The organism is Actinotignum sp. usb-actsch-rep-73 (genome assembly GCF_059082735.1).
On the sequence record NZ_JBHNPV010000064.1, the window covers coordinates 1 to 57,671 of the forward strand.

The 57,671-nt window shown below is 57.6% G+C and carries 47 protein-coding genes; 37 read left to right on the forward strand and 10 right to left on the reverse strand.

Going from position 1 to position 57,671, the window contains the following annotated elements:
- Positions 1-2 precede the first annotated feature (2 nt).
- Positions 3-494: an inorganic diphosphatase gene (locus AC5RE1_RS04500; RefSeq protein ID WP_040318497.1), complete on the reverse strand. Its 492-nt coding sequence runs from the start codon at positions 492-494 to the stop codon at positions 3-5.
- 107 nt (positions 495-601) lie between these two features.
- On the opposite strand from AC5RE1_RS04500, the gene AC5RE1_RS04505 reads away from it, so the two are divergent.
- The 10 genes from AC5RE1_RS04505 to AC5RE1_RS04550 all read left to right on the forward strand — a co-directional run bounded on the left by AC5RE1_RS04505 (position 602) and on the right by AC5RE1_RS04550 (position 11,715).
- Positions 602-1,978 (forward strand): D-alanyl-D-alanine carboxypeptidase/D-alanyl-D-alanine-endopeptidase, encoded by a 1,377-nt coding sequence (locus AC5RE1_RS04505; protein ID WP_285069513.1) that lies wholly within the window; start codon positions 602-604, stop codon positions 1,976-1,978.
- 145 nt (positions 1,979-2,123) lie between these two features.
- Entirely contained in the window at positions 2,124-2,960 is an 837-nt protein-coding gene (locus tag AC5RE1_RS04510) for a hypothetical protein (protein WP_493938413.1), read from the forward strand.
- The gene (gene tilS, locus AC5RE1_RS04515) at positions 2,953-4,083 is read left to right on the forward strand and encodes a tRNA lysidine(34) synthetase TilS (RefSeq protein WP_181002144.1); all 1,131 of its coding nucleotides are present in this window, start codon (positions 2,953-2,955) and stop codon (positions 4,081-4,083) included. Before AC5RE1_RS04510 ends, tilS begins: the two co-directional genes overlap by 8 nt.
- Positions 4,084-4,215: 132 nt before the next feature.
- The gene (hpt, locus tag AC5RE1_RS04520) at positions 4,216-4,770 is read left to right on the forward strand and encodes a hypoxanthine phosphoribosyltransferase (protein ID WP_040318362.1); all 555 of its coding nucleotides are present in this window, start codon (positions 4,216-4,218) and stop codon (positions 4,768-4,770) included.
- Positions 4,771-4,854: 84 nt separating this feature from the next.
- Entirely contained in the window at positions 4,855-6,834 is a 1,980-nt protein-coding gene (ftsH, locus tag AC5RE1_RS04525; protein ID WP_103632698.1) for an ATP-dependent zinc metalloprotease FtsH, read from the forward strand.
- Complete coding sequence (gene folE, locus AC5RE1_RS04530) at positions 6,834-7,406, forward strand: GTP cyclohydrolase I FolE (protein ID WP_006680775.1); 573 nt, start codon at positions 6,834-6,836, stop codon at positions 7,404-7,406. The genes ftsH and folE overlap by 1 nt, the downstream gene beginning before the upstream one ends.
- Entirely contained in the window at positions 7,403-8,230 is an 828-nt protein-coding gene (folP, locus tag AC5RE1_RS04535) for a dihydropteroate synthase (RefSeq protein WP_006680776.1), read from the forward strand. The genes folE and folP overlap by 4 nt, the downstream gene beginning before the upstream one ends.
- The gene (gene folK, locus AC5RE1_RS04540) at positions 8,227-10,449 is read left to right on the forward strand and encodes a 2-amino-4-hydroxy-6-hydroxymethyldihydropteridine diphosphokinase (RefSeq protein WP_493938414.1); all 2,223 of its coding nucleotides are present in this window, start codon (positions 8,227-8,229) and stop codon (positions 10,447-10,449) included. The genes folP and folK overlap by 4 nt, the downstream gene beginning before the upstream one ends.
- The gene (locus AC5RE1_RS04545) at positions 10,450-10,926 is read left to right on the forward strand and encodes a DUF3180 domain-containing protein (RefSeq protein WP_006680778.1); all 477 of its coding nucleotides are present in this window, start codon (positions 10,450-10,452) and stop codon (positions 10,924-10,926) included. It abuts the gene before it with no gap.
- Between the two features lie 54 nt (positions 10,927-10,980).
- The gene (locus tag AC5RE1_RS04550; protein ID WP_006680779.1) at positions 10,981-11,715 is read left to right on the forward strand and encodes a hypothetical protein; all 735 of its coding nucleotides are present in this window, start codon (positions 10,981-10,983) and stop codon (positions 11,713-11,715) included.
- Between the two features lie 125 nt (positions 11,716-11,840).
- On the opposite strand, the gene disA is transcribed toward AC5RE1_RS04550, so the two are convergent.
- The 4 genes from disA to AC5RE1_RS04570 all read right to left on the reverse strand — a co-directional run bounded on the left by disA (position 11,841) and on the right by AC5RE1_RS04570 (position 16,578).
- Positions 11,841-12,911, reverse strand: coding sequence for a DNA integrity scanning diadenylate cyclase DisA (gene disA / locus AC5RE1_RS04555; protein WP_006680780.1), 1,071 nt, complete (start codon positions 12,909-12,911; stop codon positions 11,841-11,843).
- A gap of 37 nt (positions 12,912-12,948) precedes the next feature.
- A complete protein-coding gene (gene radA / locus AC5RE1_RS04560) occupies positions 12,949-14,319 on the reverse strand; it encodes a DNA repair protein RadA (protein ID WP_493938415.1) in 1,371 nt (456 codons plus the stop codon).
- Between the two features lie 81 nt (positions 14,320-14,400).
- Complete coding sequence (locus AC5RE1_RS04565) at positions 14,401-15,075, reverse strand: potassium channel family protein (RefSeq protein ID WP_040318363.1); 675 nt, start codon at positions 15,073-15,075, stop codon at positions 14,401-14,403.
- Positions 15,076-15,225: 150 nt separating this feature from the next.
- Positions 15,226-16,578 (reverse strand): TrkH family potassium uptake protein, encoded by a 1,353-nt coding sequence (locus AC5RE1_RS04570; protein ID WP_480939385.1) that lies wholly within the window; start codon positions 16,576-16,578, stop codon positions 15,226-15,228.
- A gap of 388 nt (positions 16,579-16,966) precedes the next feature.
- Here AC5RE1_RS04570 and AC5RE1_RS04575 point away from each other — a divergent pair, with 388 nt between their 5' ends.
- The 3 genes from AC5RE1_RS04575 to AC5RE1_RS04585 all read left to right on the forward strand — a co-directional run bounded on the left by AC5RE1_RS04575 (position 16,967) and on the right by AC5RE1_RS04585 (position 18,160).
- The gene (locus tag AC5RE1_RS04575) at positions 16,967-17,194 is read left to right on the forward strand and encodes a helix-turn-helix domain-containing protein (RefSeq protein WP_006680784.1); all 228 of its coding nucleotides are present in this window, start codon (positions 16,967-16,969) and stop codon (positions 17,192-17,194) included.
- Positions 17,195-17,283: 89 nt separating this feature from the next.
- Entirely contained in the window at positions 17,284-17,382 is a 99-nt protein-coding gene (locus tag AC5RE1_RS04580) for a 30S ribosomal protein bS22 (protein ID WP_003792170.1), read from the forward strand.
- Positions 17,383-17,491: 109 nt separating this feature from the next.
- Positions 17,492-18,160, forward strand: coding sequence for a histidine phosphatase family protein (locus AC5RE1_RS04585; RefSeq protein ID WP_006680785.1), 669 nt, complete (start codon positions 17,492-17,494; stop codon positions 18,158-18,160).
- A 21-nt stretch (positions 18,161-18,181) separates the two neighbouring features.
- On the opposite strand, the gene AC5RE1_RS04590 is transcribed toward AC5RE1_RS04585, so the two are convergent.
- The 3 genes from AC5RE1_RS04590 to AC5RE1_RS04600 form a co-directional block, all read right to left on the reverse strand.
- Positions 18,182-18,652 carry a hypothetical protein gene (locus AC5RE1_RS04590; protein WP_006680786.1) on the reverse strand — a complete coding sequence of 157 codons (471 nt, stop codon included), beginning with the start codon at positions 18,650-18,652 and terminating at the stop codon, positions 18,182-18,184.
- Between the two features lie 155 nt (positions 18,653-18,807).
- Complete coding sequence (locus tag AC5RE1_RS04595) at positions 18,808-19,701, reverse strand: 1,4-dihydroxy-2-naphthoate polyprenyltransferase (protein ID WP_006680787.1); 894 nt, start codon at positions 19,699-19,701, stop codon at positions 18,808-18,810.
- 148 nt (positions 19,702-19,849) lie between these two features.
- Positions 19,850-21,166 carry an AMP-binding protein gene (locus AC5RE1_RS04600; RefSeq protein WP_006680788.1) on the reverse strand — a complete coding sequence of 439 codons (1,317 nt, stop codon included), beginning with the start codon at positions 21,164-21,166 and terminating at the stop codon, positions 19,850-19,852.
- 97 nt (positions 21,167-21,263) lie between these two features.
- Here AC5RE1_RS04600 and AC5RE1_RS04605 point away from each other — a divergent pair, with 97 nt between their 5' ends.
- On the forward strand, positions 21,264-22,778 hold the full coding sequence (locus tag AC5RE1_RS04605) for a L,D-transpeptidase family protein (protein ID WP_285068010.1): 1,515 nt from the start codon (positions 21,264-21,266) through the stop codon (positions 22,776-22,778).
- A 125-nt stretch (positions 22,779-22,903) separates the two neighbouring features.
- On the opposite strand, the gene AC5RE1_RS04610 is transcribed toward AC5RE1_RS04605, so the two are convergent.
- Positions 22,904-23,884 carry a 1,4-dihydroxy-2-naphthoyl-CoA synthase gene (locus AC5RE1_RS04610; protein ID WP_006680790.1) on the reverse strand — a complete coding sequence of 327 codons (981 nt, stop codon included), beginning with the start codon at positions 23,882-23,884 and terminating at the stop codon, positions 22,904-22,906.
- Positions 23,885-24,038: 154 nt separating this feature from the next.
- Between AC5RE1_RS04610 and AC5RE1_RS04615 the strand changes: the two genes are divergently transcribed.
- The 4 genes from AC5RE1_RS04615 to AC5RE1_RS04630 all read left to right on the forward strand — a co-directional run bounded on the left by AC5RE1_RS04615 (position 24,039) and on the right by AC5RE1_RS04630 (position 33,614).
- Positions 24,039-25,115: an o-succinylbenzoate synthase gene (locus tag AC5RE1_RS04615; protein ID WP_493938416.1), complete on the forward strand. Its 1,077-nt coding sequence runs from the start codon at positions 24,039-24,041 to the stop codon at positions 25,113-25,115.
- A complete protein-coding gene (gene menD, locus AC5RE1_RS04620; RefSeq protein WP_493938417.1) occupies positions 25,015-26,784 on the forward strand; it encodes a 2-succinyl-5-enolpyruvyl-6-hydroxy-3-cyclohexene-1-carboxylic-acid synthase in 1,770 nt (589 codons plus the stop codon). The genes AC5RE1_RS04615 and menD overlap by 101 nt, the downstream gene beginning before the upstream one ends.
- A gap of 118 nt (positions 26,785-26,902) precedes the next feature.
- A complete protein-coding gene (locus tag AC5RE1_RS04625; protein WP_285068008.1) occupies positions 26,903-28,699 on the forward strand; it encodes a S1C family serine protease in 1,797 nt (598 codons plus the stop codon).
- 619 nt (positions 28,700-29,318) lie between these two features.
- The gene (locus AC5RE1_RS04630; protein WP_285068007.1) at positions 29,319-33,614 is read left to right on the forward strand and encodes an InlB B-repeat-containing protein; all 4,296 of its coding nucleotides are present in this window, start codon (positions 29,319-29,321) and stop codon (positions 33,612-33,614) included.
- A 427-nt stretch (positions 33,615-34,041) separates the two neighbouring features.
- Here the strand turns inward: AC5RE1_RS04630 and AC5RE1_RS04635 are convergent, their stop codons facing one another.
- Complete coding sequence (locus AC5RE1_RS04635) at positions 34,042-35,295, reverse strand: isochorismate synthase (protein WP_285068006.1); 1,254 nt, start codon at positions 35,293-35,295, stop codon at positions 34,042-34,044.
- A gap of 229 nt (positions 35,296-35,524) precedes the next feature.
- Between AC5RE1_RS04635 and AC5RE1_RS04640 the strand changes: the two genes are divergently transcribed.
- The 19 genes from AC5RE1_RS04640 to htpX all read left to right on the forward strand — a co-directional run bounded on the left by AC5RE1_RS04640 (position 35,525) and on the right by htpX (position 57,623).
- On the forward strand, positions 35,525-36,244 hold the full coding sequence (locus AC5RE1_RS04640; RefSeq protein WP_285068005.1) for a class I SAM-dependent methyltransferase: 720 nt from the start codon (positions 35,525-35,527) through the stop codon (positions 36,242-36,244).
- A gap of 248 nt (positions 36,245-36,492) precedes the next feature.
- Positions 36,493-37,773 (forward strand): geranylgeranyl reductase family protein, encoded by a 1,281-nt coding sequence (locus AC5RE1_RS04645; RefSeq protein WP_006680797.1) that lies wholly within the window; start codon positions 36,493-36,495, stop codon positions 37,771-37,773.
- A 34-nt stretch (positions 37,774-37,807) separates the two neighbouring features.
- Positions 37,808-38,167, forward strand: coding sequence for an NADH-quinone oxidoreductase subunit A (gene ndhC, locus AC5RE1_RS04650; RefSeq protein ID WP_006680798.1), 360 nt, complete (start codon positions 37,808-37,810; stop codon positions 38,165-38,167).
- Positions 38,168-38,184: 17 nt separating this feature from the next.
- Complete coding sequence (locus tag AC5RE1_RS04655) at positions 38,185-38,739, forward strand: NADH-quinone oxidoreductase subunit B (RefSeq protein ID WP_006680799.1); 555 nt, start codon at positions 38,185-38,187, stop codon at positions 38,737-38,739.
- Positions 38,736-39,452, forward strand: a complete 717-nt coding sequence (locus AC5RE1_RS04660) for an NADH-quinone oxidoreductase subunit C (RefSeq protein ID WP_006680800.1) — start codon at positions 38,736-38,738, stop codon at positions 39,450-39,452. Before AC5RE1_RS04655 ends, AC5RE1_RS04660 begins: the two co-directional genes overlap by 4 nt.
- The gene (locus AC5RE1_RS04665) at positions 39,452-40,801 is read left to right on the forward strand and encodes an NADH-quinone oxidoreductase subunit D (protein WP_006680801.1); all 1,350 of its coding nucleotides are present in this window, start codon (positions 39,452-39,454) and stop codon (positions 40,799-40,801) included. Before AC5RE1_RS04660 ends, AC5RE1_RS04665 begins: the two co-directional genes overlap by 1 nt.
- A complete protein-coding gene (gene nuoE / locus AC5RE1_RS04670; protein WP_006680802.1) occupies positions 40,798-41,499 on the forward strand; it encodes an NADH-quinone oxidoreductase subunit NuoE in 702 nt (233 codons plus the stop codon). Before AC5RE1_RS04665 ends, nuoE begins: the two co-directional genes overlap by 4 nt.
- Positions 41,496-42,797: an NADH-quinone oxidoreductase subunit NuoF gene (gene nuoF / locus AC5RE1_RS04675; RefSeq protein WP_103632680.1), complete on the forward strand. Its 1,302-nt coding sequence runs from the start codon at positions 41,496-41,498 to the stop codon at positions 42,795-42,797. The genes nuoE and nuoF overlap by 4 nt, the downstream gene beginning before the upstream one ends.
- Positions 42,794-45,358, forward strand: a complete 2,565-nt coding sequence (locus AC5RE1_RS04680; protein ID WP_103632681.1) for an NADH-quinone oxidoreductase subunit G — start codon at positions 42,794-42,796, stop codon at positions 45,356-45,358. The genes nuoF and AC5RE1_RS04680 overlap by 4 nt, the downstream gene beginning before the upstream one ends.
- Positions 45,355-46,665, forward strand: a complete 1,311-nt coding sequence (gene nuoH, locus AC5RE1_RS04685) for an NADH-quinone oxidoreductase subunit NuoH (protein WP_103632682.1) — start codon at positions 45,355-45,357, stop codon at positions 46,663-46,665. Before AC5RE1_RS04680 ends, nuoH begins: the two co-directional genes overlap by 4 nt.
- Positions 46,658-47,320 carry an NADH-quinone oxidoreductase subunit NuoI gene (gene nuoI, locus AC5RE1_RS04690; protein WP_006680806.1) on the forward strand — a complete coding sequence of 221 codons (663 nt, stop codon included), beginning with the start codon at positions 46,658-46,660 and terminating at the stop codon, positions 47,318-47,320. The genes nuoH and nuoI overlap by 8 nt, the downstream gene beginning before the upstream one ends.
- The gene (locus AC5RE1_RS04695) at positions 47,317-48,294 is read left to right on the forward strand and encodes an NADH-quinone oxidoreductase subunit J (RefSeq protein WP_103632683.1); all 978 of its coding nucleotides are present in this window, start codon (positions 47,317-47,319) and stop codon (positions 48,292-48,294) included. The genes nuoI and AC5RE1_RS04695 overlap by 4 nt, the downstream gene beginning before the upstream one ends.
- Complete coding sequence (nuoK, locus tag AC5RE1_RS04700; protein WP_006680808.1) at positions 48,291-48,590, forward strand: NADH-quinone oxidoreductase subunit NuoK; 300 nt, start codon at positions 48,291-48,293, stop codon at positions 48,588-48,590. The genes AC5RE1_RS04695 and nuoK overlap by 4 nt, the downstream gene beginning before the upstream one ends.
- A gap of 14 nt (positions 48,591-48,604) precedes the next feature.
- Positions 48,605-50,590 carry an NADH-quinone oxidoreductase subunit L gene (gene nuoL, locus AC5RE1_RS04705; RefSeq protein ID WP_181002146.1) on the forward strand — a complete coding sequence of 662 codons (1,986 nt, stop codon included), beginning with the start codon at positions 48,605-48,607 and terminating at the stop codon, positions 50,588-50,590.
- Positions 50,591-50,614: 24 nt separating this feature from the next.
- A complete protein-coding gene (locus AC5RE1_RS04710; protein WP_103632702.1) occupies positions 50,615-52,159 on the forward strand; it encodes a complex I subunit 4 family protein in 1,545 nt (514 codons plus the stop codon).
- Positions 52,156-53,724 carry an NADH-quinone oxidoreductase subunit NuoN gene (gene nuoN, locus AC5RE1_RS04715; protein ID WP_103632684.1) on the forward strand — a complete coding sequence of 523 codons (1,569 nt, stop codon included), beginning with the start codon at positions 52,156-52,158 and terminating at the stop codon, positions 53,722-53,724. The genes AC5RE1_RS04710 and nuoN overlap by 4 nt, the downstream gene beginning before the upstream one ends.
- Complete coding sequence (locus tag AC5RE1_RS04720; RefSeq protein ID WP_006680812.1) at positions 53,721-54,728, forward strand: polyprenyl synthetase family protein; 1,008 nt, start codon at positions 53,721-53,723, stop codon at positions 54,726-54,728. Before nuoN ends, AC5RE1_RS04720 begins: the two co-directional genes overlap by 4 nt.
- Positions 54,729-55,080: 352 nt before the next feature.
- Positions 55,081-56,580, forward strand: coding sequence for an FAD-dependent oxidoreductase (locus AC5RE1_RS04725; protein ID WP_219585634.1), 1,500 nt, complete (start codon positions 55,081-55,083; stop codon positions 56,578-56,580).
- A 167-nt stretch (positions 56,581-56,747) separates the two neighbouring features.
- Positions 56,748-57,623: a zinc metalloprotease HtpX gene (gene htpX, locus AC5RE1_RS04730; RefSeq protein WP_006680814.1), complete on the forward strand. Its 876-nt coding sequence runs from the start codon at positions 56,748-56,750 to the stop codon at positions 57,621-57,623.
- Positions 57,624-57,671 lie beyond the last annotated feature (48 nt).

Below are 57,671 nucleotides of genomic sequence, written 5' to 3' on the forward strand. Positions count from 1 at the left end.
GGTCAGTGGTCTTCTGCTGCCGTGAGGCGATCATAGGAACGCTGGATTTCAGCTTCGGCGTCTTCACGACCTACCCAGTGAGCGCCTTCAACGCTCTTGCCGGGCTCAAGATCCTTGTAGACCTCGAAGAAGTGCTGGATTTCAAGGCGGTGGAACTCCGACACATCATCGATGTCGGTACGCCATGAGGCGCGCTGGTCAGATGCGGGGACACACAGAACCTTGTCGTCACCGCCCTTTTCGTCGCGCATACGGAACATACCCAGAGCACGGCAACGAATCACACAACCGGGGAACGTGGGTTCTTCAAGCAGAACCAGCGCATCAAGCGGGTCGCCGTCTTCGCCGAGGGTGTCATCGATAAAACCGTAATCATCCGGATAACGCGTCGACGTGAAGAGCATGCGATCCAGACGGATACGCCCGGTCTCATGATCGATCTCGTACTTGTTTCTATTCCCCTTGGGAATTTCGATGGTCACGTCGAATTCCATCATGGTGAGCTCCTTCATCATCGAGACGGCCCTATGGGTGTCGGACCGCCTGCCTGCTACCCGAAACGCTACTGTTGAAACCAGTGTATTTAACCTCGAGGAGATCCATGCGTCACAGGACTGTTGGTGTGATTGTATGCGCTGTAGGCCTAGTTGCGGGTCTTGCTGCGTGCAACAGTGCCGATATTGGTGATAGTGCCTCGTCGGCCGCGCAAACGTCGTCAGATGTGCAAGCGACTCCGATTCCTGGATTTCCCGCTGAACAACCCCAATCCCTCTCGCCGGCAACACTCTCGCAAGGCGCTGAAGTATCTCCTGACGCTGTCGCAGCCGCCTGGGCATCTGTCACCCGAGCAGGCAGTGAAGGCCAGTACACGACATGGGGAAGCGTCCTTGACGCGCAAACGGGCACAGTTCTGCTGGATGCTGGAGCAAACCAAGGGCACACTCCCGCATCAATCACAAAAGTTCTGACAGCATTTACCGCACTCAATACCCTTGATCCCTCCTCAACGTTGAAGACGCGCGTTCAGCTTCAAGGCTCAGACATCTACCTGTCCTCCGATGGGGATCTACTTCTTGGCGCCGGCCCCTCGAACGCCAGTGAGGTCAATGGGCGAGCCGGCCTCGTCGATCTGGCAAACGAAACCGCGAAGAGGCTGGCCGAAGCTGGGTTGAGCGCAACCACCCTCTACTGGCAAGCCGATCCGTTTGTCGGCCCCGATCATTCCGCAGACTGGCTTTCTCAGGGTGTTGGTGAGTTCGAGGGACATGTTGGGGCGATGGCCATCGATGCTGGCAGGACAGTGCCTGACGCCTACTCCTTCTTTGATGACCCTGAAGCGCAAGTCGCGCAGGTGTTCGCGAACGCCCTGTATTCGGCCGGAATTGCGACAACCCTAGGCTCTGTTGCCACTGCCCCCGAAGGGGCGCAGAAGATCGCAGAAATCGACTCAGCAACGGTCGCTGAACAGGTCAGATGGATGCTTCACAACTCTGACAACACGCTTGCCGACCAATACTGTCGATTGAGTGCATCCGCCGCAGGACAAGAGACCTCGTACCAAGGAGCGGTCGCCACTCTTGCCACCACTGTCGCGAACGCGGGGCATCCTATTGACGGGCTGCGCCTAGACGACTGCTCGGGCCTGTCGAGCAACGACAGAATAGCCCCCTACACGCTGGCACATGTCATCCGATCGTCCGTTATGGGGTCGGGTGGCACGGCTGACCTGGTCCGTTCACTGCCGTGGTCCGGCCTTGACGGGACGATGACACGTCGTATGTCCAACTCTGCCGCCTGGGCAAACGCACAGGCCAAGACTGGTTCACTGTCGACGGTTTCGACCCTCGCTGGCGTCGTGTCGACCTCCAGCGGGCGACTGCTGGTCTACGTGATCGGCACGGAGAACGTTCCTGACGATGCAGCTGCGAACACTCGTCCCGCGTTGGATAAGTTCGTCGGCGCGCTTGCAGCTCTCTGACGCGCCAGGCCGTGTGGCCCTGAGGAGTGATGCCGTAGCTCTGAGACACGCCGGACGTGTGCCCGCACCACCTTTCCTCTATTCGCCCGTGCACGTTTCTCCGACTAAAAGGTCGGGACAGCACTTTCCTTTTAGACTTGGGGGCATGCAGGTACCTTTTGGCGCGTCCGCTATGGCGTCCGTGATGAATGCCTTGTCCTATGCTGGCCCGGCGACTCACTCGTCGAATGCCTATACGTGTGTTGCGATGCTGAAGAAAGCAACCGGGTGGGCAGATCGCAGGCTTGCCAAGTTGACCGGACTAGACGAAGCGGCTGATTGTGTAGTCAATCAGCCGACCTATGTGGTTGATCGTCATACCTTCGCCTCAATGGTCGCCAGGATCTATGACACGTCGATGCCCAACGAATCTCTGATGGATGTTGTCACTGGGGCAAGGATTACCCGCACGCTCACAATGCACGCGACCGCCCTGTGGGATCCGACAACCAGCTCGCGTGTTCTGCTGGCTCCCAACGTTTTGGAACGCACCTACCGCTATTCCTTGGATCAGTCCCAATGGTGTAAGTGGGTCAATATGCATGCGGGTCTCTATGGCGTCATCTTGAGCGCCGCTCCCTTCCTCTGGAAACCGGATGGTGGGCTGGACGTTTTCATTGAACGACTCCTGCTTGCTGACGCTCTTGTCGACGCATGTATGGACACTCTGACGGCAAAGGACCTGTCCTCGGTAGAGTGGTTGCGCAGTCACGGGCCTCGTGTCTCTGTTCGTTCCCTGATTGACTACGTCGGAGTTGACGAGCCAACCGACGAGAACCAGAACACTCATATGCCTGACAATCCCAGCCGTGACGGTATTGAAGAATTTGCTCGATTCATCATCCACGGTGGGCATTTGCCGCGACTGGTTGAAGACGAAGCGAACGTTCCTTCGGCTCACGAATGCGCAAACCCTGACGTGTGGACTATGCGCGTTGGCTGAAACACCCTCTCTTTCGTCGCGTATCGGCCCAAACCCCGGTGGCGGACTCGGCAGAGTATCGCGTGCCGTCTGGGCGTGTTTGAAGGAATTCCAGCCGGGCTCCGCTGTTGTCATCGGCTTGTCCGGTGGCGCCGATTCGTTGGCGCTCACCTTGTGTGCCCTAGATTGTGCCTCCCGCTTGAGACTCAACATTGTCACTGTGACTGTCGACCACGGAGTTCGCGCGGAATCAGCTGACGAGGCACGTACCGTCGGAGACCTTGCCCGATCCTATGGAGCCGACTCCCGCGTTGTGCGGGTCGCGCTCGCGGATAAAGGAGGTCCTGAAGGTGCTGGGCGCGAGGCGCGTCGTGAGGTGCTCGCGCGGGTGGCGCGTTCCTACGATGCTCCGATTCTGCTGGGGCATACATTGGACGATCAGGCGGAAACGGTTCTCCTGCGCCTGGGACGAGGCTCGGGAGCACATTCGCTACGTGCGATGCGTCAAGATGCGACCGACCGCGAGGGGATCAGGTGGATTCGTCCCCTGCTACATCTGCGTCGAGCCGACACGATCGCTACCTGTCAGGCGCTTGCAGTTAGCTTTGTTGATGATCCGACGAACTATCCCGATGGTCCTTGGAAAGCCGCCGACGGGTCTCCTCTTCGCCGATCTGCTCTGCGTCACCGTGCGATTCCGATACTGGGGGAGGCGCTCGGTAGTGACCCTGCGCTTGCCCTAGCGCGCACGGCGACCCTTGTGGCGCGTGACGATGATGCTCTGAACCAATGGGCTGATAGGGAGTGGGCGCGCGTGAAAGTGACGCTAGAGCGCCCCGTTTCGCTTTCCCCCATCGACGAGGCCACCCACACGTATCCCGAGGCGCACACTCAAACGGTGGCTCTTACAGTCGAACCTTTGAAATCACTTCCGCAAGCTGTCAGAACCCGCATCATTCGACGCTTCCTTATCGAATGTGGAGCTGACGAATCAAAGCTCGCTATGACCCACATTGATCGCGTCGACAACCTTGTCGTGAATTGGCACGGTCAGAAGGAAATTGAGGTGCCCTCACTGGCCATTTTTCGGCTAAAAGATAAAGAAAATGGGGCCAGCCTCGTCCCATTTCTTCGCACTCACTAGCGTCGAACCTCAGTGGCACGTTCGCCCTAAGGTGACAAAGAACGTGATGGATCGCGTCAGGCGGGCACATGTGGCAATCTTGATGGTAGGGCGCTTCTCGAATTGGGGGCGCATTCACGGAAAGAAGATGACGTGGACGCACAGGATATGGGCGACGACCTGCAGGAAATTCTGGTCACGGCAGAGCAGCTTGACCAGCGCCTGAGCGAAATGGCCGCGCAAATTGACGCGGATTATCAAGGCAAAGAAATCCTCATGGTTGGTGTCCTTCGTGGCGCTGTCATGGTGATGGCTGACCTGTCACGCAAACTGCACACTCCGCTGGAAATGGACTGGATGGCCGTGTCCTCGTATGGCAGTGGTACTAAGTCGTCGGGTGTTGTCCGGATCCTGAAGGACCTAGACCACGATGTGAATGGTCGCGACGTGTTGATCGTTGAAGACATCATCGACTCCGGCCTGACCCTTGCGTGGTTGAAGACCAACCTTGAATCGCGTGGCGCGAAGAGTGTGAAGATCGCCACCGCCCTGCGCAAGCCGGAAGCAATGAAGGTTGACGTGGAAGTTTCCTACGTCGGTTTCGACATTCCTGATGAATTCGTCGTCGGATACGGCCTCGACTACGCCGAAAAGTACAGGAATCTGCCGTTCGTTGGAACGCTCAAGCCGTCCGTGTACTCACACTGATCTATCGCATTACTTCAAAGGAAACTTGTGGCTGAAAAGGCAAAGAAGAAGCGAGTTCGCTGGACTGGAATCATCGTCCCTTTCATGATTTTCATGATCGGTGGATGGTTCCTCTGGCAGTACTTCCAACCGCGCGCAGTTGACACGTCCGAGGGCCTCGAAATCCTCAAGGGTGAAACCGTGTCACGCGTTGTCCTGAACGAGGGCACCCAGCAGGTCAACCTGACGCTGACGCAGGACTACACACACGAGGCCACCGGCCTGGGGGATAGGACTCGCAATCTGGGTAAGAACGTCTACTTCACGTACTCGTACACCCAGACCGAAGAGATTCTTACCACGGTCACTGAAAAGGCCCCCGTAAAGGGATGGAACGCCATTCGTCCCCAGGGGTCAGCCATTTCTGCCGTCCTACAGATGGTCATCCCCATCCTGATCCTGATGCTCGCCTTCTGGTTCTTGATGTCCAGATTGTCCGGCTCGCGGATGATGGGCGGATTCGCCCAATCCAAGGCAAAGGAATTTAACCAGGAACGCCCCGACATCTCTTTTGCTGACGTTGCCGGAGAAGACGAGGCCGTCGAAGAACTCGAAGAAATCCGCGAATTCTTGGCTTCGCCTGACAAGTTCCACAAGGTTGGTGCACGCATCCCGCGTGGTGTTCTGCTCTACGGTCCTCCCGGAACCGGCAAGACCCTGCTGGCCAAGGCGGTCGCAGGTGAAGCGCACGCCCCGTTCTTCTCAATCTCCGGTTCGGAGTTCATGGAACTCTACGTCGGCGTCGGTGCATCTCGTGTTCGCGACCTGTTCGAGCGCGCCAAGAAGGCGGCTCCCGCGATCATCTTCGTCGACGAAATCGACGCAGTTGGTCGCCACCGTGGCTCCGGCATTGGCGGTGGCAACGACGAACGTGAACAGACTCTGAACCAGTTGCTGGTTGAAATGGACGGCTTCGACGAGCGTGCGAACATCATCATGATCGCTGCAACGAACCGCCCTGACATTCTGGATCCGGCTCTTCTTCGCCCGGGTCGTTTTGACCGTCAGATCGCTGTTGAAGCTCCCGACTTGAAGGGCCGCGAAGCCATCCTGAAGGTCCACGCTGGTGGCAAGCCCATGACCAACGACGTTGATCTGCGCCAGATCGCGAAGCGCACCCCTGGTTTCACCGGCGCTGACTTGGCCAACGTTCTGAACGAAGCAGCCCTGCTGACAGCGCGCTCGAACGCGGACCTGATCGACAATCGTGCGATTGACGAAGCAATCGATCGCGTGATTGCCGGCCCGCAGAAGCGCACCCGCGTGATGAATGACCATGACAAGGCTGTTACCGCCTACCACGAGGGTGGTCACGCACTCTGCGCCGCAGCGTTGCGCTATACCGACCCAGTCACGAAAGTGACGATCCTGCCGCGTGGTCGCGCGCTCGGCTACACCATGGTCATGCCGACCGAAGACCGCTTCAACCACACGCGCAACCAGCTCCTCGATGAACTGGTGTACGCAATGGGTGGTCGCGTAGCCGAAGAACTCATCTTCCGCGATCCGTCGACGGGCCCGGCAAACGACATCCAGCAGGCCACCAAGACCGCACGCGCCATGATCACTGATTACGGTATGTCTGAGCGCGTGGGTCTGGTCAAGCTTGGCACCACCGACACCGAAGCTTTCGGTCACGGCGGTGGCTCTGAAGCTCGCCCCTACTCTAACGAGATGGCTGGCATCATCGACGATGAAGTTCGCCTACTCTTGGATGGCGCTATGCGCGAAGCATGGGAGATTCTGACCAAGAACCGCGATGTCTTGGACACCCTTGCCCAGCGCCTACTGGACGAAGAGACCCTGGATGAAGCTCAGCTTGCTGAAATCTTCAAGGATGTCGTTAAGCAGGATGAGCGCCCCGTTTGGAACTACGGCGCGGATGCCGCTATTGAAGGTGCTCGCTTGGGTAACCCCGTGGGTATTCCCTCGGCTCAGACTCCCACTGCGCCGGCCCAGCAAGCTGACCGTGTTGAAGAGGCCCCGGCCTCGTCCACGAACGAAAGCCAAGCAGGGGAGAACTGATGGCGTACGACGCGGCCGGCGTGGAAAAAGCGTCGCGCGACCTGCTGATTGCGATCGGCGAGGACCCGACGCGCGAAGGTATGGCAGGTACTCCTGAACGGATGGCGCGCGCATGGCGTGAAATGCTCTCTGGCTTGGAAGAAGATCCGCGCGACTACCTGCGTACTCAGTTTGAGGCGGGAACGGACGAACTTGTCCTAGTCCGCGACATCACCTTCCACTCTATCTGCGAACACCACCTGCTCCCCTTCTACGGTCGTGCACACGTCGGTTATATTCCGTGCGGTGGCAAGGTCACTGGCCTGTCGAAGCTCGCACGTGTCGTCGAAGGCTACGCGCGTCGCCCTCAGGTTCAAGAACGCCTGACCGCGCAGATCGCGGACGCCATCGACGAGGTCCTTTGCCCCCAGGGAGTCATCGTCGTTATGGAAGCAGAGCATATGTGCATGTCCATGCGTGGCATCACGAAGCCCGGGTCTTCCACTGTTACCAGTGCACTGCGCGGAATCATGAATGACGGAACGACACGCGCTGAGATGATGGCTCTCGTCCTTGGAGGTGATCGTTCGTGAATCTCCGCGGTCCGCTTCTGCCTGATGGCCGTACGCTTGGGGGCGAAAACACGCTGGTCATGGGCATCCTCAACGTCACTCCCGACTCTTTTTCAGACGGCGGGAAATGGGCGCACGTGGATGCCGCGATCGAACATGCGCACCAGATGATCGCCGAAGGGGCTACGCTGGTCGACATTGGTGGCGAGTCCACCGCTCCCGGGTCAACGCGGATCGATACGGACGAAGAGTGGAAACGCATTGGTCCCGTCGTTTCATCGCTGGCTGAAGATGGGATCGTTTGCTCGGTTGATACGTTGCACGCTGTGAGCGCGGTGCGTGCCATGGAAGCTGGGGCGCTGATCATTAACGATGTGTCCGGTGGTGGCTGGGATCCGCAGATGCTCTCGGTTGTTGCGGATACGAAGGCAGGTTTCATTCTTCAGCACTATCGTGCGCTTCCCGGAATGCCTGGTGAACACTTCGACTACGGCTCCGACTTGATGGCAACACTGTCGGAGCGTCTGATGCACCAGGTTGATCTGGCTCTGGATGCCGGCGTGAGTGGCGATGCAATTGTCATTGATCCCGGTCTCGGATTCTCGCTGACGAACGAACAATGCTGGCAGATTGTGCGTTCTCTAGGGGAACTGACCGCACTGGGCTACCCTATTCTTATCGGCGCGTCCCGTAAGCGTTTCATCAAAGCGACTGGGCGGGACATGGACGAAGAAACTGGTCGGATCAGTGTGACGTGCATGCGTAACAGTGTGTGGGCGGTTCGCGTTCACAACGTTGGCTTGAATGTTGCCATGATGCGTGAAGGAAATGAGGAAACGCGATGAGCTCGCCGCTTGACGTCATCACTTTGCGTGGTCTGCACGTTGAGGCTGCTCACGGTGTATTTGACTTCGAGCATGACGCGCCCCAGCCGTTTATCGTCGACTGTGCCCTGTGGGTGGATACGTCCGCTTCCTCATCGTCAGATGATATCGCCGACACTGTGTCGTATGCGCTGGTCGCGGATGAAATCACGTCGATTGTTTCAGGTCCCTCCGTGAAGCTGATCGAGACCCTCGGCAATGCGATTGCGAGGCGTCTTTTGCGCTTGGCTCACGTCCTCGGCGTTGAAGTGACGGTTCACAAGCCCCAGGCCCCGCTTGAACAGCCATTTGTGGATGTGTCGGTGACGGTTCGTCGCGGGCAGGTTCCGCTTGCTGTGCCGTCATCTGCATCTTCGTCTCCTGATGTGTCCGCGTCAGCTGGCGTGTCAGATTCTGCCCGGGATCGTTCCTTTATCGACGAGGCCGGCCACCCCGGCTCAGTCGCTACTGGCGGTGATATGGCCGATGATGATCGGCTCGCGAACCTGAGCGAATCGGCGTCTGTCGTGGACACGGATTCTTCTTCGCCGCGACCTTCGGCTTTGGTTCCTGTCCTTGCCCTTGATTCCGAGGTAGACGAGGTAGCCGATCAGGGTGAGGATTGTCCGGCATCGCCCGTCCGAGTGGTCTTGGCATTGGGCGGAAATATTGGTGACGTGCCGTCAACCTTCGCTTCGGCAATCGAAGCGTTGATTGATGATGCGCGTTTCGACGTTGTGAACGTATCGCCGATCCTACGCACACTTCCTGTTTTGAACGAGAACCAGGAGCCGCAGAGTGACTACTGGAATGCTGTCGTACTGGTTGATACAGATTTGACCCCGCGCGAGGTCCTCGACGTTGCCCACGAACTTGAGGACGCAGCTGGGCGCGAACGTAGCGAGCACTGGGGTGCGCGCACGCTGGACATTGACATTGTCGATTACGCGGGTATTTCATACGACGATGGCGTGCTTGTTCTTCCGCATATTCGCGCGCATTCTCGTGCTTTTGTTCTCGCTCCTTGGCTGATGGCTGATTCTTCGGCCCAGCTTGATGGGGTGGAAGTTGAAAAGCTTTTCAACGATGCCTCGGACAAAGATGGCATCATTGACGCGGTTGAAGATTGGCTGATGGACCCAGCGTCCGTGATCGCTGAGTCGGATGAGTGTCTGAATGCTACTTCGTCTGCTCGTGTCTCTTCGATTGTGGATCTCGAAGAGACACGTTCGGCTGACGCGATGCCTGAATCGGAGTCTGAGCTTCGGCAGGACTCTGCTGTTGGCGTTGATGCTGAGTCTCAGACGCCACGTGTTCCGAGCTTGTATGACTTGGATCTGTCGGATCTGTCGGTCGCGTTAGCTGCTCCTCCGACTCTTGAAGGTGAAGAGACTCGTCTTGACCGTATGCCGGCTATCTCTCGCGTGAATCTGCAACCGGATAAGGGAGCAGATGACAAACTCTGGAACGCGTTGTGGGCCAAGTGGTCGCTGAGCCGGGCCGACGAGGCCTTAGAAACCGTTGCTGAGCAGGACGAAGCTGACACTCAGTACCAGGAAGAATCTGGCGATATCGTCGAGGTGCCTGAGCTGGACGTTGATAATCCGGTGATGCTTGATCAGGACAACTTGGTCGAAGGGAACGAAACAGAATCGGAATCGCCCGTCGAGATGAGCGACGAGGCTTCTATTCCTCCTAACGTGGATGCGCAGGAAGAATCTGTTGCGGATGCTGATGCAGACGTTCATGACGACGAAGAAACATCAGCGGGTGAAGAGGCTGGCCGGGAGTCAGAACCTGTTTCCAAGTCGACGTCTTCCCATCGTCTGCAGGGGTTTGGACGCTCACTGAAGTGGTTCCCACTGTTCCCGCGTGACGAAGCCCAAGAACTGAACCCGACCGAAGATCGTGTGCCTGAAAACGCTCGCAAGGGTGAGGTTCGGCCGATGTCACGTGCTCTTCCGAGTTGGGATTTCGCTCATCGTGAGGTACGTATTGTTGACGAACCAAGCCCCGTCGATGCTCTTTCGTCATCTGGGGCCGTTCAGCGACGTTCAATCGTTGATCCTCAGCTACCGGCAGATGCGCTTCGCGGTCCGATCGATGACTCTGAAGTAACGAAGACATCGATCATCCGCAAGCTTGTGGTTCGTCCCTCTTCAACTGGACACATTCCACTGACTAAAGATCAGGGTGAGTGAATGAAACCCGTTTCGTTACCTCGTCTGATTGGGTACGCAATCATTGCGTTGCTCTTGGTGGGCGTGATCGGAATGGGTGTTGTCATCATGGGTGGCACTCCACTTGAAGTCACTCCGATGATCATGGTGCTTGAACTTTTCCTTGCGCTCATGCTGATCTGGTCGGGTATTCATGTGAAGCGCTATCTTGCTCACCGTAAAACCTGGGTGAACGCGCTCAATGCGTTGCGTATCGCCGTGGCAGCCCGCGCCAGCGCGTATGTTTCATCAATCGTCACGGGTACGCTTATCGCTCTCATGCTCATTTCGATGGCACGTATTGGGGCTCCAGCAATGGTTGCCAATGCTGTGATTTCTGGGTTGAGCGCCGTTGCGGGAATCATTTGGTGCGTGTGTGCGGTTATCGTTGAACGCTGGTGCGTCATCGATGCTGACGATGATCCGGAGCATCACAGCCCGAATGTCAGCCCCGCCTGATTCGACGAACCACACGTTTTTGCCTGCTTTTACTTCATAAGGAGGAATTCGGCGATGGGCTCATCTTCCACAGCACCTCGGCCTCAGCCTGCGAAGAAGCGCGTGAAAAAAGTGAATCTCTGGCCGCGACGTATCATCACGGGCACGGGTCTTCTTCTGATTATTGCTCTGCTTGGGTGGGGCATCTATTCGCTCGTCATGATGGCAACGGATGCAACGAAGAAGCAGGTGGAAGGACCTCAGTCGATTTCGGTATACACCGAAGAGACGGTGCAATCTGGTGATGGTGAGATTCGTCTTCGCTCAACCGATAAGGTCACCAAGGATGGGATTATTGCTGCCGATGATTCGGTGACGATCCCTCGCTGTACTTCGGCCGCGATTAAGTATCAGGCATCGACGACGGATACGAACGAGGGCGCTGGCGAGGAAGTCAGTGTTATCGTGAAAAATGAGGGAAATATTTCCTGCTGGACAACCTTCGGGCAGGTTTCACTCAAGATCACCAGTGGTGACCAGCTGATTTATGATTCAGCGCAGTGTTCTGCGTTCGATGAGACGGCGACGAAGCTGGTATTGGCCCCTGACCTTGAATGGGCTACCAGTATCACGTGGGATGGGCGTCATCACTTAGGCGGATGCGTTGAGCTTGCTGAGGGGGAAGAAACCAGTTCGGCACCGGTTGCCGCTGCGGGAACCTATAACGCTCAGCTGTATGTGGGAGCTCGCTCGGTAACGGATAAGAGTGCGTTTGTTGTGATTGCCCCCGAACCGGATCCTGCTGCGTAGGGCTCAGCAGGATCGTCGAGCCTGAGAAAACCTCGCAGAATGAACTGAAGGTGAAAAGTCTGTCGGTTCAACAGTTACTTCGCCAGAGGGCTTATGCAGTTTGGAGTAGTGCTCAATTCGAAGAATTACCAGCCGACAATTCCGTTTGCGGCAACCTGGGCTTGGTGTTCCAAACTGTCGCGAATCAAGCGTGCGCGGTAGGGGCCGATTCCTTCGATGCTCTGGAGTTCGTCCACGGAAGCTCCACGTAGAGATGCGAATGAATCCCAGTGGGTGGTCAGTTCTTTGATGACGCTCCACGGAAGATGCGGAACCAACGACAGCGAACGAATACCACGAGGTTGGATCTCACGGTCGAGGTCAGCGACCTCAAAGACGGACAGGCCAAGAACGTTAGCGATTACTGCCAGGTCGACGAGCTTTTCACTGGGCATATCCGACAGATGCTTTTCGACCGAAGCAACATTTGCTTGATCGCGAATGTAATCGCGCATCACCAGCGCACGTTCGGATGCGGAGCCTCGGATCAGATCATCAAGCTGCAGCGCAAGTAGTCGACCTTCCGAACCGAGTTCTTCAAGATAACCATTAATTTCGGATGTGATCCTGCGGATCATTTCCATGCGCTGCATAACGGTTGCGACATCACGAACGGTCGCAGAATCGCGCATCTCAAGAACGGTCAGAGTCTGGAGGACCTCGTCAAGACGCTGCGAGTAGCGGTCCAATGTGTCGACGGCCAGGTTTGCGCGTGCCAGCAGAGATTCAGGCTCTTCAACCAAGTGGTGATGAGGTCCAACGTAGATGGAAATCATGCGCATCGACGCCGAGAGTGACAGGACAGGCAAGTGTGTTTGGCGGGCGGTACGCTGAGCCGTGCGGTGGCGCATACCGGATTCTTCCGTCGGAATCGACGGGTCTGGAAGTAGCTGGACGTTCGCCTTTCGGATCTGCCAGTTGTTTTTGTCCAAGATGACAGCGCCGTCCATCTTGCAGAGTTCGCGAAGACGCGAGGCGCTGAAAGGAATATCGAGATCGAAGCCGCCCGAACACATGGCTTCAATTTCAGGCGTGTATCCGAGCACGATCAACGCCCCTGTGTGCGAACGCTTAATGCGTTCAAGTCCCTCGCGGAGGTCTGTGCCTGGAGCAACAGCCTGCAGGGCTTCACGGAGAGTTACGGAATCGTCGGTCATCGCTCGGGCCTTCCTTTATCGAGCATCTATTGAAATTTTACGGGAGACCAACACGAATGGCTGTTGAAAGATCAGAGACGGTGAACACGGTCATTCCCTCGATTGGTGGCAAATCTTCGCTTCCCTGTGCGGGAATGATCGCCGTTGTGAACCCCAGACGAGCGGCTTCCGTGAGGCGACGCCCAAGTCCGGTGCATGCTCGGATTTCTCCGGTTAAACCGATTTCACCCATCGCAACGAGTGACTCCCGTGGGGTAGTGCCCTTAAAAGCCGAGATGATCGCAATGGCGGTAGCAAGGTCAATGGCGGGCTCAGTTGTCTTGGCTCCACCAACGGTTGAGGCATACACGTCTAAGGAAGACGAATCGAGTCCCAATCGCGATTGTGCCACCGCCAAGATCATCGAAACACGCGAATGGTCGACGCCCGATGTTGTGCGCCGGGGAGATCCGCCCGCGCTAGGGGCAAGAAGAGCTTGAATCTCGATCGGCATGGGGCGTCGGCCTTCAAGCGACACGGTCGCGCACGATCCTGGGACATCACGCGACGTCTGTGACAAGAACAATCCGGAAGGATCCGGCAGAGCGCGGATCCCAGAATCGATCAGTTCAAAACAACCGACCTCGTCAGTTGGTCCGTAGCGGTTCTTGACTGCCCGCAATAGGCGTAGGCGTGAATGGCGTTCGCCCTCAAACTGACACACCACATCCACAAGGTGCTCAAGGACGCGAGGGCCGGCGATCCCGCCGTCTTTTGTTACGTGACCAACCAGAAGAATCGGCAGGTTTCGTTCCTTAGCCAAGCGAATCAGCCCAGCGGCAACAGCGCGTACCTGCGCGACACCACCCGCGCCACCATCAACCTGTGGAGACTGAATTGTCTGAACCGAATCAACCACCAGAAGCGAAGGAGAAGTCGCACCCACGTGCCCCAAAATGGTCGGCAGAGAATTGTCGTCGGCGAGCAGAAGATCATTGTGAATCGCTCCAATGCGTTCTGCGCGAGCCTTCACCTGCGACGATGATTCTTCACCCGTGATGTAAAGAACCGGCCCCTTTTTCCCTGAATCCCGCGCGGCGCGTGCGGCAACGTCTAAAAGAAGTGTTGATTTGCCAACGCCCGGTTCACCGGCAAGAAGGATCACCGCACCGGGAACAATGCCCCCACCCAAGACGCGGTCGACTTCCCCCACCCCTGTTGGACGAGACTGGGCTTGAGCAGAATCAACGTCAGCAATAGGTCGGGCAAGAACCCTGGGTGCAACCGGCGTGGCAACACCAGCGATGGCGCCACCCGCACTGGCCTCTTCCACTGTTCCCCACGCCTGGCACTCGCGACACTGGCCGACCCATTTGGGTGAAGTCCACCCGCAGTCGGTGCATCGGTAGCTGATCTTTTCCCTAGCCATAGGACAACGCTACAGCCCACCGTGTAGAAACCCGATTGCAATTCCACATGACGTGGTGCAACCCGCTGAAGTGATGCGACTTTATGGACGGTTCGCGAAGTACTCCAGAAGGCGTGCATCGCCCGATACGATGATGACGTCTTCGGGATTAATGCGGGTCGTTGCATCGGCGTACTCGAACGGCATTCCCGGCCTGAGTAAGCCGAGCATATTCACGCCATACCGGCCTCGTAGATCCAGATCGGCCAACGTAAAACCGTGCACTTCCTTTGGTGGACGCAACTTCATAATCGCGAAGCCGTCCTTCTCCATCTCGATGTAGTCGATCATGCGACCACCAACGAGGTGAGCCGTGCGCTGTCCGGCATCAAACTCGGGATAGATGACGTGATGAGCGCCAATACGACGCAGGATTCGACCGTGTTCACGCGAGGTTGCCTTCGCCCAAATCGACGGCATCCCCATGTCAACCAAGTTTGCTGTGATGAGCACGGACGCTTCCAAGGACGAGCCGACGCCAACCACGGCAGCGCGGAAATCGCGAGCACCTAGCTGTTCAAGAGCCTCGATACTCGTTGCGTCGGCCTCCACCAGTGGGAACCTGCCGGCGAACGCCTGAACGCGAGCGGGGTTCTTTTCCACTGCCAGAATCTCGTATCCCAGCTTGTCGAGTGTGACCGCAACTGCCGACCCGAAACGACCCAATCCGATAGCCAGGGTGCCGGACGAAAGGTCCTTGATGTCATCTGATGCCATGGCGCAATTATGCCCTGTTTTTGTTTCCAATGGGTATGGGGCAGACAGGCCACGACGTGGGCGGGCAGGTAGGTGGCCGTTCGCACCAAGCGACGAGGCCGGCCACACCTTCGCGGCCCTCTTTTCCCCGGTGGCCGATCATGCACAACGTTAGCCGATAATTGGGCGTTCCTCGGGCATGCGGATCACGCGAGAACGCTCACGAAGAGCCAGAGCTGCAGCAACCGTCATCGAACCCGTTCGGCCGGCAAACATCAGGGCAATCAAGACATACTTCGCTAGTGGAGGCAAAGTCGCCGTAATGCCTGTCGACAAGCCAACTGTTGCGAAGGCAGAAATTGTTTCGAACAGAATCGTGTCCAGCGAATAGTTCGTCAGGCTCAGCAAAATAACAACGGAAACGGCCACCATTGCCAGCCCCAACAGCGAGACAGCAACAGCAAGGCGGACAACCGACGGAGCAATGCGACGGCCAAAGGTTTCGATGTCCTGATCACCTCGAGCCTCGGCGATAACGGCGAGTACCAAGACGGCGAAAGTCGTCACCTTCACGCCACCGGCCGTCGATGCGCTGCCACCACCGATCATCATCAAGATGTCTTGAACGAAGTGCGTCTGCGGGCGCATCACCCCAACGTCAACCGCGGATAATCCCGAGGAACGTGTATTCACACCGGATAACAACGCATTCAAGATACGACTGGGAACAGGCAAGGCTCCCAGCGTCTCCGGGTTTGTCCACTCCGTCAATGCGACAAGGACAGCGCCAATGAAGATCAAGGACACGTAGACCGACAGGGTCAGCTTCGTGTGGAGCGCCCACTTTTGCGGGGTGCGCCAACGGTGAGCAAGATCCTGGATGACGGGGAAACCAATGGCGCCGGTGAAGGTACCTAAAGCAATCGGAGCCAGCATCCACCAGTCGGAAACGTGGGGAGCAAGCCCACCAACTAGAATCACGAATCCCGCGTTATTGAACACTGAGATCGCCATGAAAAGCGCTTCCCATAGCGAGTGAAGAACGCCTTCACCCATGGTCAGGAAACGTGGCAGGAAAACCAGGAAAAGAAGCAACTCGCCCACAAGTGAGGTTGCGATAACAGCCTTCAACAGCCCCGTGATTTGGCCGAGGCCGTCGGACTTTGTTTCCTGGGCGGCCAGCATTCTTTGCGTCAAACCCAGGTGACGTGAAACGGCAAAACCGAGGATCGACGCCAGGGTCATCACGCCCAAGCCACCGATCATGATGCCCATTGCAATGACGACCTGACCGAACACTGTCCAATGGGTGGCCGTATCAACGGTCGTTAAACCTGTCACACACACGGCAGAAACCGCGGTGAAAAGAATGTCAACGAACGATGCCGAACGCGTTGACACGGACGCAAAAGGCAAGCAGAGAAGCCCCGTGATGACCGCAATGATCAGAGCGAAAATACCCAGAGCCAGACGCGCCGGCGAATAGCGGGCCTGAGAAACAAACCACGCACGGAACTTGTCCATCCGAGTGGTTTCTTTTTCGTGAGCCAAAGGGCGCGTGGACGCTGAGTGTGTCGCCAGGGACTCGTCTGCGTATTGCACAAGAGGGGTAGCGGCGAAGTCATCGGAGTGCGACGAGCGTTCAGACGATGCGGAATGCTTTCGCCTTATCGACACAACACTCGCCCCCTATCGCTTGGCATTCCATGATTCCTTGCCACGCTACCACCCCGCTATCACCAAAGAAACTCTCGGTTTTCGCCGGCGCGCGAGTGCGAAGTAAAGATATCTGAACGCATTCTTCCAGAATTATCCACAACCTGTCTTTAGGCATTAGTATTGACCCTGAGGCTACGCGCGCAAAAGGACCGGCGCCACTGGCTGCCTCACGAAGATATTTTTGGGAGTTCTCATGGTGTCGCATTCCGCCCCCCGTTTTCTAACGGTCGCTGAAGTGGCGGAAATTATGCGCGTCTCAAAAATGACCGTCTACCGTTTGATTCATTCTGGCGACCTGCCTGCGATCCGCGTCGGCAAGAGCTTCCGCGTGCCGGAAGCAGCGCTTGGCCAGATCATCGAATCGGGTCTTGCTGATCACACCGAGACTTCCATTTCGGTGAGTAGTGCCATTAACGGGTAAGATAGCAACGCTATGCCTGTAATGGGCATGATTCGTCAGGCGGTAGGAACCTCTGCCGCGAGCTAGTTTCAACAAGAGGGAGGAACCCCATGGGCTCCGTCATCAAGAAGCGCCGCAAGCGTATGGCAAAGAAGAAGCACCGCAAGCTGCTGCGCAAGACGCGTCACCAGCGTCGCAACAAGAAGTGAGCTTCAAGGCCCGGCCGATTCGGTCGGGCCTTCGCTTTTATCTGTCGGAGCCCGCTTTGGTCGGAGCCCGCTTTGCGCACACTCACATGATTCGTGTCAGACTTACCCCATGACGACAACGAAGATCCACGTGATGCGCCACGGCGAAGTCGATAATCCAGACGGCCTGCTCTATGGGCGTCTTCCCGGTTTTGGTTTGACGGAGCTCGGACATCAGATGGCTCAGCGTGGAGCCGACTATCTGAAAGAAACCGACGCGGATATCACGGCCGTCATTGCGTCGCCTCTTCTTCGTGCGCAGCAGACCGCGACCCCGACTGCTCGCGCCTACGAGCTTCCTATTCACTCGGATCTTCGCCTGATCGAAGCTGGAAATATCTTCGAAGGCCAGCCGGTGAATGCTGACCGCAGGGTTTTGATCAAGCCGAATGTGCTGAAGTACTATCGCAATCCATTTGAGCCATCGTGGGGCGAACCGTATGTGCAGATTGCGTCGCGCATGAGTGCCGCACTGTCAGGCGCGTTGAAACGCGCCTATGGTCACGAGGCCCTTGTTGTTTCGCACCAGAGTCCGATTACGTTGCTCACGCGTTTTGCTCGCAAGCAGATGCTGGCACACGCCCCATGGTCGAGGCACTGTTCCCTAGCGTCGATCACGACGTTTATTTTCGATGACGGCACACTGGTCGATATTGACTACGTTGAGCCAAGCGCTGACTTGCTTGTTCACGCACACGATATGACTCCCGGGGATTCCGAAGCGGCCCTCAAACGCTGAGTCTTTATCGCGCCGACCCGATCAAGCCTGGGGGTCGTTGCGGTTTGTGGTCTCGTCGTCATGGTTCGCGGACGTATCTGACGCGCCCGAGCCCTCTTCGAATGCGGATGGTGAATCGGGAGCGGAATCGTTAGACGCGTTCGCGCTTTCCTTGCTGGCCTTCTTGCGTTGGCGTTGAATGTCGCGCTCGAGCCGGAAAAGAAACTCCGGATCGTCATCGGGAGCAAGGGGTGCGGGCGTTTGTTTCTCCGAGGGGAGGCGGGTGACGGAGAAGCTGATGGGAGCCTCGCCGGCTTCCGCTTTGGCGACGAAACGCAAGGCGATCCACGCGATCGACCCGATCGACAACGACGGGATCGTCAAGATTATCAGCAGTAGCCAGATGTTCTTTGGCAACTTCGCCGGCACTTGATCTTCGGGCGTGCGAAGCCAATCCGTGATCGCGTAAATCGTGACCGCGGCCCAAATGACGATGCCAAGAATGCGTACCATTGCGCCAGTCTATCCAAGGAGCGTTGAAGCGTCGCAGCGAGGGCTTCGCGGGGAGGGCTTCGCGGTCAACGGATGCGAGCGAAATGCGCGGGGTGCTCAATCTCGCCATCGTGTACGAGGCTCAGGCTGAAAGTCCGAGCTGAGTGGCTAGGGGATCAGGCGAGGAGCAGGAAAGCGCTGACCTCGATCGCCCAGGCGAGCGTGTACAGGCCGGTGTTGCGCAAAACAGGAATCAAACGGGCGCCAGTTTCTCCACGCACGATCGGGAGAACTGCGAGAGCAGTCATGAATCCGGTGATGATGAGGGCAACAAGAATCAGTGGCCACGAATAGGTGAGGGTGAACAGCAATACTGCAAGGCTCATCACGGACAGAGTAAAGCAGGCGGTGAATATATTGCGCGACGTTGTATCACCCAGGCGAACAGCAAGAGTGCGTTTACCGGATTTGCGATCCGTTGGAATATCGCGGATGTTATTCGCCATCAGCAGTGCGACTGACAGGAAACCCAGCGTGGATGCGAGCATCCAAAGCCAGCCCGGTGCCTGAGGGATCTGAGTCCACGTGGTGCCCACGCACGCCATCAAACCGAAGAAAAGGAAAACGAACAGCTCGGACAAGCCGATCCCCATGTAGCCGTAGGGAGTGCGGCCACCCGTGTAGAACCATGTGGCAAGCACGGCCAAAATGCCCGGGATCAGAAGAATCCATGCGCCAGACAAAGCAAGCAGGGCTAAGCCGGCCACACCAGCAATCCCGAAACAAGTGAGCGCGGCAATCAGGACATTCTTCGGAGCGGTCAACTTTCCACCCGTAAGGCGCGCAGGCCCCAGGCGGAAATCGTCGGTGCCTCGAATACCGTCCGAATAATCATTCGAATAGTTTGCGCCGATCTGCAACGCCAAGGCAACGACAAGAGCAAGAACGGCGCGCACTGGCGCAACGGCACCCATGTGGATTGCTGACGCGGTACCGACCATCACGGGAGCAATAGCAGCAGGCAGAGTGCGAAGACGCGCCCCTTCGATCCAGTCGTTCAACGTTGCCATGAGTGGCAGTACCTGCTTTCCATTGTCTGAAAAAGTGACGGGCTCACGAGCGTTTGTCGCAAGCGTGCTTCACGAGAATACGCTGTCTAAGATGAAAACAGCATTCTGCTTCGGTTGCATGTCAGGCACAAAAGCCAAGAAGCGCGCCTTAACGACGCCAGTCAAAGACCGTGTCTTCAGCATCCTTCAACAGTTTCGTGGCCGCCATGCGATCGATCTTCATCTCCGACAGGTAGGGGAGAACACCGGTCACAACAACACGGCGAGGAGCGTACACGCGCCCCAAGACCTCGCCCACGTCAGAACGCAGATGCCGAGCAAACTGATCGACTTCGTCCGCAGATGAAATAGGATTCTTCGGGACAACCAGCGTCGTGATTAACTCGCCCCACTTATCGTCAGGAGTCGACGTCACCCATGCGTCAGCTACCTCATCGCAAGATAGAACAGCTTCTAAGACCGGGGCAGGAGCAACAGAAAGACCACCGGAAACAATGACATCATCCGCGCGCCCCTGAATTTTCACGGTTGACTCACTCGTGATCACACCGATATCGCCCGTCAGCATCCAGGTTGTGCCTCCTTCAACAAAAAGAGGGGAATCCCCGTCCACATAACGAGTCATCAGCATCGGGCCTGAAAGAGCGATCCGCGCCTGAGAATCATGCTCAACAGTTCGCACCTCAACACCGGGCTGAGGCACCCCGTTATAGATGCACCCTCCGCACGTTTCCGTCATCCCATACGTCGTGACGATATTCAGACCACGGCCTCGTGCCACATCCAGCAGATCCGAACGCGTGTGCGCGCCACCAACCAAAATCGCAGAAAGCCCTGAAAGAGCCTCGATCACTTGATCGTCAGCCAAGCACGAGGCCAACTGAGTCGGAACCAACGACAGATAACCAGGAACTCCGTCCTCGGCCGTAGCCCCAGCGATCGCAGGAAGAAGCGCTCGCGGATCGAAGCCCGCAGACGTATCAACGATTTGCGGATTCGTTTCGGCAACGGCCGCGCGAAGCAAAACCATCGCTCCGGCAATGTGGTGGGCCGGCAATGCTAGAATCCATTTTCCCGGCCCGGAAAGGGCTTCGTGCGTTGCACGCGCGGACGCGATCAACGCATCGATCGACAAGCCCACAAGATGAGGTGTGCCTGCGGACGAACCGGACGTGGGAATGACCAGGTCGACACCGCTAAAGAAATCAGGCTCGGTGATCGCCGGATAGAGCGAGGGGAAACGCTCGGCTGGAAACGCCTCTTCGACGGTTGCCGAGGCCCCGCGCAGAGTTGATGGCGGAACATCCTTCGGATCACGCATCACAACCACCGTGTGAGGTGCGGGGTGATTCGGGTCAGCTTGGCGTTCTTCGTAAAGTTCCACCAGCTTGTGAAGAGCCGCATGTGCAAGAGCGACAGCTCCGATTGAGGTTCCTCCAGGTACGACCAGCGTTCGAGTTGTCAATGTGGATCCCCCTAGAATGCGTCTGTTCTGTACTGCGTACAGCCTAGGTTGCACGTATAAAAAGCGCTAAATTAAGCCAAGAATGGTCGTGGAATTTGTGGCAGATTTCCCAGTCATCCTTGTGGGACTCAAGTCGCTTGAAAAATGTACAACCGATAAGGTTGAGCCGATGTTGAACACGCTGAATTCCAAGATGAAGTGGACGGTCGCAGGTATCGTTGTGGCTGTTCTTGTCGCCCTGGGTGCCTCCGGCGCATATGCCGCGTATTTCGCTCACAAGGCTCTACCTGGAATCAAGATCGCTGGTGTTTCCGTTACGTGGATGACGCGCGACCAGGTCAAAGAGTCCATCGCACAGCGAGTTGAGGACACCATCGTGACGTTCGACGTTGATGGTGCGACCTCGCAGACGACTCTTGCCGATGCTGGCGTTACTGTTGACGTTGACAAGACCGTCGACGAAGCGTTTGAAGGCAACAAGAATTTCTTCACTGAAATGAAGGCTCTGTTCGTCAAGAAGGACGTTGCTCCGGTTCTGGTCACCGACGACGTGATCCTGTCCGAGTTTGCGACCACACTAGCTGAATCGACCGGCACTGTCGCGCAGGAAGGCACGGTTGTCCTTGGCGGCGACGGTGTAACTTTCGAAGGCACCGAAGCTGTTGCGGGTGCGCTGATCGATACAAAGACTGTGAAGGACGGCGTGCTGACGCAGGCGAGTACACTGACCTCCGGATCTGTTACTCTTTCTCCGGTTCAGCGTGAGCCTAAGGTGACAACTGAAGACGCTGCCGAGAAAGCCACTGAAGCAAATGCTCTGGTCGCCGTTGACGTTTCGATCAACACTGGAACAGAAACCGTGACCGCGACACCGGCAGAAAAAGCATCGTGGATTGAAGTCACCACAAACGAAGACGGCTCGCTGAAGGCTCCTTCGGTCAACCTTGAAAAGGCCACCGCGTGGGTTCAGGCAACCGCTGAAGCATCAAACATCGCCGTTGTGAACGGCGTGAACAATGTGAACTCTGCGGGTCAGGTTCTGACTGTCTTCAAGGAAGGCCAGCCTGGCAAGAATGTCAACAATGTCGATGCGATCGCTCAGGCACTGGTTGAATCTGTCAACGCCCGGACCGCGTACAGTGCTGAATTTACCTATGACGAGGTTCAACCCACCTACGAGAGCCGTCAGGTCGCTGAAGGCGCAGAAAACCTGGTCTACCAGGCGGCCGACGGTGAAAAGTGGATCGACCTCAACCTCAGCGAAAGCACCGTTATTGCATATGAGGGTGGTACGGTCGTTGGCGGCCCCTACTACATGGTTCCCGGCGCCCCCGCGACCCCGACTGTCACCGGCACCTACCACGTCTACTTGAAGTACGCGAAGCAGACAATGCGTGGCGAAAACGTTGACGGTTCCAAGTACGAAACTCCGAACGTCCCGTGGGTTACCTACTTCACCGGTAGCTACGCGTTCCACGGTGCACCATGGCGTTCATCCTTCGGTTGGTCTGGCCCCGGTGGCTCGCACGGTTGTGTGAACATGCCAGTTGAAGCGGCCAAGTTCATCTACGACTGGTCCGACTACGGCACCACGGTGGTTTCTCACTACTGAGGTATGCCCAGGCTTTTACTGGGGGCCCGCTACAGGCTTTTACCAAGGTTTGTCCACACGTTTGTATAGTGAAGGCTCAGCGGTTGTATGCCGCTGAGCCTTCACTGCGTTCTGGCTTCCTCGGTTTAGAAGTAGTACGGGTGCCCGCTCCAATCGGGCTGACGATGCTCTAAGAATGCATCGCGTCCCTCTTGTGCTTCCGCAGTCATATACGCCATGCGAGTGGCCTCGCCCGCGAACACCTGCTGGCCTGCCATTCCATCATCTGCCAAATTGAATGCGAACTTGAGCATGCGGACTGCCTGTGGACTCTTGGTAGCGATTGTGCCAGCCCACTCGAGCGCGCGTTCCTCCAGTTGCGCGTGGGGAACCGACGCGTTGACAACGCCCCACTTTTCAGCAGTATCGCCGTCGTAGCGCTCGGCGAGGAAGAAGATCTCGCGTGCCCTTTTGTCACCGACCTGGCGGGCCAGTAGAGCTGACCCGTATCCGGCGTCAAAGGACCCCACATTCGCGTCAGTCTGCATAAACGCAGCATGCTCTTTCGACGCGACGGACAGGTCACAGACCACGTTCAGAGAATGCCCGCCACCGGCAGCCCACCCAGGAACTGCCGCGATGACAACTTTCGGCATGGTACGAATCAAACGCTGAACTTCAAGAATATGCAGGCGTCCAGCCTGAGCGGGATCTACTTGCTCGCGACGAACTACAGTGTCGGCTTGAGAGTCGGCTCCGTCCACTTCGTATCGATAGCCGTCGTTGCCTCGCACGCGTTGGTCTCCGCCCGAACAGAAGGAATAGCCACCGTCTTTGGAGCTGGGGCCATTGCCCGTCAGGATCACCGCAGCGACATCGCCCGTCATCCGTGCGTGGTCGAGGCAGCGATAGAGCTCATCAACGGTGTGGGGGCGGAAGGCGTTTCGAATGTCGGGGCGGTCAAATGCAATTCGAACGACGGGCATGTCGGCGCCCTTGGGCTGGCCGTCTTCGGCTTCGCCACGCGAAATACCGCGGTGGTATGTCATGTCGGTCAGCGTGAATCCTTCGACCTCGCGCCAACGGGCAGGGTCGAAAGTATCGGAGATGAAAGGCAGTGCGCTCATGCAACCAGCCTAGCGTCTTGCCTTCCGTGAAGCGCACGAGGCTGGGACTCCTTGTGGAAACCAGTTATCCATAGGTATCGCCTGTGAATAACGACAATCCACAACTGGGCGTCCTCACAGTTTGTTGAGACGCCAATTCGGGCACAATGGAAGTATGAGCGAATCCCATGGTGAATTGACGCGCATTGATATGGCATCTTTGCCGAGCCATGTTCGTCGCGTTCTTGATGGCGTCGATGATCTGCTTCTTCACCATCTGCCGATGAACGTGCGTTTTAGGCGCGTGACCAGCAGGGAAGGACTGCTATTACACGGGCCGTCCGGCTGGGCAGAAGCGTCGCCATTTTGGGATTATGACCCGGTTGAATCCTCAACCTGGCTGGCTGGCGCCTATTCGGTGGCGACTGGACCGCGCAGAACTTCACTGCACGATCGTGTTCCCGTGAATGTCACGATTCCGGTTGTTTGCGCATCCGATGCCTACCAGAGAGTCATCAGTTCGGGTGGTTGCGCTACGGCGAAGGTGAAAGTTGCGGATCCCAATACTGAACTGAGCGAAGATATTGCTCGAGTCGAAGCCGTTGCTCAGGCGCTTGTTGATACGGTCGGAGCCGAACGCGGTCGTATTCGAGTCGATGTGAATGCCGCATGGGATGTGGACTACGCGCGAAAAGCCGTTCCTCAGCTAGACCGTGCAGCAATGCAAGTGGGCGGTCTTGAATACGCAGAACAGCCGTGTGCCAGGGTCGAAGATTTGGCAACCTTGCGTCGTTCAATTGATGTGCCCATTGCTGCAGACGAATCAATTCGCAGGGCGGATGATCCTCAAGCAGTTGCGCGCGCTCAGGCCGCGGATGTTGCGATCATTAAGATTGCTCCGCTTGGTGGAATCGAACGAGCCCTACAGATTGGTGAGCAAACCGGCTTGGACCTAGTGGTTTCGTCCGCCTTGGAATCCAGTGTTGGCCTGGCCGTCGGTGTGCGGGCCGCTTCGCTTCTGCCAGGAATGGTACGCGCGTGCGGATTGGCGACATCGCACTTCTTGGCTTGTGACGTTGTCCCTCAACGCCTGCTTCCTGTTGACGGGTTTTTGCCGGTGCGTGACGTTGAACCAGATCAGAGTCTGGTTGATGCCCGCCCCGTTGACGCTGAAATACGTGACCGGTGGCTTCGCCGTCTTGACCTCATGTGTGCGCATCTCGAATCTGTCGCTGGAGGACATCATGCCTGAATCCCAGTCAATTGTTCTTGCCCAGCGCATTGTCGGTGCGCTGATTGCTGCGGGTGTCAATGACATCGTGTACTGCCCTGGGTCTCGTAGCGCGCCCCTTGCTTACGCTCTTGACTCAGCAGTGCGGGGCGACCTCGTCCGCGCCCATGTTCGCCTTGATGAGCGCTCAGCTGGATTCCTCGCACTCGGCTTGACCAGGAGATGGGCAAGCGAGCCCACCTGCCACGACGTCGAGGACCTGTCGCCGGTTGCGATTGTGACGACTTCGGGCGGGGCAGTGGCTGAGTTACATGCGTCGGTCGCCGAGGCCGCTCATTCTCACCGGCCTCTGATCGTTCTCAGTGCGGATCGTCCAGATGAAATGCGCGGTGTTGGAGCATCTCAAACCACGATTCAGTACGGCATTTTCGGTCCGCACGCTCCAACTGTCCTTGATTTGCCAGCGGATACCAAGCCCGATCAGCGCGTTGACTCGCGAGTAGCTCGAGCCGTGCATCGCGCATGCGGTAGACCGTCAGGTGTTGCAGGTCCCGTTCACATCAATGTTGCGTTCCGTGATCCGCTGACACCTCAGTCAGGTTCAGCGACACTTGAGCCTTTGTCTCTTGCCAAGGTGTCATCGCCGTCGATCTACCGGCCTCGTCGTCTCGGTCAGACGTGGGATGACGTCGTTGATTCGTCACTGCGAACTGTGATTGTGGCGGGCGATGGTGATGACCAGAGTGGGGAAGCTTGGGCGAATTATGCGAAGATCCCGATTTTTGCTGAACCGACCAGTGTTCTTGCGTGCGATCCGAATCGAATTGCTCACCAGCAGGTGCTCCTTGCCTCGCCCTTAGCAGATCAGATTCAACAGGTGATCGTTACCGGTCGTCCGACCCTGTCGCGTCCCGTGTCTGCGTTACTTGGGCGCAGTGACATTCGCTTGATTGTTGTCGACCCGCATGATGAGTGGGTTGATGTTGAGGGGTGTGCCAGTGAAGTGGTGGCATCGCTTGCTCCGCCACGCCAGGTTTCAACGGACGATGTGTGGCTGGAGCAGTGGAAGGAAGCTGGCCGAAGAGTCTCCCAGCAGATTCGCACGATTCTTGATGAATCCCCGATGTCAGTGCTTGTTCTTGCTGACTTAGTGTGGAGTTACGATTCGCGTCCGCTGATGGTGGGAGCATCTCACTCGATCCGTGCACTTGACCTGGTTGGTGTTGATGGGCATGGGCGCTCCGTTGTTTCTCACCGGGGCCTTGCGGGAATTGATGGCACGATCGCTTCTGCGATTGGTCTGGCACTTGTTCGCGAAGAGCCGACTGTTGCGCTGATGGGGGATCTGACGTTCTTCCACGATGTGGGCGCGTTGGCTATCCCAGCGGACGAGGCCGCCCCCGATTTGTTGATCTTTGTTGCTGACGATGGTGGCGGGTCAATTTTCTCCACCCTTGAACACGGGCGCCCAGAAAACGCTCCGACGTTCGAGAGATGGTTTGCGACTGCTCAACCGCAGTCTCTTAAGCACCTGGCTCACGCCTACGACGTGGATTATGTGGAATGTATGACGCGTCAAGACGTGATGCGCGAGCTTGATTCCGACGTACACGGGATCCGGATCTGTCATGTGAAATGCGCTCGACCTGTGCAAATTGCTGATGTGAGGAAGCTGGCGGATCAGATTTAGCACCACAGGAAACGCACAGGAAAGATTCAGTGAGTCGGCAAGAAGCGGGTGCACACTAATGTCATCAGCTTCCAAGAAGCACTCAGTTTTTAACACGCTAGCTAATGAAGGATCCGCAATGAGCGACTCACCCAACAATGGTAAACAGCGCGCCTTGTCATCGGAACCGACGAAGACAGAAACCACCCCCACAGCTAAGCCAGCACCACGTGTCCAGACGCAGGCCAGTGGCACGGGCGCTTCGAGGACATCGGAATCGACTCCGCTCTCCCGCTGGGCGGGGCGTCCCGCTCAAGTCTCAGGTCCCACCACGCCGACAGAGTCGTCTCCAACTAGGCCGACAGAGCCGTTGCCTCACGCAAGGTTTGCGCGTCCATCCTCACCCGCTCAGCAGGCCAGTGCGACCGGTTCGACTCCCTCCCAACAGCAGGGGTCATACGGAACAGGTTCTGCGTACTCCGGCGTGACCTCCGGTGGCACCTACCAATCTGCAACGAGCGGCCAGCCCTACCAGCCGTCGAGCTCTCAGGCTTACCAGGGTGCGGGGGCCACTCAATCAGCAGGCTTTCAACAGCCGAATCAGCCAGGATCGCGTTCGCAAGGAGCCTCGTACGCGGGCGGGAATGGGCCGACGACGCAGACTCACCCCTACACCTCACCTTTGAGTGCACCGACAAATACGCCGACGGTATCTATTGCAAGGCGGAGTTCGAAGCGTCGCGGTCCTAGCTGGCTTGCAATGATCCTTGGCATGACGGCTACTGCTGCCGTGTCCCTGTCGGGAGCCTTCGCGATGATGAATGCCGGCCATGGAAAGGCAAACGAAACCGATTCGTCAGCAAACACGAAGACAAGCGCGTCAACCGTTCAGCCTGTTAGTACCAGCGGTGAAGACCCTGACTGGCAGGCGGTTGCAGCCGCTGTCCAACCCGCGGTTGTCACGATTTCAGTGAGCTCCAGTTCGTCCTCCGGCGTCGGATCCGGCGTCATCTACGACGCTCAAGGCGACATTGTCACGAACTACCACGTCGTTTCAGGTGCGACCGGTGCCGATGCGACGATCCAGGTGACTCTCAGCGATGGTCGCTTGTACAACGCGACAGTCGTCGGAACTGACCCGACGACTGACCTTGCGGTTATTCGCCTGGAAAACGCTCCTTCCGACCTGACGGTTGCTGCCTTCGGTTCGTCGTCAGACTTGGCTGTCGGCCAGGAAGTCATGGCCGTGGGCGCTCCGCTGGGCCTGTCAAACACTGCAACCACCGGTATCATTTCCGCTCTGAACAGGCCAGTTGAAGTTTCGAGAAGCAAAGAAAACTCTCAAGAGGTCGACCCGAACGATCCGTTCGGTCAACTGCCCGGTTTTGGTGGTGGACAAGAAGAAAATCAGGCTCAGGCTCAGTCCCCCACGGATACTCAGATCACCAACGCTATCCAAGTTGATGCATCTATTAACCCTGGTAATTCCGGTGGCCCGCTGTTTGATGCGACCGGTAAGGTGATCGGAATCAACTCGTCGATTGCGTCGAATACCAGCTCGGACAAGGCCGGGTCGATCGGCTTGGGCTTCGCTATCCCCGTTGATTTGGTGACCTCCGTGGCCGATCAGCTAATCGCAACCGGCACCGTTGATCATGCGGTCCTGGGTGTTTCGGTGACCACGAAGGCTGTTGCCGTTGATGGTTCTAACGTTGCGGGCGCCTCGGTTGAGGAACTGACGCGTGGCGGTGCCGCTGCTCAGGCCGGGTTGCAGGCAGGGGACGTGATCACCGCCGTTGATGGAGAGTCGGTGTCCTCGTCGAAGCAGTTGACCGGGTACATCCGTCGCTACCGGAGTGGTCAGGAAGTAACGATCACTTACGTCCGCAATGGTGAGAAGCGGGATGTGACCGTCACGCTCGGCAAGGCGTCCTGACAGCTCTGCTGATTCGAACTCTTGGTGGGCCTACCCTTTGGGTGGGCCCACCTGTGTGTATGCACATGTCTCGGTTTGCGCTTGGTACGGACAGTTACTCCAAAAAGGTATGACATATCTCGCGGGAGTGCGGGGCTGGTGCTTTCTTGATGACGAGGAAGATAATGTAAGCATCCCACTGCATATGTGAGCCGGAGTTTTCCTCGTTGAAAACAAACGTGTGTCTAAGAATAAGAGGTAAGTGATGAAGAATCATCGAGCTCCGTGGACGAGGGGGACATGCCGGCGCCTACTTGCGCTCGCCGTCTCTGCCTCGGTAGTCCTGATTGGCGTACCAGCAAGCGCATGGGCTACTGAACAGATAGAAGGCTCAGAGAGTACGGTTTCTAAGGTGCAGGCTCCTGCGTCTCAGACTGCACCGACTGATTCGTCATCCCAGGCAGATGCATCGGACAATGGAATGGGAGTTTCGGCTTCAAATTCGAGCGATTCAGAGAATGCTCCAACGGAAAACACGCAGTCGACTGGCTCTGGCGAACCAACCGCTTCGTCATCGCTTCCTTCTCAAGCCTCCCCCTCCGATTCAAATAAGATAGCTCAGCCACAGAGGCTTCCTCGTATGGCGCCGGCTACCAAGTCTTTGTCTGACGTCTGGGTGAATGCTGATTCTGGCAGTGATGATAATGCTGGCACTTCTGCAGATGCGCCACTTGCATCGCTGAAAGCTGGTTTAAATGCACTTGGTGACGGCGGAACTTTGCATATCGCAGGCACTTTTACAACCGGCACTCCGCTTACTATCCCAAGTGGTGCACACCTTGACGTGTACTCAGATGCCACCTTTACCGGTTCAAACGGCCAAAATGGCATCATTCTCTCTGCCGGTGCGAAGCTGGGGGCCTCTCATGGCGCTAAGCTCACGATGAGCGGTTTTGCAACTGCTCTCGACATTGCTTCTGGCGCGGAAGTCAATGATGGTATCTACATCCTTGATCGGAACGCGATTGCTTTTAACTTGAAAGGCAAATTCAACGGTTCGTCGCGAGAAGCGCTGACCGTATCTGCCCTAGAGAGCACTGGGAGAGCTTTCACCTATGGGAAAGGTTCTAGCTTTAACAACTGCACGGTGAATGTGCAAGCGAAGGACGAAAAGAGCGAGCAGTACGCTCCGCTTGTGATGAATAATGCGTCGCTCACCACGCGCGGAGTCTGGTACTACCTGAACCCTGAAAAAGACACGTATTCTCTCGATTTGAATAACTCTGACTTGTATGTCTACAAAGCCATTGGTTCTTCTGCATATAAGCAGACGATGGCAATTTTCGGCCAGCTTCGAATCGTCAACGGCTCTACGCTCACTTCTGACGGATCGCGTATTTCTCAGGGTGATCATTCAACCATGGAAGTCACCGACTCCACGATGGTCTTCAAAAACAGCACCGCAGGTGGCTACAACATCAACTACGAGAATTCAAACGCCACGTTTACGAACTCGACTCTCGTCGGTGAAAACCTGCGGTACATTCCACTATTCGGAGCTGGTCGTAACAACCCAGAAGGCCAGTTCATTAAGTTTGTTGGCAACAGCGTTGTCAACACTGCTGCGGTAGATAAAACAGCCGATAATGGTGGTGCGAACGCTCCTGCGCAGTACGTTGTAACCGGTGGCTCGTTCAAGATCGCTTACGATCCGACCTACAACTATAACGTCACTACGCCGACGAACGGTGCCGAGAACGGTAATGAGCGACTGAGCCTGCTGACCTTGGCTGATTCTTCAACGAATGTGTTGAATCCGAAGAACATTAACGGTGACAGGTACACCTATAACGTTGCGCGTGCCTCAGATGATGGTCTCAAACACGTGTGGGTGCCAAGCGCCAAGGTTACCTACGTATTGAACAACTCCAACGCCTCATTCGCAGACGGGTCACAACAGTCCAAGACTGCCACCACAATTCGCGGTTATGCCCTCGACATGATTGCTGGAAATGTGGATCCCGGTACTCCGACCGACGCGAATGGAGTCGAGTTCCTTGGATGGTTCTACAGGGATGACGCTGGTGCGGAACACGAGTTTGATGCTTCATCTGCCGTGGATACGAACCTTGAGGTTTACGCTAAGTGGAATGCAGCGTCGGTGATCTACCACAACAACAACGGTGGCACGAACTTCGTCAGTGCCGTTGCTCCCTCGGCTCAGTCAGCGACTGTTCTGGACTTTGACTCGATCAGCGCTCAAGATTCAACATTTGCTGTTCCAGGAAAGACGTTTAAACATTGGACGACGGATCCTGCAGGGCAGGGCAAGCCGATTGCTCCGGGCGAGACTCTTTCCATTACGGGTGCATCAAGCATCGACTTGTATGCGCAGTACGACGTCAACCTGTATCAGGTTGCATTCTCTGCAAATGGTGGTCGCTTCTCCGATGATTCCGTTTTCAAGACGAATCCAGACGTGTTCACGGTTATTACCGATCCCAACGGTGGCGACGTCGCAGTACTGAAGAAGAAGGCAGAATACGGCGACGAGTTCCGCTCTCTTCTTGGTGCGCTCGACTACAACACGCTTGTGCCGGATCAGAAGGCTCAGAAGAACGGATGGATACTCGGCGACACGACGAATTGGTACACAACCCCCACCGGTGGAAAGAAATATAACTTCAAGGACCGGAAGTCGTGGCTGTTCTCCAGACCAGGCGATAACCCACAAATCACGAAAGATATGACCTTCTACCTCGGATGGAAAGAAGATCCGAAGGTTGACAAGATCGAGAACGATGCTGAAATCCCTGGAGATATCTGGGGTGTCAACCCTGCCGAAAGCTCCAAGGAACAATTTGTTCGCGTTGGTGACACATTCAGCGTGACCGGTGTTATCAACGCAGATTCCATCAAAGATCAGATGAACGTGATTGAATCGTTGTTCCCTGAGGTTACGGGTAGTGATCGTTCTGCGGTCATGATGGATCGAAGCGCTAACAGCGAAAACTCGAAGCTTTCACAGATTGCTTTGACTTCTCCGACATCGACGTTCACTGCAACGTTGACCATGCCAGAGGGCGTCACTATCCCTGAGTCTCCTCAGGTGACTCCGGCAGGTTTGGGTGATGCTTTCGAGGTCACGGACGTGAAGGTTGACGATCGCGACATCACCGTGACCCTGAGCCTGAAAGCGGGAATGACGGATTACGCCAAACTCAAGGCGGCTGTAGAATCTGTTACCCCGATGGCTGATGGCGGTTTAACGCTGACGGTTAATGGTTTGGGTATTGATGGTGACAAGGTTGCCAATGGTGACAAGCTCACGATAAGTGGAAAGGTTACTGGTTCATTCTCGGCAGTTGCTACAAGCCCCGGTGGCACCTCAAAGCTTTTCAAGTTTGCTTGGAATGCGGTGCAAGATGGTTCGACAGGGGATCCGAACTCGAGCAACGTCAAGGCAATTGAGTACACGATCGTCGTAGTGAAGCCGTATCAGGGGATTCTGCCCGCCGATATTCGGGTTGGTGAAGAAACTCAGCATAATGCTGCGTATCCAGTGCGTCGTGGGGAATCGCTCGACTTTGTAGGCGCACTGAATGTTGAGCCTATTAAAGAACAAATGAAGGCAATCGAGGCTCTTTATCCTGGGGTCGCTAATTACGAGAAACTTGGGATTCAGATTCGCAACTTTGCCTTCGAAGCAACCTTCACTATTCCGGAAGGGCTCTCGCTTCCGGCAGAAGTCACGCCACAAGCTCGGGACTTTGGTGAAGGCTTCAAGGTTGAGGAAACATCAGTTCACGGTCGAACCCTTACGGTGAAGATGACGCTGAATAAGGACGTCACGAACTACGCACAGCTGCAAAAGATTGTTATGGATGCTGGTGCGAAGGATCACTGGATGAAGATGGTTATCCCCGGTGTCACGGTTAATTCGGATGCTCCGGCTGGTAAGCAACTGACGGTCTTTGGTGAAATCACCGGCGCGTTCGAAGCGACAGCTACCTCTGAAGCTGGAACGGCTAAGGAATTCAACTTCTCCTGGGGTGCGGAACAGTGGCCTGACGGCAGGGATGCTGTGGCCGATGCTTCGGACAAGTCCATTCGTTTCACAGTCATCACTCCGGAGCAGGCGCTGTTGCCCGCCGACATTCTGGTCAATGGTGATACCGAGAATTCAGCTATCCACATGACCAAGCGCGGAAGCGAATTGAACTTCTCGGCCGACCTTGATGTCAGCGTGATTCAGAAGAAGATGGAAGAGATCGAAAAGAGCAACAACGTGCCCGCGGAGCACTTCGATCGAGTGATGGTGAAGCAGATCGAGAGTGAATTCACGACTCGCATTAGCGTTCCTGAAGAACTTCGAGCAGTCTGGCCGAAGGACAAGACAAGCTACGCCCTGACCGGAACGGATGCTTTTGAGATCTCGGATGTGGCGTATGCAGATGGTGTCGTCACTCTTTCGATGAAGCTTAAGGGCGACTACCCAACGTACAAGGCTTTGCGTCAAGCAATTCATGATGACACGAAGTCGAGCTTGATTCTGACAGTGGCTGGCTTCAAGGTGCCAGACACCGCGCCACTTGACCAGAACATCACCGTGAGTGGCGAGGTTTCTGGATACATGAAGGCGTTGGCGACAGTTGAAGGTAGTCGTTCGGCATCGTTCTCGATGGAATGGGTTTCTGTCCAGAAGGAAGGCGGGCGCGACAAGATCCTTGAGGGAACTGACAGCTCGGCAGTTCAGCTCACCTTGAAGGTCACGAAAGATCCTGCAGTTATCGATGTCAAGCCGCCATCGCCTGCAAAAGTCGCGAAGACGGGTGCTGCGCACATTGGGCTGTCTTTGTACGTGTCGCTAGCTTTCCTTGTTGCAGGTGGCACCATGGTGGCGTCCCAACGACGTACTCGCAAGGAGTTCAACTGATCGACTGGCAGAGCGTTATTCGGTATAGCGTGCTGTACCAGTAGCTGAAGCGTCTGTCAGACGGAACAAGACCCTGGCTTCTGCGGACACATTATGTGCCTGTAGAAGCCAGGGTCTTACTGTCTATCAACCGTTGATTTTGGAGCGGTCTAGGGGTCTCTCTTCTGCTGCAAGTGCGCCGACTGCACTTGGTGCGACAGATGTGTGTCTAAAAGCTCGGATTTGTCGCGTTGGGTGTAGCTGGTGCGGTGAGGAGGCGGGTTTTGTGCTCCGAACTGCACCTGACGCGACACTTTTGCCCTGAATTGTGTGTTTGTGTCGCGTTGGGTGTAGTTGGTGCCGTGCCACGATCCTGACCCTGGCACCAGTTGCATCTGACGCGACGCTCTACCCGCCAAGCGACAAAGTCAGCCGGCCAGAGATGCCCTCACAAGCTGAGTGCCTCCAGCAGTGGCGCCATCTTCTGGCGCGTTTCTGCAAGCTCAATCTCAGGATCAGAATCCGGCATAATTCCGCCACCTGCAAAAATGCGCAGTGTATGCCCGTCGTCTTCAACAAGGCCACAGCGGAGGGCAATGCAGAATTCACCCTCGCCGTCGGCGTCGATCCAACCGACTGGTCCGGAATAGCGTCCGCGCGCGGTTTGCTCGTGCACTTTCAGCAGCTCAAGCGCCTCGAGGCGCGGTGTCCCGCAGACTGCTGCGGTCGGATGTAAAGCGGCGACTGCATCCAACAGGTTCGCATCTGCCAAAGTGGCGTGAATGTCGGAAGCAAAGTGGACGACGTTCGGGAGCTCCAAAATGAAGGGGTCATCGGGTGCGTTGACTTCAGATGCGAGGGGAGCGAGCGCTGAAACAACGGAATCAACCGCCAAAGTGTGTTCGCGACGATCCTTCGCGGATGCGAGCAATTCATCGGTGTGGCCGGCAGGCGCAGTTCCAGCCAAGACTCGCGAACGTAGCTGAGAAACGTGCACGGACGCGAGCATTTCAGGAGTGGCGCCCACAAGGTCATGGACGGCGAAACGCCAGGTCTGCGGGTAGAGCCTATTGAGTCGAGCAAGAAGATACCGCTGGTCAATCGCGGTTTCAGCCCGTACGAGCATGTCGCGCGCCATGACGGCCTTCGCGGCATCCCCAGCCTGGAGGCGCCCCGCGAGTTCTTTGACGCTGGACGCCCATTCGGCTTGCGTCATCCTGCCGGTATCGGTCACGAGGCCGTCCGGCCCGGTCAGTTCGCTGTCCTTAAAACTGGGGCGGAGCTGGGCGAGCACCTCAAGTGGATCACGAGCAGTATCCGAGCAGGACATTGAAACAGCCCAGCGTTCCTTGTTGGTCGCCACGATCACGAATTCGGGGATGCTCAGGTATGAAACAGAGGGGGAAGCGAAACCGTAGGACCCAAAAGCAAGGGGAAGGCTGAGGCCAGTGTGGTCGGCCTCGCCGATTGCGGCACGGCGCACCTGGTCCCACCACGATGCCGAATCGGAAATAGCGGACGGGGTGTTGGATGACCATTCGGCGGCGGTGCCCCAGCCGACCATTGATTGACGCCATCCGAACCACACGAAAGGCGAAACGCCGTCGGGGATCAGTTCAAGCAGCGGCGTGTTTTCCCAGCGGGTGCCTTGAAGTGAGGCTGCACGCACACGCAAAGTGGGAACGGAAAGCTCGGTGGGCATGGGTCAATCTTACCCGTGCGACTTTGCTGGGGTGTGTGCGCCTCACCTGGGTGTGGGTGTGAGGGTGAACCAATGCGGGCGTCTTACTGGTGAGGACGGGCGCGGGGATGCGCGAAGTGTGAACGGGCAGTGCGATGTGGGCGCGGGAGCGGGGATGCGCGAAGTGTGAACGAGCAGTGCGATATGGGTGCAGGTATGACACGAGGGGCCGACGTGGGAAGATAGGGGTATGGAGAATGAACCTTCGGGCGCACTGCGCGCTGACCTCACGAAATCAACCACCGACGTCGCATCGATGTTCGACCGTGTTGCCGAGCGCTATGACCTTATGGATGCGCTGATGACAGGCGGTATGGATCACGTGTGGATGGTCGCGTTGCGCAACGCGGTGAAGCCGGCACCGGGGGAGAGGATCCTTGACCTTGCTGCGGGCACGGGCGCTTCGTCGGCAGCCTTGGCGAAGGGCGGGGCGGAGGTTGTGGCTTGCGACCTGTCCGAAGGCATGATCGAGGTTGGTCGCCAGCGTCACCCCGACATTGAGTTCGTCCAGGGTAATGCGCTTGACCTGCAGTTCGAAGATGGGTCCTTTGATGCGGTGACGATTTCGTGGGGGCTGCGTAATATCCCAGATCCGGCTCGCGCGCTACGTGAGATGGCGCGAGTTGTTCGTCCACGAGGCCGCCTGGTTGTCTGCGAGTTTTCAACCCCGCCGAACGCGGTTTTCCGTAGGCTCTACAACTTCTACCAGTCCACCGTGATGCCGGTGATGGCGAAAGTAATGTCGTCGAATGATGTCGCCTATGACTATCTGATCGAGTCGATTCGTGATTGGCCGGATCAGCAAGATGTTGCTCGAATGATCGCCGCGAACGGCTGGGCCGATGTCCAGTATCGAAACCTTACTGGCGGAATCGCGGCACTGCACCGAGCTGTGAAGCCGTTGTCCTAAGGGCACCACAGATCAATGAGGAGGAAGGCGTACCGAATTAGGTACGTCTTCTTTTTCCGAATTGAATGCATCTTTGTTAACGCTCGCATTTCACTTTTCCCGAAAATCCGCCTTTCTTGAAGAACGGGCGCACTCGTTGGCGCAACAGGCTACGCTTTCAATTCGGATCGCGGTGCAGTGCACACCGCTCCGACTTGCACATCTGCGCAGCCCGTACAGCTGCGCTCACTTTTTTGGGAGGGCTACCAGTGGTCAATGACCTTACTGGCGTAACGGATGCCGACGTCATTATCGTCGGTGCCGGACCTGCGGGTTCCTCCACCGCATATCACCTGGCAAAGCTAGGGATTGACGTCCTCGTCCTTGAAAAAGCAGAGTTTCCGCGCGACAAGATTTGCGGTGACGGCCTGACTCCCGCGGCCGTCCACGAATTGATCGCGATGGGCATGGACATCTCCACGTGGAACCGAAACCGAGGGCTGACCGTCGTCGGCGGAGGACACACGATTTCCCTTGACTGGCCTGATCAGAAGTCGCTTCCGGGCTATGGGATGACGCGCGCACGCATGCAGCTGGACCACGATCTGATCCAGCATGCAGTGCATGCGGGCGCCCGTCTGATGGAGGGAATTACCGTCACCGGCGCACTGACCAGTCCAATGGGTCGCGTGTGCGGTGTGAAGGCAAAGAAGGGGCGCGGTAAAGATGCCGAGGCCTTGGAAATGCGCGCCAAGATGGTTGTCGACTGCGGTGGTGTTTCTGCCAGGCTCGCTACCTCTCTCGGCATCGAAAAGGCGATCAAGCGCCCCATGGGTGTTGCGGCGCGCGCCTACTTCAAGTCGCCTCGTGGCAACGAAGACTACATGGAATCCCAGCTGGAACTCTGGTCGGGCGTGCCCGGGCAATCGGACCTGCTTCCCGGTTACGGCTGGGTCTTTCCCATGGGCGACGGAATCGTCAACGTTGGTTTGGGCTCTGTTGCCTCTACAGCCAATGCGACGCAGCTTCCCTACAAGAAGGTCTTCGAACAGTGGATCGCGAACGTGCCTGAGGAATGGGGATTCACCCCTGAAAATCAGATCGGCCCGCTCCGCTCAGCTGCCCTCCCGATGAGCTTCAATCGCAAGCCACACTACGTGTCGGGCCTCGTACTCGTTGGTGACGCAGGTGGCATGGTGTCTCCGTTTAATGGCGAAGGTATCGCACCGGCTCTGAAGGCGGGTCGCTTCGCTGCCTCGTGCATCGCCCAAGCCTTCTCGCGCACCACGTCGGCAGGCATCGACCGCGCCATGAGCGAATATCCCGAACTTCTCCGCGAAGAATACGGTGGCTACTACCAGCTGGGCCGAGTCTTCGTGGCTCTCATTGAAAATCCGCGAATCATGCAGCTCTGCACCAACAGGGGTCTGCCAATTCCGCGACTTATGACTTTCGTTCACAAGCTACTTTCTGACGGCTATGAACGTAAGGGCGGCGACTTTGATGACCGCCTCATCACAATGTTGACAAAGATGGTGCCGTCCGTATGAACGCCCTTCACTTCTTTCAACCCCGGGAGGAACGATGACGAATCCCTATTTTCCGTTGCTGATTATGGCTGCGGCTGCACTCGTGCTGGCACTTGGTGGCCTTGGCGCATCGGCGATTCTCGGCCCGACGAAGAAGTCTAAGACCAAAGCTGACAACTACGAATGTGGCATTGAACCGACCTCGGGGCACCTTCACGAAGGTCGCTTCCCGGTTCGTTACTACCTGGTCGCCATGACGTTCATCATCTTCGACATTGAAGTCGTCTTCATGTACCCGTGGGCAGTGAGCTTCAGCCAGCTCGGCCTGTTCGGGCTTATTGCAATGCTGACGTTCATCGCGCTCATCACCGTGCCATACGTGTACGAGTGGCGACGCGGTGGCCTGGATTACTGAGGGACAGGAGCAGATAAATGGGTCTTGAAGAAAGCCTGCCCGCTGGCGTTGCGCTGACAAGCATCGAGAAGGTTCTCGGCCTTGCACGCAAGTACAGCCAATGGCCGGTCACCATGGGTCTGGCATGTTGTGCTATTGAAATGATGGCAGCCGGCACACCTCGATTCGATATGTCCCGCTTCGGTCTGGAAGTTTTCCGCGCATCGCCGCGTCACTCGGACATGATGATCGTTTCAGGTCGTGTCAGCCACAAGATGGCTCCCGTTATTCGTCGTGTCTACGACTCTATGCCGGAACCCAAATGGGTTATTTCGATGGGTGCATGCGCATCATCGGGCGGCATGTTCAACAACTACGCCGTCGTTCAGGGATGCGATCACATCGTTCCCGTCGACGTCTACCTGCCTGGGTGCCCGCCCCGTCCCGAGGCCCTGATTCACGCGGTTCTGACACTGCGTGAGCAGATTGGTAAGGAACCGCTCGGCGTTCACCGTCAGGAAATTGCCCGCAAGGCTGAACAGGCAGCTCTCGCTGCAACGCCCACCCACCAGATGAAGGGACTCCTCGCATGAGTGACGAAATCGTCACCCCGGACGACTCCCAAGTCGTAGCCAAAGCCCCACAGCGTGCGTTCGGTGCACCCGAACTGATGACGCGTCGCGAAGGCATGTTCCCCGATACGACCGGATTTTCCGGCCTGGTGAAGGAATCTTTCCTTCCCGGTGAAACGCCACGCCCCTACGGTGGCTGGTTCGACAACACAGTCGACATTCTTGAAGAACTGATCGAAGCCGACGGTCTGAAGGTTGAAGAGGTCATCGAAAAGGTTGTTGTCGACCGCGGTGAACTGACAATCTTCATCGTCCGCGATCATATTGCTCGCGTTGCAAAGTACCTGCGTGACGATGCAGATCTTCGTTTCGAGCTCTGCCTTGGCACGAACGGTGTTCACTACCCGTCAGACGAGGGTCGCGAACTCCACGCGATCTACCCGCTGATGTCGATCACCTACAACCGCAACATTCGTCTTGAGGTCACGTGCCCCGATGGTGACCCGCACATTCCCTCCATCGTTTCTGTCTACCCGGCAAACGACTGGCAGGAACGTGAAACCTGGGATCTCATCGGCATCATCTTCGACGGTCACCCGTCGCTGACTCGTACCGCACTGCCTGACGACTGGGTAGGACACCCCCAGCGCAAGGATTACCCGCTTGGTGGCGTCCCCGTTGAATACAAGGGCGCAACAGTTCCGCCTGCAGACACGCGGAGGTCATACAACTGATGAGCACACCACACTTCCACGCGGCGGCTTCTTCAGCCCCGCTGAATATGGACGAAGTTCCCGAGGTCATGACTCAGGGTGGCGACTGGAAGGACGTTCTGAACGAAATCGAAAAGATTTCCTCCGAGCGCATCGTCGTTAACCTTGGCCCGGTTCACCCGGCAACCCATGGCGTTCTGCGTCTGATCCTCGAACTCGACGGTGAAACTGTTCGCGAAACCCGCGTTGACACCGGCTACCTTCATACCGGCATTGAGAAGACGATGGAATACCGTACGTGGACGCAGGGCGTGACGCTCTGTACCCGTATGGACTACGTTGCCCCGATCTTCCAGGAAGCCGTCTACTGCCTCGGCGTTGAAAAGCTCCTGGGCATCACGGATGACATTCCGGAGCGCGCGAACCTGATTCGCATCATGATGATGGAGCTCTGCCGCATTGCCTCGCATCTCGTCGCTATCGGTTCGACCGGTAACGAAATGGGTGCAACGACGATCATGACGATCGCATTCCGCGGTCGTGAAGAGATCCTCCGCATCTTTGAACGCATCACCGGCCTGCGTATGAACAATGCGTACATCCGCCCCGGTGGTGTCGCACAGGACATTGGCGAAGGCACCGTTGACTACATCCGTGAGCTTCTTCCGAAGGCTCGTCGCGATATCGGCGAGCTCGAAGACCTGACGAAGCAGAACCCGATCTTCAAGAAGCGTCTGTGCGACGTGGCCGTCATGCCACTGTCCGCTCTGATGGCTCTTGGCACGACCGGCCCGGGCGTCCGCGCCGCTGGCTTGCCACTCGACCTTCGTAAGTCCCAGCCCTACTGTGGTTACGAACAGTTCGAGTTCGACATTCCGACGCGCGACAAGTCAGACGTCTACAACCGTGTCATGGTTCGTTTCGACGAGTGCTACGAGTCTCTGCGCATCATCTACCAGGTCCTCGATCGTCTTGAGAAGTGCGAAGGTGCTCCCGTGATGGTCGCGGATCCGGCGATTGCGTGGCCCGCACAGCTGTCGGTGGCAACCGACGGTCAGGGCAACTCGTTGCAGCACATCTCCGAGATCATGGGCTCCTCGATGGAATCCCTGATCCACCACTTCAAGCTTGTGACCGAAGGTTTCAAGGTCCCCGCTGGTCAGGTGTACCAGCAGGTTGAGCACGCAAAGGGCATCATCGGTGTTCACCTCGTTTCTGACGGGGGCACCCGCCCGTTCCGCGCCCACTTCCGTGACCCCTCGTTCGCAAACCTTCAAGCCATGGCAATGATGACCGAAGGTGGCCAGCTGGCCGACGTCGTCGTTGCACTTGCTGCCATCGACCCGGTGCTGGGAGGCGTTGACCGATGAGCTACACGCAGGAAGTTGAAGCCCGCCTGAGGGCTGAATCCGCAGAAATTATTGGCCGTTACCCGACAGGGCACGCACGTTCGGCTCTTCTTCCGATGCTGCACCTGGTGCAGTCCGAAGACGGCTACGTCAGCCCCGACGGTATCGCCCTGGTCGCCGACATTCTGGGCTTGTCGCGTCCAGAGGTCAGTGCCGTTGCAACGTTCTACACGCAGTACAAGCGTCACCCCAACGGTGACTACTTGGTTGGTGTGTGCACGAACGCGCTCTGCGCAGTTATGGGTGGCGACGCGATTTGGGATGCTGTTTCTGAGCACGTTGGTGTGGGAAGCGACGAAACCAACGAATCTGGTCGCATCACCCTTGAGCGCATCGAATGCAACGCGGCCTGCGATTATGCGCCGGTTGTCATGGTCAACTGGGAGTTCTTCGACAATCAGACGCCCGAATCGGCACTTGCTCTGGTCGATGACCTCGAAGCTGGTCGCCCCGTCCACCCGACGCGTGGCGCTGCGGTTGCCCCGACCTTCAAGGAAGTTGAGCACACACTCGCAGGCTTCCTTGATGGCCATGAAAACGAAGGTCCGTCCGCCGGTGAGCCGTCCCTGCTGGGTTGCAAGCTCGCCGCGGAAAATGGGTGGACCGAGCCGGTTGCTGTTGCTGGCACCGAAGGTGAGCAGGGAGGCGAACAGGCATGACAACATTTGTAGCTCCTGGGCCCCTCACGCCGATCGTTACGAACGGTTGGGGTGAAGACCAGTCGTGGACTCTCGCTTCGTACCTGAAGCGCGGTGGCTACGAGGGTCTGAAGAAGGCCAACACTCTTGAAGCGGGCGACATCGTCCAGATCGTGAAGGACTCCGGTCTTCGCGGTCGTGGTGGCGCAGGCTTCCCGACGGGCCTCAAGTGGTCTTTCCTTCCACCAGATGACGGCAAGCCTCGCTACCTCGTTGTCAACGCTGACGAGTCCGAGCCGGGTACGTGCAAGGACATCCCGACCATCATGGCGAACCCGCATGTTCTGGTTGAAGGCATCGCGATTACCAGTCGCGCCATCAACTGCAGGCACGCGTTCGTTTACCTGCGTGGCGAGGTCGTCCACGTATACCGTCGTCTGCTAAACGCTATTAAAGAGGCAACCGATGCCGGTCTGCTCGGCGATCTGAAGATCACCGCTCACGCTGGTGCTGGCGCCTATATTTGCGGTGAGGAAACAGCGCTCCTCGATTCGCTCGAGGGCCGTCGTGGCCACCCGCGTTTGAAGCCACCGTTCCCGGCAGTCGCAGGTCTGTACGCCCGCCCGACCGTTGTGAACAACGTTGAGTCGATCTCTCAGGTCGTTGGTGTCTTCCGCAATTCGCCGGAATGGTACGCATCGATGGGCACGGAAAAGTCGAAGGGGCACGGCATCTTCTCCGTTTCCGGCCACGTGAACAATCCGGGGCAGTTCGAGGCTCCGTTCGGTATCACGATGCGTGAACTGATCGAGATGGCCGGCGGTATCCGTGATGGTCATCAGCTGAAGTTCTGGACTCCCGGTGGCTCCTCCACCCCGATCTTCACCGAAGCTGAACTTGATACCCCGCTCGACTACGAGTCGGTCGGCGCTGCAGGTTCGATGCTCGGTACCCGAGCCCTGCAGGTCTTTGACGAGACCGTGTCGGTGGTTCGCGTGGTCACTCGCTGGATCGAGTTCTACCAGCACGAATCCTGCGGTAAGTGCACGCCCTGCCGTGAAGGTACGTACTGGCTCAAGCAGATCATGTACCGCCTCGAAAAGGGCCAGGGGCTTCCCGGAGACGTTGACCTGCTCGGCGAGATCGCGAACAACATTGCCGGCCGTAGCTTCTGCGCCCTTGGCGATGCCGCTGCAACGCCGGTCAAGTCGGGTATTCAGCGATTCCGCGAAGAGTTCGAAGCCGGTCTGACTACTCCGGCCAATGAGCTCTTCCCCTACGAGGCATCCGCCATCTACGCCAGAGGAGGTGTCCGATGAGCGACGCTCCCAACATGGTTGATGTCGTCATTGATGATGTCACTGTCGCCGTCCCGCAGGGCACGCTTGTTATTCGTGCAGCAGAGCAGGCCGGAATTCGTATTCCGCGCTTCTGCGACCATCCGCTTCTGGCACCGGTTGCTGCGTGCCGTCAGTGTTTGGTCGAGGTCGGTATGCCCGATCGCAACACCGGCGAGCTTCGTTTCATGCCGAAGCCTCAGCCGTCATGTGCACAGACCGTCACTCCCGGAATGGTCGTCAAGACTCAGTTCACATCCGAGGTTGCCAAGAAGGCACAGCATGGCGTGATGGAGTTCCTGCTGATCAACCACCCGCTGGACTGTCCGATCTGCGATAAGGGTGGCGAGTGCCCCCTGCAGAACCAGGCAATGACCGATGGTCGCGCAAAGTCCCGTTTCGCCGATGCGAAGCGCACCTACCGCAAGCCGTTGCGTCTGACCAGCCAAATCCTGCTCGACCGCGATCGTTGCATTCTCTGCCAGCGTTGCGTGCGCTTCGGTAAGGAAATCTCCGGCGACGTGTTCATCGACCTGCAGGGTCGCGGTGGTGGTACGGCTCCGACCGACGACCACTACTTCATGGCAGAACAGATCGGCGCGTTCGACACGACTGCTCTGGACTTCCACAACCCGAAGCCGAAGAACCTGGGTAACGCCGGAATCTCCGGTCCCTACGGTGATGCAGGCATCATTGGTTCGGCAAACTCTGGTGACCTGACCGAAGCTGATCTTGATCAGACCGGTCGCCAGTTTGCGTCCTACTTCTCGGGCAACATCATTCAAATCTGCCCGGTCGGCGCACTGACCGCTTCCTCGTACCGCTTCCGCGCCCGCCCGTTCGACCTCGTGTCGACCGCGTCGGTCGCCGAGCATGATGCTTCCGGTTCTGCACTCCGCGTCGATATCCGGCGCGGTGAGGTTGTCCGTCGTATGGCCGGCAACGATCCGGAGGTCAACGAAGAGTGGATCACCGACAAGGATCGCTTTGCTTTCGAGTGGGACAAGCAGGATCGCCTGGTCACCCCGCTGGTTCGCGAAGACGGCATACTGGTTCCGACCTCGTGGTCGGATGCTCTTGACCGTGTCCGTAAGGGTCTCGAAGCTACGGATCAGACGGGCTTCCTGCCCGGCGGTCGCCTGAGTTTCGAAGATGCCTGGGCATGGAGCAAGTTCGCTCGCACCGTCATCGGCTCCGATTCGATCGACGCTCGCGTTCGCACGATTTCCGCTGAAGAGACCTCGTTCTTGGCTTCGAAGGTTGCTGGTACTGGTCTTGGCGTCACCTACACCGACCTTGAAAATGCGGGGCAAGTCCTGCTGGTCGGCCTCGAACCTGAAGATGAAGCGGGCGCGATCTTCCTGCGCCTGCGCAAGGGTGTTCGTAAGGGTGGCGTGAAGGTTGCGACGGTTGCTCCGTTCACCACGAACGGTAGTGCGAAGATGAGCGCGACTCTGTTGCGTGCCGCTCCTGGCACCGAGCCTGAGGTTGTTGCTTCGATTGCTGAGGGCGAACAGAACGCAGAGCTTGCAGCCGCACTGAACGGTGGCGTCATCTTGGTAGGTGAGCGCGCAGCTCGCATCCCGGGCCTGCTTTCCGCGGTTGTCGAATTGGCTGAGCGTACGGGTGCTCGTTTGCAGTGGGTGCCTCGCCGTAACGGTGATCGCGCCGCAGTCGAAGCCGGCCTGCTACCGGGCGTGTTGCCCTTCGGTCGTCAACTGGGCGACGAGGCCGCGCAGGCTTCACTCGGCTGGAAGTCCTATCCGAAGGGCGCGGGCCTGGATGCTGACGCTCAGCTTGCAGGTGCCCTCGACGGCTCGGTTCAGGCACTGGTCGTTGGTGGCGTTGACTACCGCGACTTCACCGATCCGGCTCTTGCGCTTCGCGCTTTTGAAACAGTTCCGTTCCTGGTGAGCCTTGAGGTTCGTTCCTCTGAGATCACCGAGCTGGCCGACGTTGTTCTTCCGGTTGCTCCACAGTTGGAAAAGAACGGCACGTCGATCAACTGGGAAGGTCGTCTGCGCCCCTACGGTCAGGCTGTTTCCGCTCGTTCGCTGACCGACCGCGATGTTCTGGTCAAGCTGGCCGAGGAATTTGGCGAGGATCTTGGCATTCTGACGCTGACCGACCTATACGACGAGGTCAACGCCATCAGTACCTGGGACGGCGCTCGTGCCGAGTTCATGCCGGTTGCCCCGCAGGCTCCTCAAGCAGTCGGTGCTGGTCAGGCAGTTCTCGCAACGCACAAGCCGATGCTTGATGCTGGCCGTCTGCAAGATGGTGCGCCGTGGCTCGCTGGTTCTGCTCGTCGCGTGATCGCATTCGCTTCGCAGGCAACGCTGACAGGTGCCGGCGTGAATGCAGGTGAAGCCCTGACGCTTTCCACTGAACGCGGTTCCATCACACTGCCCGCGCAAATCGCGGACCTTCCCGACAACGTCGTGTGGGTTCCCGAATGCTCGCAGGGTTCTGCAGTCCATCAGTCGCTGGGTGACGCTGGTTGCCTCGTGGCTCTCAGCGCTACTGGGGAGGTGGCCCGGTGAAACTCTTGCTCAGTGCGGTGCCTGATTACACCGCAGCAGATTTCTCGCAGGAAACATGGTGGCTGACGCTCATCAAGGCCGTCTTCATCATCGTTTACCTGATCCTGAACGTTCTTCTTGCCCTCTGGGTTGAGCGTCGTGGCCTCGGCCGCATGCAGACCCGTCCGGGCCCGAACGTGGCCGGCCCGCTCGGTTTGCTCCAGGCAATCGCGGATGCAGGCAAGCTTCTGTTCAAGGAAGACATGTGGACTCGCGGAGCCGATAAGTTCTTGTACTTCATCGCTCCGGCCATCGCAGCATTCAGCGCGTTCAGCGTCTTTGCTGTGATTCCAATGGGTCCGAACGTTAACCTGTTCGGTCACTCCAGCCCGCTTCAGCTGGCTGATATGCCGGTCGCAACGCTCTACATCCTGGCAATCACCTCGCTTGGCCTGTACGGCGTTGTCCTCGGCGGTTGGTCAACCCGTTCGACGCTTCCGCTCTACGGTGCGGTTCGTTCGTCCGCTCAGGTGATTTCATACGAACTCGCAATGGGTATGGCGCTTGTTTCCGTGTTCCTCATGTCGGGCACGATGTCGACCTCGCAGATCGTTGCTTCCCAAGGCCAGGTCTGGTGGGCATTTGCGCTGATCCCAGCGTTCGTTGTCTACTGCATTTCGGCTACCGGTGAAGTCAACCGTCTGCCCTTCGACCTCCCCGAAGCTGAAGGCGAACTCGTCGCCGGTCACATGACCGAATACTCGTCCATGAAGTTCGGCTGGTACTACCTATCCGAATACGTGAACATGCTCAACGTTTCCGCGGTTGCCACCACGATGTTCTTCGGTGGGTGGCACGCGCCGTGGCCACTGTCGCACGTACCGGTCATCAACGACGGCTGGTTCGGTATGCTCTGGTTCTTCCTCAAGATGTGGTTCTTCATGTTCCTCCTCATCTGGACCCGTGCAACGCTGCTCCGCTTCCGTTACGACCAGTTCATGAGCTTCGGCTGGAAGTGGCTGATGCCGATCGCTCTGGTCTGGCTGGTTGCCGTCGCCATCGTTCGTGGCATCACCGAATGGGTTGAGGTTTCCCTGCCAGTCCTTGGCGTATCGATTGTCATCCTCTTCGCAATCATCATGCTGATTATGTGGGTCACGGATAAGGGAGAGCCTGAACCGGCCCCCAAGCCTGCAGATATGGAATACACCGGCTTCGCTGATGGCTTCCCGATCCCGCCACTTCCCGGTCAGAGTCCGGTTGAGTCCCCGCGCGCCGGCCGCACGCCGGTCGTGGCGACTGCCTCGAAGGAGGACACCGATGAGTAAGAAGAACGATTCGAAGAATGAGGAAATGCGCTTCGAGCATGACCCGAAGGGGCCGATCGGCGAATTCTTTGCTCCGATCGCCGGCTACGGCGTCACCATCTCGTCTTTCTTCCGTCCGACCGTCACCGAGCAGTACCCGCGCGAACCCGCGCGCGTCATGCCTCGTTTCCACGGTCGTCACCAGCTGAACCGCTACGCAGATGGTTTGGAAAAGTGTATTGGCTGCGAGCTTTGCGCGTGGGCATGCCCCGCTGACGCTATCCTCGTTGAAGCAGCATCGAATACTCCCGAGGCGCAGTACAGCCCCGGCGAGCGTTTCGGCAACGTCTACCAGATCAACTACTTGCGTTGTATCTTCTGCGGTATGTGCATCGAAGCTTGCCCGACTCGTGCTCTGACGATGAGCAATGACTTCGAGCTCGCCACCTACACTCGCGCAGACGATATTTACGAAAAGCAGGATCTGCTTGTTCCTCTTTCCGATGGAATGCTCGCTCCGCCTCACCCGATGGTCGAGGGGCTGAACGATGGCGATTACTACCGCGGTGCGGTCAGTGGTGCCACCCAGTCCCAGATTGATTGGGTGAAGGAACACCGTCCTGAGGATCCGAGCCTTGCCAACGCGCGCGTGGTGGCAAAGGAGGAAGTCCGATGAATCTACTGGGTACATGGCCCGAGATGGTATCTACCGGCGAAGCCGTGCTGTTCGCATGCACCGCAATCGTCATGGTGGTGTGCGCACTGGGCGTCCTGTTCTTTAAAAAGGCCGCATACGCCGCTATCTCGATGGTCGGCGTCATGCTGGGGCTTGCAGTTCTCTACTTGACGCAACAGGCACCGTTCCTCGGTGTTGTGCAGATCGTCGTCTACACCGGCGCAATCATGATGCTCTTCCTGTTCGTCATCATGATGATTGGTATCGGTGCCACCGATGACTACGCAACGCAGTCACGCGGTTCGATTATCGCAGCAGTCATCGCGGGGCTGGGCCTTGCAGTGATCATCGCTGCCACCCTCGGCCACACGAAGTTCGCGGCTGACGCAAAGGGCCTCGTCCCCGCTGACCCGTACTCGAATGAGCCGATCGAGTCCCTCGCAACGACGCTCTTCTCGCAGCACTGGCTGACGATGGAGGTCGCGGGCGCACTGCTCATCACCGCCGCAATCGGCGCAATGCTACTGACGCACTCTGACAACCTCGGCCCGAAGATCTCGCAGGAAGAAACCGCAAAGGCCAAGATGCGCGCATTTGCCGAATCCGGCCGACGCATCGGTCAGCTTCCGGCACCTGGCGTCTACGCACACAGCAACGCTGCTGACGTCCCGGCCATCTCCGGTGAAACCCTCGGCCCGGTCGAAGAATCCGTCCCGCGCGTGATTCGTGTTCGTGGCTTGGAGCGTTCTATCGATCAGGTCGACCACGACGTCGCACAGTCGCTCATGCTCGCCCGTACCGGCGATACCATCGACTCGCCGTTTGCACAGTTTGCATCGCAGACCGTCGAGCGTTCGGGCTCGTGGGGTATGCCTGGCCCGGCAGCGCCCACCGGCCTTGATCAGCCGGTCGGTCCCGCCGGTGTGGCTGACGCTGAAGCACCCGCACAAACCAAGGAAGAGGAGGAGAAGTGAGTCTGGCTTGGTACCTCCTGCTTGCGGGAGTGCTCTTCTCAATTGGCGCTGTTACCGTTCTGGTTCGTCGCTCCGCCATCATTTCCCTGATGGGCGTTGAGCTCATGCTGAACTCCGCGAACCTGGTGTTCGTTACCTTCGCGCGAATCTTCGGCGATGTGAACGGTGAAATTATGGCGTTCTTCGTCATGATCGTCGCGGCCGCTGAAGTCGTGGTCGGTCTGGCGATCATCGTGTCCATCTTCAAGTCACGGTCGACAACGAGCGTTGACGATATCAACCTGCTGAAGAACTGAGGGAGGAAAACAGAATGACAACATCCTTCGCTCTTCACGCGATGAACGACGGCCTTGCTGAGGTAATCGTTCCTGCCACAGGCGCAGCATCACTGGCATGGCTGATGATTGCAATTCCGCTGGCAAGTGCAATGATCCTGCTGTTGCTGGGTCGTTCTTCTGACCGCTGGGGTCACCTGCTGGCCACCTGCGCCTCGTGGGTATCCTTTATCGTCGGTGCCGTCATCGTTGCCCAGGTCCTGGGAGCTGATGGGGGAGCACACCGCATGGCACACACCCTGTTCACCTGGATCCCCGCGGGGGATTTCAGCGTGAACTTCGGCCTGCTGGTTGATCCGCTGTCGCTGACCTTCGTGATGCTGGTGACCTTCGTTGGTTCCCTCATTCACGTGTACGCAATCGCCTACATGGAACATGACAAGGATCGTCGCCGTTTCTTCGCCTACCTGAACCTGTTCATCGCAGCAATGCTGACCCTGGTTCTGGCTGACTCCTACGCCGTCCTCTTCGTCGGCTGGGAAGGCGTGGGCTTGGCCTCGTACCTGCTGATCGGCTTCTGGAACCACGTTCCGGCGAATGCTCGCGCTGCAAAGAAGGCGTTCGTCATGAACCGTGTCGGTGACATGGGTATGCTCGCCGCAATGATGGTCATGGTCGCAAACTTCTCGTCCGTCCGCTTCGAGGATGTGACCGAGGGTGTCGCTACGATCCCGGTTGCTCAAGCAACCGCCATCGGCATCTTCCTCCTGGTTGCTGCCTGTGGTAAGTCCGCGCAGTTCCCGTTGCAGGCATGGCTTGGTGACGCAATGGCAGGCCCGACCCCGGTTTCCGCTCTTATTCACGCGGCAACCATGGTCACCGCTGGCGTCTACTTGGTTGTTCGTTCCGGTGCCGTCTACGTTGCAGCTCCCGCGGCAGCAACTGCAGTCGCCCTTATCGGTGCAATCACGTTGCTCTTCGGAGCGATCGTCGGTTCCGCAAAGGATGACATGAAGAAGGTCCTCGCGGCCTCGACCATGTCGCAGATCGGCTACATGATGCTGGGTGCGGGCCTCGGTCCGATCGGCTGGGCATTCGCAATCTTCCACCTGTTCACCCACGGCTTCTTCAAGGCACTTATGTTCCTTGGAGCCGGCTCAGTCATGCATGGCATGGCTGACCAAGTGAATATGCGTCGCTTCGGTGCCCTGCGTACCGTCATGAAGATTACGTGGGTCACGTTCATGATGGGCTGGCTGGCAATCCTCGGTGTTCCGCCGTTCTCCGGCTTCTGGTCGAAGGACAAGATCATTGAAGCAGCCTTCGCGGCGCACACCTTCGGTTCGATCGAAGCACCGTGGATCGGCTGGGTCTACGGCCTGGTTGCTCTGATCGGTGCCGGTATCACCGCGTTCTACATGTCGCGTCTGTTCTTCATGACCTTCCACGGCAGGCCACGGTGGACGACTGAAGCGGAAGGCTCGCCGGTTCACCCGCACGAGTCCAACGCTCTCATGACCGTCCCGATGATCATCCTTGCCATTGGCGCGATCTTCATCGGTGGCCTCATGTCGATTGGTGACTTCTTCACCAACTGGTTGTCTCCCGCAATCGGTGGCGTTCACCATGGCGAACCGGTCATGCCGGTGATGGCCATTCAGATCCTGACCCTCGTCCTTGTGATTGCCGGTGCCTTCCTCGCATGGCGCATGTACGGTGCCGGCGAGGTTCCGACTGGCGTTCCTGCCGGTAATGCTCTGACCGAGGCTGCACGTCGTGACCTCTACCAGGATGACGTGAATGCCACCCTGTTCGTCGCTCCCGCTGCGGGCCTTGCAAAGCTTGCAACCGGTGGTGACCGTAAGGCAATCGACGGCGCGGTTGGTCTGGTTGCCAAGGGTTCGGCTGGTGTTGGTCGCCTGATTGCGATCACGCAGAACGGCTTCGTCCGCGCCTACGCGTCATACATCCTCGGGGGCGTTGTCGTTGCCCTCGCGATCGTCCTCGGCTTCAGGCTGTGAGGGAGTTAGACAATGGAAAACACAATGGTTGAATCCTCGTTCCCATGGCTTACCCTCCTGGTCGCTCTTCCCGCGCTGGGTGCGCTCCTGCTTGGAGTAACCCCCGCGTTGCGTAAGGGCGCAGGCAAGGGCTTTGCTCTGGTCGTCTCCCTCCTCGAACTCGGTGCTGCTATTGGCGCTGCCATGAGCTTCGACTGGGGTTCGGCTTCTATGTATCAGCTCATCGAATCCGTCTCGTGGATTCCCCAGATGGGCGTTTCATGGGCCCTCGGCGTCAACGCCTTGGCCCTGGTTATGATCCTTCTTGCTGTCATCCTGGTTCCGATCGTTTTGATCGCCGGTTGGAACGAAGATGAAAGCGAAGCGGATGCGGGCTCGTACGCGGCCCTCGTCCTCTTCCTCGAAGCGTTCATGGTCGTCATCTTCGCAGCGTGTGACCTGGTGGTCTTCTACATTGCCTTCGAAGCGATGCTGATCCCGCTGTTCCTGATGATTGGTCGTTACGGTGTCGGCCCGGTTGCCGAGCGTCATGCGGCAGCGATGAAGTTCCTGCTCTACTCGCTCGCCGGCGGTCTGGTTATGCTCGGTGGTCTGATCGCTCTTTGGGCATTCGCTCCAGAGCACTCCGACACCTTCTTCCGCCTCGACACCCTGTCCCAGGTTGCGCCGCTCCTGTCGAGCACAGTGCAGATGGGCGCGTTCGTGTCCTTCATGGTCGCCTTCGCAATCAAGGCTCCGATGGTTCCGGTTCACACCTGGCTCCCCGACACTGCCGCTGTTGCCCGTCCGGGCACGTCGGTTCTGCTCGTTGGCGTGCTGGACAAGATCGGCACCTTCGGCATGATCACCCTCTGCCTGCGCCTCTTCCCGGAAGCTTCCTTCGAAGCGCGCTGGGTCCTCTGCGCACTGGCAGTCCTGTCGATCATCTGGGGCGGTCTTGCTGCTAACGGCCAGGACGACATCATGCGCCTCGTGTCCTACACGTCCGTGTCGCACTTCGGCTTCATGGTTTTGGGTATCTTTATCGGCTCGTCGGTCGCCATGGTTGGCGCTATGTTCTACATGGTTGCTCACGGCGTTTCGATCGCAGCGATGTTTATCCTCTCCGGTTGGCTGTCGCGTCGCGGTGGTACCCAGGACATGAACGCATACTCGGGTATGCAGCGCGTGACCCCGGTTCTTGCCGGCCTCTGGCTGGTTTCCGGTCTTGCATCGATCGCACTGCCCGGTCTGTCAGGCTTCGTTCCTGAATACCTTGTCCTCATGGGTACGTGGCAGGTGAATATCGTGCTGGCGGTCTTCGCGCTACTCGGCGTGATCATCGCTGCCGTGTACGTCTTGATGCCTTACCAGCGTGTCTTCACCGGTGGCCCCGTCGCCGGCAAGGATGCACTGCCTGACTTGAACACTCGTGAAAAGTCAGTGATGGCCCCGCTGCTCATTGCAATGGTTGTTCTCGGTATCTGGTCTGCGCCACTTGTCGGTGCACTGACCCCGATCGGTGAAGATCTTGCTCTTGGCACTGCCGATACTGCCGCAACGGCAGTTCTTGAAGGGAGCTCGAATTGAATCTCTTGCAAGCAGCAAACTTTAGCGCTCCGCAGATTGCGTGGGTGACGCTCATTCCGATCATCGTCGTCTTCGGCGGCGCGGTCTTGGGCGTGCTCATCGAAGCATTTGCTCCCCGCAAGACCCGTCGCACGCTGGTCATTGCCGTCGCTCTGCTGACGACTCTGGCCGCAGCCGCGGTGCTCGCTACGCGGTGGTTCCCGGTTCTTGACAAGCCCACTTCCATTGGTGAGTACATCGAGGACCCGCTGACGATCGGTGCCCAGTTCGTCCTGACCATCGTCGCGTTCTTTGCGATCCTGGTGATGGCCGATCGCACTGTTGTTGGTGACGGCGCTTTCGCCGGTCAGCCTTCGGACCGCCCCGGTTCGCAGGATGAAGAGCGTTCCGATACTCAGAACTACCAGCGTTCGGAAATGTTCCCGCTGACCCTGTTCAGCTTGGGTGGCATGATGTTGTTCCCGGCAGCTGATTCCTACATCATGCTGTTCGTGGCTCTTGAAGTCATGTCGCTTCCGCTCTACATTCTGGCCGCCACCGCGCGTCGTCGCCGTCAGCTCAGCCAGGAAGCAGGCATGAAGTACTTCATCCTGGGTGCATTCGCATCCGGCTTCCTGCTGATGGGTTCGGCGCTCCTCTACGGTTTCACCGGCTCCCTGAAAATCTCCGATGCTGCAGCAGTCGTCCCGACCGCGAGCGGTCTTGATTGGCTGGCAGTTGTTGGCGTCTTCATGATCATGGTCGGCTTGCTGTTCAAGGTGGGTGCTGCTCCGTTCCATGCCTGGACGCCCGACGTGTACACCGGTGCTCCGACCCCGGTTACCGGCTTCATGGCGGCAGCCGTGAAGATGGCGGCCTTCGGTGCGATGGTGCGCTTCTACCAGACGATCGCAGCACTGCTTCAGTGGGACCTGGTTCCGGTTCTGATTACAGTTGCCGTTCTGACCATGCTGGTTGGCACCTTCACCGGTATCGTTCAGACCGATGTGAAGCGTATGCTTGCCTTCTCGTCGATCGCGCACGCAGGCTTCATCCTGATCGGTGTTTTCTCGCTGGCTCAGGGCTCCGCTGGCCACGTCCTCTACTACGTGCTGGCATACGGGCTGGCAACGGTTGGCGCATTCGGTGTCATCACTCTGGTTCGCTCTGCGACTGCTGAAGGTGAACCCGGTGGCGAGGCAACGGCTCTGGATCGCTGGGCAGGCCTTGGCAAGAAGAACCCGCTGATGGCGGCATCCATGCTTGTCTTCCTACTCTCGTTTGCTGGCATTCCGTTGACGGCTGGTTTCGTTGGCAAGTTCGTCGTGTTCTCCGATGGGTTCGCCGGTGGCTTCGGCTGGCTCGTGGCGCTTGCTTTGGCGTGTTCCGCAGTGACGGCCTTCTACTACTTCCGCCTGGTTCGCCTGATGTTCTTCACCGAGCCGACTGAGAATTCAGTGGTTGTCCGTTCTGAAGGCATGACCTTCATCGCGGTCCTGATCTTGGCACTTGCGACGATTGTGCTAGGCGTCTTCCCCGGTCCCGTTTTGTCGATTCTGTCAAACATCGTCATACTTTTGCCGTGACCGTTTCTACGCCAGATCTCCATGTTCCCGACCTCGAGTCCCGAATTCTTCCGGGGCTCGAGGTCGTCGAGCGTCGCCTGTACGAATCAGTGACGGGGTCGCGTGACCTCGTTGATGACCTGACCAGCCACCTTGCTCTTGCAGGTGGGAAGCGACTTCGCCCCCTCCTCGCGCTGGTGTGCGCGCAGCTGGGTGACCCGGAACGTGCGCTCAGTGACGAGGTCATTCGCGGTGCGACTGCCGTTGAAATGACACATCTCGCGTCGCTCTACCATGATGACGTTATGGACTCAGCGCCGACCAGGCGTGGCGTTCCGTCGGCTCAGCACGTGTGGGGCAATAATCGTGCGATCCTCGCTGGTGACGTGCTTTTTGCGCGGGCGTCGATGCTGATCACGACGCTTGGTCCTGAGATGGTTCGCTACCATGCGAAGACCTTCGAACGTCTCTGCATCGGTCAGCTGAATGAAACCTTCGGTCCGACTGAAGAAGACGACCGCGTCGACTTCTACTTGAAGGTTCTGTCGGATAAGACCGGCTCGCTGGTCGCAACGGCCGCGTACTTTGGTGCGTGTCTGTCGGGTGCTTCTGATGACATTGCTGCGATCGTCTCTGAGTTCGGCGAACGCATTGGTGTGGCATTCCAGATCGCTGACGACGTCCTTGACCTTGCGTCCGATCAGTCTGGTAAGACACCGGGTACTGATCTGCGTGAGGGTGTAGACACCCTGCCGATTCTGCTCCTGCGTCGTCGTGTTGCTGAGGGCACGATCGATGAAGCGGGGAAGCAGATTCTGGCTGAACGTGACGCTGATCTGTCGTCGGATGAAGCTCTCGGTGCCCTGGTAGCGAAGATTCGTGTCCATGATTGCTTGGAGGAAACGCGTGCGCTGGCTCGTCAGTGGTCAGATAGTGCGATCGAGGTGCTCGACTCTCTGCCCGATGGTGAACCGAAGCAGGCACTCATCGCGTTTGCTCACCTGATGGTGGATCGTTTGGTCTGACTTCGACAGTTGTTTTCATCTGTGTGCCCCGTAGCTGTGACTGTGGGGCACACAGTGCTTTACGGGGAGTCTCTTCTCTTTCGCCCGAGCGTGTTTCGCACGTCAGAAGGACAGTGGGTGAGATATTGGCTGGGAGCCGGGACGAGGCCACGCTCCCTGCCAAGAGTTCGTTCGAGCCTCGTGCGCGAACCCAACCGGAGCATCAGAGAAGGTGAAACTCTCCACCAAATGGGTGAAGCCGGTTACGAAATGGCGAGATTTGCGCGATCGACACTAGGATCAACACAGATAGATTTTCAAGTTGTCCTGTTTGCGTAAATCAAAACGCGTGGGGCTTCGAAGGGAGAACGGGTTGACTGCGCTCAACGTTGCTGTCATTGGTGCTGGTCCTGCGGGTATTTATGCCTCCGATATTTTGTCGAAGTCTGGGTTGGACGTGAACATCGACCTCTTCGAGCGTCTGCCCGCTCCCTACGGTCTGGTCCGCTACGGTGTTGCCCCCGACCACCCGCGTATTAAGCAGATCATTGTTGCCTTGTACAAGATCCTGCAGCGCGGTGACATTCGACTGCTGGGCAACGTTGAAATCGGTCGCGACGTCACGATCGATGATCTGCGCGAACACTACGATGCGGTCATTATCGCGACGGGTGCCGACCGTGATGCTCCGCTGAATATTCCCGGCGTTGATCTGCCGGAGTCCTACGGTGCAGCCGATTTCGTGTCCTGGTACGACGGCAACCCGGATTACCCGCGCACCTGGCCGCTTGAGGCGAAGGAAATCGCGGTCGTGGGTGTTGGCAATGTTGCGTTGGACGTTGCGCGGGTTCTGGCGAAGCACGCCGAAGACATGATGGTCACCGAGGTTCCTGAAAACGTCGCAGAGGGGCTGAAGAACAATCCCGTCACCGACGTGCACGTTTTCGGTCGTCGAGGTCCCGCACAGGTGAAGTTCACCCCGTTGGAACTGCGCGAACTGGGCAAGGTGCCCGACGTTGACATCATCGTTTCTGAAGAAGACTTCGACTTCGATGAGGGCAGTGAACAGGCTCTGCGCGAATCCAACCAGCAGCGCCAGGTTGTCAAGACTCTGACGAACTACGCGATGGCTGACGAGGATGAACACACGGCAAGCCGTCGCATCCACATTCACCTGTTCCAGTCGCCGGCCGAGATTGTTGCCGATGACAAGGGGCATGTGAAGGCGATTCGTACCGAGCGTACGGAGCTGACTGGCGATGGAAACGTGCGTGGCACGGGTGTCATCACGACGTGGCCGGTGCAGGCGGTTTATCGCGCTGTCGGCTACTACTCGTCGCCGATTCCTGGCCTGCCGTTCGATACTGCTCGCGGCGTTGTCCCGAACGTTGAGGGCCGAGTTGTTCCGACGCCGGAGGCGAGCGAGGACGAGGCTCTGACGGGCATGTACGCCACCGGTTGGATTAAGCGTGGTCCGGTTGGTCTGATTGGTTCGACGAAGTCTGATGCTCAGCAGACGATCTCCCACTTGGTGGAGGATGCGAATGCTGGACGTCTGCACGCGTCCTCGTCCGCGGTGGGCCACGAAGCGATGGTGAACCTGCTGAACGAGCGTGGCGTCGAATTCACGACCTGGGAAGGCTGGGAACTGCTTGATGAATACGAGCGTGCACTCGGCTCCGAATACGGCGAGCTTCCCGAAGGTCGTGGCGTGCGTGAGCGCGTGAAGGTTGTTTCCCGTCGCGCGATGACAGACATTTCACGAGGTTCCGATTCGAAGCCCACTGACCTGATTGGTCAGATGGGAGAGATGGGTGTTCCTTCAGCTCCCGAGCGTTTCGATGACTACACCGGTCCGGGACGAAGCAAGTAACGTTTTCCTTGTGTGGGCGGGCAGTGCTTTTCTCAGGCCTGCCCGCCCCTTGTTTCAAGGGCAATGCTGATCCCCGCGAGGGCGCTCGTTGGCGATAAGAGGCAGATTTCAGATAGTGTTCCGATTGTTTTCAGGGCTTACCCAGACAGTTCTCATATTCTGTTTCTATGACGCAGCGTAGATATCACAACGGCTTGAAGACGGCGTTCCTGCTGGGAGGCATGTGGGCGCTTCTACTGGTGATTGGTGGTTTGATTGCCGGTTCAACCGGTCGATCAATCTGGATTTGGATCTTTGCGGGTATTGGATTGGTTCAGACCGCAGTGTCCTACTGGAACTCGGCAACAATTGCACTGCGATCAATGAACGCTTATCAGGTGACGCGGGAAGAACGGCCTGACCTGTATCGAATTGTTGAAGAGCTGGCTGCGCGTGCAAATCAGCCGGTGCCTTCCATTTGGGTCGCTCCGACTATGACTCCGAATGCGTTCGCAACGGGGCGCGACCCGAACCATGCAGCCGTGTGTTGTACCGAAGGCATCCTTGAAATATTGGGCGAGCGCGAGCTACGTGGCGTCCTGGGGCATGAACTGATGCACGTCTACAATCGTGACATCCTGACCTCGTCCGTTGCGGCGGGTATTGCTGGTCTGATCGGATCAGTCGCGCAATTCCTCATGTTCTTCGGTGGTGGGAGCAGGCGTGATGGCGAAGGCGGGGGAGTGGGCATTATCGGTTCGATCCTCATCGCCCTTCTGGCGCCGTTTGCTGCGACCCTCATTCAGTTCTCCCTGTCGCGCACCCGCGAGTTCGACGCGGACGAGGACGGATCGAAACTGACTGGAGATCCTCTGGCCTTAGCCTCCGCATTGCGCAAGCTGGAGCAGGTCACGGCACACCGTCCAATGGAACAAACTCCGGCCAACCAATCCGTTGCTGCCATGATGATCGCCAATCCCTTCGGCAAGGTGCGCAATCTGTTCTCAACGCACCCGTCAATGGATGAGCGTTGCGCGCGCCTCGAAAAAATGGCCGGCTACTGACCCTCTTCCTGTTTGCGCAACGGGCGGAACGAGGTCGCATCTGCTCGC

Bases quoted from the DNA above. Each gene is read 5' to 3' on its own strand.
- AC5RE1_RS04545 (WP_006680778.1), top strand. From the start codon at position 10,450: ATGAAACCCGTTTCGTTACCTCGTCTGATTGGGTACGCAATCATTGCG.
- AC5RE1_RS04575 (WP_006680784.1), top strand. From the start codon at position 16,967: ATGGTGTCGCATTCCGCCCCCCGTTTTCTAACGGTCGCTGAAGTGGCG.
- folK (WP_493938414.1), top strand. From the start codon at position 8,227: ATGAGCTCGCCGCTTGACGTCATCACTTTGCGTGGTCTGCACGTTGAG.
- AC5RE1_RS04570 (WP_480939385.1), bottom strand. From the start codon at position 16,578: ATGGACAAGTTCCGTGCGTGGTTTGTTTCTCAGGCCCGCTATTCGCCG.
- htpX (WP_006680814.1), top strand. From the start codon at position 56,748: ATGACGCAGCGTAGATATCACAACGGCTTGAAGACGGCGTTCCTGCTG.
- nuoF (WP_103632680.1), top strand. From the start codon at position 41,496: ATGACAACATTTGTAGCTCCTGGGCCCCTCACGCCGATCGTTACGAAC.
- AC5RE1_RS04595 (WP_006680787.1), bottom strand. From the start codon at position 19,701: ATGGCAACGTTGAACGACTGGATCGAAGGGGCGCGTCTTCGCACTCTG.
- AC5RE1_RS04615 (WP_493938416.1), top strand. From the start codon at position 24,039: ATGAGCGAATCCCATGGTGAATTGACGCGCATTGATATGGCATCTTTG.
- nuoL (WP_181002146.1), top strand. From the start codon at position 48,605: ATGACAACATCCTTCGCTCTTCACGCGATGAACGACGGCCTTGCTGAG.
- AC5RE1_RS04710 (WP_103632702.1), top strand. From the start codon at position 50,615: ATGGTTGAATCCTCGTTCCCATGGCTTACCCTCCTGGTCGCTCTTCCC.
- ndhC (WP_006680798.1), top strand. From the start codon at position 37,808: ATGACGAATCCCTATTTTCCGTTGCTGATTATGGCTGCGGCTGCACTC.
- AC5RE1_RS04580 (WP_003792170.1), top strand. From the start codon at position 17,284: ATGGGCTCCGTCATCAAGAAGCGCCGCAAGCGTATGGCAAAGAAGAAG.
- AC5RE1_RS04695 (WP_103632683.1), top strand. From the start codon at position 47,317: ATGAATCTACTGGGTACATGGCCCGAGATGGTATCTACCGGCGAAGCC.
- AC5RE1_RS04590 (WP_006680786.1), bottom strand. From the start codon at position 18,652: ATGGTACGCATTCTTGGCATCGTCATTTGGGCCGCGGTCACGATTTAC.
- AC5RE1_RS04565 (WP_040318363.1), bottom strand. From the start codon at position 15,075: ATGGCATCAGATGACATCAAGGACCTTTCGTCCGGCACCCTGGCTATC.
- AC5RE1_RS04550 (WP_006680779.1), top strand. From the start codon at position 10,981: ATGGGCTCATCTTCCACAGCACCTCGGCCTCAGCCTGCGAAGAAGCGC.
- folE (WP_006680775.1), top strand. From the start codon at position 6,834: ATGGCGTACGACGCGGCCGGCGTGGAAAAAGCGTCGCGCGACCTGCTG.
- AC5RE1_RS04630 (WP_285068007.1), top strand. From the start codon at position 29,319: ATGGCGCCGGCTACCAAGTCTTTGTCTGACGTCTGGGTGAATGCTGAT.
- AC5RE1_RS04510 (WP_493938413.1), top strand. From the start codon at position 2,124: ATGCAGGTACCTTTTGGCGCGTCCGCTATGGCGTCCGTGATGAATGCC.
- AC5RE1_RS04665 (WP_006680801.1), top strand. From the start codon at position 39,452: ATGAGCACACCACACTTCCACGCGGCGGCTTCTTCAGCCCCGCTGAAT.
- AC5RE1_RS04505 (WP_285069513.1), top strand. From the start codon at position 602: ATGCGTCACAGGACTGTTGGTGTGATTGTATGCGCTGTAGGCCTAGTT.
- nuoE (WP_006680802.1), top strand. From the start codon at position 40,798: ATGAGCTACACGCAGGAAGTTGAAGCCCGCCTGAGGGCTGAATCCGCA.
- AC5RE1_RS04625 (WP_285068008.1), top strand. From the start codon at position 26,903: ATGAGCGACTCACCCAACAATGGTAAACAGCGCGCCTTGTCATCGGAA.
- AC5RE1_RS04610 (WP_006680790.1), bottom strand. From the start codon at position 23,884: ATGAGCGCACTGCCTTTCATCTCCGATACTTTCGACCCTGCCCGTTGG.
- AC5RE1_RS04585 (WP_006680785.1), top strand. From the start codon at position 17,492: ATGACGACAACGAAGATCCACGTGATGCGCCACGGCGAAGTCGATAAT.
- nuoI (WP_006680806.1), top strand. From the start codon at position 46,658: ATGAGTAAGAAGAACGATTCGAAGAATGAGGAAATGCGCTTCGAGCAT.
- menD (WP_493938417.1), top strand. From the start codon at position 25,015: ATGCCCGCCCCGTTGACGCTGAAATACGTGACCGGTGGCTTCGCCGTC.
- ftsH (WP_103632698.1), top strand. From the start codon at position 4,855: ATGATTTTCATGATCGGTGGATGGTTCCTCTGGCAGTACTTCCAACCG.
- AC5RE1_RS04640 (WP_285068005.1), top strand. From the start codon at position 35,525: ATGGAGAATGAACCTTCGGGCGCACTGCGCGCTGACCTCACGAAATCA.
- disA (WP_006680780.1), bottom strand. From the start codon at position 12,911: ATGACCGACGATTCCGTAACTCTCCGTGAAGCCCTGCAGGCTGTTGCT.
- radA (WP_493938415.1), bottom strand. From the start codon at position 14,319: ATGGCTAGGGAAAAGATCAGCTACCGATGCACCGACTGCGGGTGGACT.
- AC5RE1_RS04660 (WP_006680800.1), top strand. From the start codon at position 38,736: ATGAGTGACGAAATCGTCACCCCGGACGACTCCCAAGTCGTAGCCAAA.
- AC5RE1_RS04635 (WP_285068006.1), bottom strand. From the start codon at position 35,295: ATGCCCACCGAGCTTTCCGTTCCCACTTTGCGTGTGCGTGCAGCCTCA.
- AC5RE1_RS04680 (WP_103632681.1), top strand. From the start codon at position 42,794: ATGAGCGACGCTCCCAACATGGTTGATGTCGTCATTGATGATGTCACT.
- AC5RE1_RS04655 (WP_006680799.1), top strand. From the start codon at position 38,185: ATGGGTCTTGAAGAAAGCCTGCCCGCTGGCGTTGCGCTGACAAGCATC.
- AC5RE1_RS04500 (WP_040318497.1), bottom strand. From the start codon at position 494: ATGGAATTCGACGTGACCATCGAAATTCCCAAGGGGAATAGAAACAAG.